The organism is Bacillus massiliigorillae (genome assembly GCF_000380245.2).
GTDB classification, from domain to species: Bacteria; Bacillota; Bacilli; order Bacillales; family DSM-1321; genus Bacillus_AD; species Bacillus_AD massiliigorillae.
The window spans coordinates 45,772-103,442 of sequence record NZ_HG428743.1 but is presented as its reverse complement, the minus strand read 5'-3'; the positions used below and the strand labels follow the sequence as shown (position 1 = coordinate 103,442).

General features: G+C 37.9%; 64 protein-coding genes (1 of these 64 running past the window's edge). 47 read left to right on the top strand and 17 right to left on the bottom strand.

Features of this window, described 5'->3' with window-relative positions:
* From TX86_RS19115 to TX86_RS19020, 21 genes are all read left to right on the top strand, one after another.
* Positions 1-1,009: the 3' portion of a primase C-terminal domain-containing protein gene (locus TX86_RS19115; RefSeq protein WP_052343756.1), read on the top strand. 518 nt of this gene lie to the left of the window's left edge; 1,009 of the gene's 1,527 nt are visible here — the last part of the coding sequence; its start codon lies beyond the left edge, outside the window; its stop codon occupies positions 1,007-1,009.
* Between the two features lie 616 nt (positions 1,010-1,625).
* Complete coding sequence (locus tag TX86_RS19110) at positions 1,626-2,117, top strand: flavin reductase family protein (RefSeq protein ID WP_042351365.1); 492 nt, start codon at positions 1,626-1,628, stop codon at positions 2,115-2,117.
* 777 nt (positions 2,118-2,894) lie between these two features.
* Positions 2,895-3,746: a 3-hydroxyacyl-CoA dehydrogenase gene (locus tag TX86_RS19105; RefSeq protein ID WP_042351364.1), complete on the top strand. Its 852-nt coding sequence runs from the start codon at positions 2,895-2,897 to the stop codon at positions 3,744-3,746.
* 20 nt (positions 3,747-3,766) lie between these two features.
* Complete coding sequence (locus TX86_RS19100; RefSeq protein WP_042351363.1) at positions 3,767-4,915, top strand: acyl-CoA dehydrogenase family protein; 1,149 nt, start codon at positions 3,767-3,769, stop codon at positions 4,913-4,915.
* A 47-nt stretch (positions 4,916-4,962) separates the two neighbouring features.
* Positions 4,963-5,718 carry an SDR family NAD(P)-dependent oxidoreductase gene (locus TX86_RS19095; protein ID WP_042351362.1) on the top strand — a complete coding sequence of 252 codons (756 nt, stop codon included), beginning with the start codon at positions 4,963-4,965 and terminating at the stop codon, positions 5,716-5,718.
* Between the two features lie 19 nt (positions 5,719-5,737).
* Positions 5,738-6,961, top strand: a complete 1,224-nt coding sequence (locus TX86_RS19090) for an acyl-CoA dehydrogenase family protein (RefSeq protein ID WP_042351360.1) — start codon at positions 5,738-5,740, stop codon at positions 6,959-6,961.
* Entirely contained in the window at positions 6,962-8,050 is a 1,089-nt protein-coding gene (locus TX86_RS19085) for a phosphotransferase family protein (RefSeq protein ID WP_042351359.1), read from the top strand.
* A gap of 24 nt (positions 8,051-8,074) precedes the next feature.
* On the top strand, positions 8,075-8,800 hold the full coding sequence (locus TX86_RS19080; RefSeq protein WP_042351358.1) for a 2-phosphosulfolactate phosphatase: 726 nt from the start codon (positions 8,075-8,077) through the stop codon (positions 8,798-8,800).
* Between the two features lie 121 nt (positions 8,801-8,921).
* Complete coding sequence (locus TX86_RS19075) at positions 8,922-10,103, top strand: thiolase family protein (RefSeq protein WP_042351356.1); 1,182 nt, start codon at positions 8,922-8,924, stop codon at positions 10,101-10,103.
* Between the two features lie 262 nt (positions 10,104-10,365).
* Positions 10,366-10,587, top strand: a complete 222-nt coding sequence (locus TX86_RS19070; RefSeq protein ID WP_042351355.1) for a biotin/lipoyl-binding carrier protein — start codon at positions 10,366-10,368, stop codon at positions 10,585-10,587.
* 23 nt (positions 10,588-10,610) lie between these two features.
* A complete protein-coding gene (locus TX86_RS19065; protein WP_230203686.1) occupies positions 10,611-11,906 on the top strand; it encodes a CaiB/BaiF CoA transferase family protein in 1,296 nt (431 codons plus the stop codon).
* Positions 11,907-11,957: 51 nt separating this feature from the next.
* Positions 11,958-13,556 carry an acyl-CoA carboxylase subunit beta gene (locus TX86_RS19060; RefSeq protein ID WP_042351354.1) on the top strand — a complete coding sequence of 533 codons (1,599 nt, stop codon included), beginning with the start codon at positions 11,958-11,960 and terminating at the stop codon, positions 13,554-13,556.
* 332 nt (positions 13,557-13,888) lie between these two features.
* Positions 13,889-15,121: an LLM class flavin-dependent oxidoreductase gene (locus tag TX86_RS19055; RefSeq protein ID WP_230203684.1), complete on the top strand. Its 1,233-nt coding sequence runs from the start codon at positions 13,889-13,891 to the stop codon at positions 15,119-15,121.
* Positions 15,122-15,153: 32 nt separating this feature from the next.
* Positions 15,154-15,960 carry an alpha/beta fold hydrolase gene (locus tag TX86_RS19050; protein ID WP_042351351.1) on the top strand — a complete coding sequence of 269 codons (807 nt, stop codon included), beginning with the start codon at positions 15,154-15,156 and terminating at the stop codon, positions 15,958-15,960.
* A 154-nt stretch (positions 15,961-16,114) separates the two neighbouring features.
* Positions 16,115-16,237 (top strand): ATP-binding cassette domain-containing protein, encoded by a 123-nt coding sequence (locus tag TX86_RS27635; protein WP_081707764.1) that lies wholly within the window; start codon positions 16,115-16,117, stop codon positions 16,235-16,237.
* Between the two features lie 237 nt (positions 16,238-16,474).
* Positions 16,475-17,728, top strand: a complete 1,254-nt coding sequence (locus TX86_RS19045) for an MFS transporter (protein ID WP_042351350.1) — start codon at positions 16,475-16,477, stop codon at positions 17,726-17,728.
* Between the two features lie 158 nt (positions 17,729-17,886).
* Positions 17,887-19,173, top strand: a complete 1,287-nt coding sequence (locus TX86_RS19040; protein ID WP_154663175.1) for a cytochrome P450 — start codon at positions 17,887-17,889, stop codon at positions 19,171-19,173.
* A gap of 135 nt (positions 19,174-19,308) precedes the next feature.
* Positions 19,309-20,049 (top strand): SDR family NAD(P)-dependent oxidoreductase, encoded by a 741-nt coding sequence (locus tag TX86_RS19035; RefSeq protein ID WP_042351349.1) that lies wholly within the window; start codon positions 19,309-19,311, stop codon positions 20,047-20,049.
* Between the two features lie 12 nt (positions 20,050-20,061).
* Positions 20,062-20,823 (top strand): SDR family NAD(P)-dependent oxidoreductase, encoded by a 762-nt coding sequence (locus TX86_RS19030; protein WP_042351348.1) that lies wholly within the window; start codon positions 20,062-20,064, stop codon positions 20,821-20,823.
* Between the two features lie 30 nt (positions 20,824-20,853).
* Positions 20,854-21,630 (top strand): 3-oxoadipate enol-lactonase, encoded by a 777-nt coding sequence (gene pcaD, locus TX86_RS19025; RefSeq protein WP_042351346.1) that lies wholly within the window; start codon positions 20,854-20,856, stop codon positions 21,628-21,630.
* Between the two features lie 78 nt (positions 21,631-21,708).
* Positions 21,709-22,515, top strand: a complete 807-nt coding sequence (locus TX86_RS19020) for an alpha/beta fold hydrolase (RefSeq protein WP_042351345.1) — start codon at positions 21,709-21,711, stop codon at positions 22,513-22,515.
* Between the two features lie 89 nt (positions 22,516-22,604).
* Here TX86_RS19020 and TX86_RS19015 read toward each other — a convergent pair whose 3' ends face one another.
* Positions 22,605-23,522, bottom strand: a complete 918-nt coding sequence (locus TX86_RS19015) for a LysR family transcriptional regulator (RefSeq protein WP_042351344.1) — start codon at positions 23,520-23,522, stop codon at positions 22,605-22,607.
* Positions 23,523-23,671: 149 nt separating this feature from the next.
* On the opposite strand from TX86_RS19015, the gene TX86_RS19010 reads away from it, so the two are divergent.
* The 7 genes from TX86_RS19010 to TX86_RS18990 all read left to right on the top strand — a co-directional run bounded on the left by TX86_RS19010 (position 23,672) and on the right by TX86_RS18990 (position 29,067).
* Positions 23,672-25,072: an acetyl-CoA carboxylase biotin carboxylase subunit gene (locus tag TX86_RS19010; protein ID WP_081707763.1), complete on the top strand. Its 1,401-nt coding sequence runs from the start codon at positions 23,672-23,674 to the stop codon at positions 25,070-25,072.
* 79 nt (positions 25,073-25,151) lie between these two features.
* Entirely contained in the window at positions 25,152-26,132 is a 981-nt protein-coding gene (locus TX86_RS19005) for an NADPH:quinone oxidoreductase family protein (RefSeq protein ID WP_042351343.1), read from the top strand.
* Positions 26,133-26,829: 697 nt separating this feature from the next.
* On the top strand, positions 26,830-26,973 hold the full coding sequence (locus TX86_RS26805; RefSeq protein ID WP_154663174.1) for a hypothetical protein: 144 nt from the start codon (positions 26,830-26,832) through the stop codon (positions 26,971-26,973).
* A gap of 331 nt (positions 26,974-27,304) precedes the next feature.
* Positions 27,305-28,012 carry a riboflavin kinase gene (locus TX86_RS25905; RefSeq protein WP_052343752.1) on the top strand — a complete coding sequence of 236 codons (708 nt, stop codon included), beginning with the start codon at positions 27,305-27,307 and terminating at the stop codon, positions 28,010-28,012.
* A 26-nt stretch (positions 28,013-28,038) separates the two neighbouring features.
* On the top strand, positions 28,039-28,206 hold the full coding sequence (locus tag TX86_RS26395; RefSeq protein ID WP_230203683.1) for an aspartyl-phosphate phosphatase Spo0E family protein: 168 nt from the start codon (positions 28,039-28,041) through the stop codon (positions 28,204-28,206).
* 30 nt (positions 28,207-28,236) lie between these two features.
* A complete protein-coding gene (locus TX86_RS18995) occupies positions 28,237-28,485 on the top strand; it encodes a ferredoxin (protein WP_042351341.1) in 249 nt (82 codons plus the stop codon).
* A gap of 48 nt (positions 28,486-28,533) precedes the next feature.
* The gene (locus TX86_RS18990; RefSeq protein WP_042351340.1) at positions 28,534-29,067 is read left to right on the top strand and encodes an NADPH-dependent FMN reductase; all 534 of its coding nucleotides are present in this window, start codon (positions 28,534-28,536) and stop codon (positions 29,065-29,067) included.
* 119 nt (positions 29,068-29,186) lie between these two features.
* Here the strand turns inward: TX86_RS18990 and TX86_RS18985 are convergent, their stop codons facing one another.
* The gene (locus TX86_RS18985; protein WP_042351339.1) at positions 29,187-29,681 is read right to left on the bottom strand and encodes a DinB family protein; all 495 of its coding nucleotides are present in this window, start codon (positions 29,679-29,681) and stop codon (positions 29,187-29,189) included.
* A 303-nt stretch (positions 29,682-29,984) separates the two neighbouring features.
* On the opposite strand from TX86_RS18985, the gene TX86_RS18980 reads away from it, so the two are divergent.
* Complete coding sequence (locus TX86_RS18980) at positions 29,985-30,860, top strand: EamA family transporter (RefSeq protein ID WP_081707760.1); 876 nt, start codon at positions 29,985-29,987, stop codon at positions 30,858-30,860.
* A gap of 73 nt (positions 30,861-30,933) precedes the next feature.
* On the opposite strand, the gene TX86_RS18975 is transcribed toward TX86_RS18980, so the two are convergent.
* From TX86_RS18975 to TX86_RS18965, 3 genes are read right to left on the bottom strand one after another with little or no spacing between them, the layout of a single operon-like run.
* A complete protein-coding gene (locus TX86_RS18975; protein ID WP_042351337.1) occupies positions 30,934-32,052 on the bottom strand; it encodes a Ger(x)C family spore germination protein in 1,119 nt (372 codons plus the stop codon).
* Complete coding sequence (locus TX86_RS18970) at positions 32,049-33,155, bottom strand: GerAB/ArcD/ProY family transporter (protein WP_042351335.1); 1,107 nt, start codon at positions 33,153-33,155, stop codon at positions 32,049-32,051. Before TX86_RS18970 ends, TX86_RS18975 begins: the two co-directional genes overlap by 4 nt.
* Positions 33,155-34,660: a spore germination protein gene (locus TX86_RS18965; protein WP_042351334.1), complete on the bottom strand. Its 1,506-nt coding sequence runs from the start codon at positions 34,658-34,660 to the stop codon at positions 33,155-33,157. Before TX86_RS18965 ends, TX86_RS18970 begins: the two co-directional genes overlap by 1 nt.
* Positions 34,661-34,880: 220 nt before the next feature.
* On the opposite strand from TX86_RS18965, the gene TX86_RS18960 reads away from it, so the two are divergent.
* The gene (locus TX86_RS18960; RefSeq protein WP_042351333.1) at positions 34,881-35,855 is read left to right on the top strand and encodes a glycerophosphodiester phosphodiesterase family protein; all 975 of its coding nucleotides are present in this window, start codon (positions 34,881-34,883) and stop codon (positions 35,853-35,855) included.
* Between the two features lie 53 nt (positions 35,856-35,908).
* Here the strand turns inward: TX86_RS18960 and TX86_RS18955 are convergent, their stop codons facing one another.
* On the bottom strand, positions 35,909-36,502 hold the full coding sequence (locus TX86_RS18955; protein ID WP_154663173.1) for a hypothetical protein: 594 nt from the start codon (positions 36,500-36,502) through the stop codon (positions 35,909-35,911).
* Between the two features lie 322 nt (positions 36,503-36,824).
* On the opposite strand from TX86_RS18955, the gene TX86_RS18950 reads away from it, so the two are divergent.
* Positions 36,825-37,184 (top strand): hypothetical protein, encoded by a 360-nt coding sequence (locus TX86_RS18950; RefSeq protein ID WP_042351330.1) that lies wholly within the window; start codon positions 36,825-36,827, stop codon positions 37,182-37,184.
* Positions 37,185-37,303: 119 nt separating this feature from the next.
* Here the strand turns inward: TX86_RS18950 and TX86_RS26800 are convergent, their stop codons facing one another.
* Positions 37,304-37,468, bottom strand: a complete 165-nt coding sequence (locus TX86_RS26800) for a hypothetical protein (protein WP_154663172.1) — start codon at positions 37,466-37,468, stop codon at positions 37,304-37,306.
* 254 nt (positions 37,469-37,722) lie between these two features.
* Between TX86_RS26800 and TX86_RS18945 the strand changes: the two genes are divergently transcribed.
* The 5 genes from TX86_RS18945 (at position 37,723) to TX86_RS18930 (ending at position 40,187) form a co-directional block, all read left to right on the top strand.
* A complete protein-coding gene (locus TX86_RS18945; protein ID WP_042351329.1) occupies positions 37,723-37,920 on the top strand; it encodes a hypothetical protein in 198 nt (65 codons plus the stop codon).
* Positions 37,921-38,084: 164 nt separating this feature from the next.
* A complete protein-coding gene (locus TX86_RS18940) occupies positions 38,085-38,273 on the top strand; it encodes a hypothetical protein (RefSeq protein WP_042351327.1) in 189 nt (62 codons plus the stop codon).
* Between the two features lie 105 nt (positions 38,274-38,378).
* The gene (locus TX86_RS27065; RefSeq protein ID WP_195892928.1) at positions 38,379-38,525 is read left to right on the top strand and encodes a hypothetical protein; all 147 of its coding nucleotides are present in this window, start codon (positions 38,379-38,381) and stop codon (positions 38,523-38,525) included.
* Between the two features lie 586 nt (positions 38,526-39,111).
* A complete protein-coding gene (locus TX86_RS18935; RefSeq protein WP_042351326.1) occupies positions 39,112-39,441 on the top strand; it encodes a PadR family transcriptional regulator in 330 nt (109 codons plus the stop codon).
* A complete protein-coding gene (locus TX86_RS18930) occupies positions 39,438-40,187 on the top strand; it encodes an HAAS domain-containing protein (protein WP_154663171.1) in 750 nt (249 codons plus the stop codon). The genes TX86_RS18935 and TX86_RS18930 overlap by 4 nt, the downstream gene beginning before the upstream one ends.
* A 65-nt stretch (positions 40,188-40,252) precedes the next feature.
* Here the strand turns inward: TX86_RS18930 and TX86_RS18925 are convergent, their stop codons facing one another.
* Entirely contained in the window at positions 40,253-40,981 is a 729-nt protein-coding gene (locus TX86_RS18925; protein ID WP_042351323.1) for a MerR family transcriptional regulator, read from the bottom strand.
* Between the two features lie 89 nt (positions 40,982-41,070).
* Here TX86_RS18925 and TX86_RS18920 point away from each other — a divergent pair, with 89 nt between their 5' ends.
* Positions 41,071-41,775, top strand: coding sequence for a CPBP family intramembrane glutamic endopeptidase (locus TX86_RS18920; RefSeq protein ID WP_042351321.1), 705 nt, complete (start codon positions 41,071-41,073; stop codon positions 41,773-41,775).
* 142 nt (positions 41,776-41,917) lie between these two features.
* Here the strand turns inward: TX86_RS18920 and TX86_RS18915 are convergent, their stop codons facing one another.
* Positions 41,918-42,448 (bottom strand): helix-turn-helix domain-containing protein, encoded by a 531-nt coding sequence (locus TX86_RS18915; protein WP_042351320.1) that lies wholly within the window; start codon positions 42,446-42,448, stop codon positions 41,918-41,920.
* A gap of 166 nt (positions 42,449-42,614) precedes the next feature.
* Here TX86_RS18915 and TX86_RS18910 point away from each other — a divergent pair, with 166 nt between their 5' ends.
* From TX86_RS18910 to TX86_RS18890, 5 genes are all read left to right on the top strand, one after another.
* A complete protein-coding gene (locus TX86_RS18910) occupies positions 42,615-42,821 on the top strand; it encodes a hypothetical protein (protein WP_042351319.1) in 207 nt (68 codons plus the stop codon).
* A 148-nt stretch (positions 42,822-42,969) separates the two neighbouring features.
* Complete coding sequence (locus TX86_RS18905; protein ID WP_042351317.1) at positions 42,970-43,161, top strand: hypothetical protein; 192 nt, start codon at positions 42,970-42,972, stop codon at positions 43,159-43,161.
* 303 nt (positions 43,162-43,464) lie between these two features.
* Positions 43,465-43,896, top strand: coding sequence for an RrF2 family transcriptional regulator (locus TX86_RS18900; RefSeq protein WP_042351316.1), 432 nt, complete (start codon positions 43,465-43,467; stop codon positions 43,894-43,896).
* Positions 43,897-43,963: 67 nt separating this feature from the next.
* Positions 43,964-44,548, top strand: coding sequence for a class I SAM-dependent methyltransferase (locus tag TX86_RS18895; protein WP_042351315.1), 585 nt, complete (start codon positions 43,964-43,966; stop codon positions 44,546-44,548).
* Between the two features lie 149 nt (positions 44,549-44,697).
* Positions 44,698-44,904 carry a hypothetical protein gene (locus TX86_RS18890; protein ID WP_042351313.1) on the top strand — a complete coding sequence of 69 codons (207 nt, stop codon included), beginning with the start codon at positions 44,698-44,700 and terminating at the stop codon, positions 44,902-44,904.
* Positions 44,905-45,057: 153 nt separating this feature from the next.
* On the opposite strand, the gene TX86_RS18885 is transcribed toward TX86_RS18890, so the two are convergent.
* The 3 genes from TX86_RS18885 to TX86_RS18875 all read right to left on the bottom strand — a co-directional run bounded on the left by TX86_RS18885 (position 45,058) and on the right by TX86_RS18875 (position 46,979).
* Positions 45,058-45,765, bottom strand: a complete 708-nt coding sequence (locus tag TX86_RS18885; RefSeq protein WP_042351310.1) for a hypothetical protein — start codon at positions 45,763-45,765, stop codon at positions 45,058-45,060.
* Between the two features lie 239 nt (positions 45,766-46,004).
* A complete protein-coding gene (locus TX86_RS18880) occupies positions 46,005-46,295 on the bottom strand; it encodes a hypothetical protein (protein WP_042351308.1) in 291 nt (96 codons plus the stop codon).
* A gap of 315 nt (positions 46,296-46,610) precedes the next feature.
* Positions 46,611-46,979 carry a DUF4181 domain-containing protein gene (locus tag TX86_RS18875; protein ID WP_042351307.1) on the bottom strand — a complete coding sequence of 123 codons (369 nt, stop codon included), beginning with the start codon at positions 46,977-46,979 and terminating at the stop codon, positions 46,611-46,613.
* Between the two features lie 229 nt (positions 46,980-47,208).
* Between TX86_RS18875 and TX86_RS18870 the strand changes: the two genes are divergently transcribed.
* Positions 47,209-47,889: a hypothetical protein gene (locus TX86_RS18870; RefSeq protein ID WP_042351306.1), complete on the top strand. Its 681-nt coding sequence runs from the start codon at positions 47,209-47,211 to the stop codon at positions 47,887-47,889.
* Positions 47,890-47,970: 81 nt separating this feature from the next.
* Here TX86_RS18870 and TX86_RS18865 read toward each other — a convergent pair whose 3' ends face one another.
* Positions 47,971-49,452 carry an N-acetylmuramoyl-L-alanine amidase gene (locus TX86_RS18865; RefSeq protein WP_042351305.1) on the bottom strand — a complete coding sequence of 494 codons (1,482 nt, stop codon included), beginning with the start codon at positions 49,450-49,452 and terminating at the stop codon, positions 47,971-47,973.
* A 430-nt stretch (positions 49,453-49,882) separates the two neighbouring features.
* Between TX86_RS18865 and TX86_RS18860 the strand changes: the two genes are divergently transcribed.
* The 3 genes from TX86_RS18860 (at position 49,883) to TX86_RS18850 (ending at position 52,617) form a co-directional block, all read left to right on the top strand.
* The gene (locus tag TX86_RS18860) at positions 49,883-50,260 is read left to right on the top strand and encodes a DUF3888 domain-containing protein (protein ID WP_230203682.1); all 378 of its coding nucleotides are present in this window, start codon (positions 49,883-49,885) and stop codon (positions 50,258-50,260) included.
* 126 nt (positions 50,261-50,386) lie between these two features.
* Positions 50,387-51,676 (top strand): WD40/YVTN/BNR-like repeat-containing protein, encoded by a 1,290-nt coding sequence (locus tag TX86_RS18855; protein WP_230203681.1) that lies wholly within the window; start codon positions 50,387-50,389, stop codon positions 51,674-51,676.
* Between the two features lie 221 nt (positions 51,677-51,897).
* Positions 51,898-52,617 carry a CPBP family intramembrane glutamic endopeptidase gene (locus TX86_RS18850; RefSeq protein ID WP_042351300.1) on the top strand — a complete coding sequence of 240 codons (720 nt, stop codon included), beginning with the start codon at positions 51,898-51,900 and terminating at the stop codon, positions 52,615-52,617.
* A 249-nt stretch (positions 52,618-52,866) separates the two neighbouring features.
* On the opposite strand, the gene TX86_RS18845 is transcribed toward TX86_RS18850, so the two are convergent.
* From TX86_RS18845 to TX86_RS18830, 4 genes are all read right to left on the bottom strand, one after another.
* Entirely contained in the window at positions 52,867-53,496 is a 630-nt protein-coding gene (locus tag TX86_RS18845) for a CatA-like O-acetyltransferase (RefSeq protein WP_042351299.1), read from the bottom strand.
* 112 nt (positions 53,497-53,608) lie between these two features.
* Entirely contained in the window at positions 53,609-54,304 is a 696-nt protein-coding gene (locus tag TX86_RS18840) for a hypothetical protein (RefSeq protein ID WP_042351298.1), read from the bottom strand.
* Positions 54,305-54,488: 184 nt separating this feature from the next.
* Positions 54,489-54,938, bottom strand: a complete 450-nt coding sequence (locus TX86_RS18835; RefSeq protein WP_052343750.1) for an NUDIX domain-containing protein — start codon at positions 54,936-54,938, stop codon at positions 54,489-54,491.
* Positions 54,939-55,070: 132 nt separating this feature from the next.
* Complete coding sequence (locus tag TX86_RS18830; RefSeq protein ID WP_042351295.1) at positions 55,071-55,772, bottom strand: hypothetical protein; 702 nt, start codon at positions 55,770-55,772, stop codon at positions 55,071-55,073.
* Between the two features lie 554 nt (positions 55,773-56,326).
* On the opposite strand from TX86_RS18830, the gene TX86_RS25900 reads away from it, so the two are divergent.
* Positions 56,327-57,655, top strand: a complete 1,329-nt coding sequence (locus TX86_RS25900) for a polysaccharide deacetylase family protein (RefSeq protein ID WP_081707758.1) — start codon at positions 56,327-56,329, stop codon at positions 57,653-57,655.
* The last annotated feature ends 16 nt before the right edge of the window (positions 57,656-57,671 follow it).

Here is a 57,671-nt window from a genome sequence, read left to right as displayed (position 1 = left end):
TGACTATAAATCACTGCGTGTGGCAGAGCGTTTATCACACAATATTCGCAAAGCGCTTTCGAAATATGCACCAATTGATACAAACTGTGTACCATTTGGTTTTTATCGTATACCAAGAGAAGAAAATGTACTCGATTTTTACGGTGAAGGGGCTAATACAGCTCAATTATTAGTATGGTCAAAGAAATATGAAGCACAGCAACAAACATCCTTGCATGTGGTGTACAGTAATCACACACCAAGCGTGGATTACGTTTCAACGGAGTGGTATCGTACGTTACTATGCACCAAAGGCATTGATAAAGGGCATTTTGGTGCAAGTCGTAATAATGCGCTCTTTACGTTAGCATTAGCGAATTACGTGAGTGGTCGTTCGTTAGAAGCTGCTTATGATGAGCTGGATCAGTTCAACAGTGAATTACATGCACCACTATCTAAAAATGAGTTCGAGAAAACGTTAAACAGTGCCTATTCAGGTAAGTACAAGGGCGTGAAGCGTGACTACGTGGAAGGCTTATTAGCGTTGTGGACCGATGGAAAGGCAAAGTTTCACGGAAAAGAAGGATGGTATAAGTTTAAAAAGGATCGTGAAGATCGTCAGCGCTCGCATTATGACGAGTGGGAAGAAGATATGATTACTTATATTGAAAAGCACCAAAGTCTTGAAAATCCGTATTTACAAGGCTCTTTAAGCATGCTTGCAGAACAGCTAGGTATGGCACTATCTACAATGAAAGAAGTGATTAAACGCTCAAGTAGACTTGTTACTGAGACAGTAGGACGTGGTCGAAAGGCGTATACAAAGCTAACAAGTCGTAAACTATACATTCAAAATCTACTATTCTTACGAAAAAATACAAAACAAGTAGCGCAGCAAATACTGCATCATTTACTAGCAGACACTCAAGAAATGGCGTTAGAGCCACTTACTGTAGGAAACATTGTCATAACGAAAGATATTCCAATTTATCAATTAGAGCATATTACTTCGATACGAAATACGAGTTGAAATTAAATAAGCCAGTCTGCCATTACATATCTATATTCTCCTTGGGTCTTTGTTTCTGAGAGAGTACTACACTTATATATTTATATAGTGTTTTGGGGGACGTAGCGAGGTAGCGATAGGCAAGCGAAAGCGCGGCAGGAGATTCCCGGACTATTTATGGTTTGGCTTATACATGACTATTGATTTTTTTCTATTACGTATGAAGTTGATCCTGGATCTTGTTTAAAAAGAGATGTAAAAGATGGAGAAGCGAGTAGTATTATGTAGAGCTAATGTGTGTAATCATAGGTATTTTGATGAAGGTTGATTATAATGAATGCTTATATCGATATTGCAAACATGTATTTTACATCGAAATTCTTTATATGTTTATATAATATACAAACAGGAGCAATTGAACTGTTTGTAATACTAAGGTGTTAGGAAGAGTGTAGCCCACATCTAAAAATTCTATTTCCACTCTTCCTCTTTGCCTGTGATTTATTTTATTGTTTGTAAATGAAATTTCGAGAGACACGATTGTGTTAGTCATTTGTATCATTTTTATTATGTATCATTCATTTATTTAGGAGATTTTATATTTTAAATATAAGTACGACAAAGGAGAAGATGTGTGATGGATCAAAGAGAATTTCGAAATACAATGGGGACATTTGCGACTGGAGTTACTATTATTACAGCAAAAGATGAAGAAGGAAAAAATATTGGCTTAACTGCAAATGCATTTTCATCATTATCATTAGAACCACCTTTAATTTTAGTTTGTATTGATAAGAAAAGTAGTAGTATCCCAGCTTTTGAAAAAGGTCGTCCGTTTGTGGTGAATATATTATCAGAAGAACAAGAAAATGATTGTTGGTCATTCGCAAAGGGAGGAGCAGATAAATTTGCAAATGCAAACTATGAACTTTCTTGCGATGGTGTTCCTGTATTAAAAGAAAATTTATCAACGATTATTTGCAATGTTAATGAGGTTCTTGAAGGTGGAGACCATATTATTGTTACAGGGTTAGTTAAAGAGATTTCAAGAAATGAAGAGAAAAAGCCACTTATTTTTTATAGTGGAAGTATTTGTAGTGTTAATATTCCTGCTAAATCGCACAAATAAGGAATGTTAAATATATTTTAAGGTTTTTCTCATTATCCTCAACAATGAAAACGCTTTATATGAATAAGAAAAGCCCCTTTTCGGCAAAGCTTAGTGCTTTGTTAAGAAATAGAGGACATATTGTTATTTGTTGAATTTTTTTCATTCACCACGCATTCGGCACTAGCTTCAAGCATTTTTTAAGCCGATACATTTAAAACGTTTGAAACAATTGAACCAAACGTCATATTTCTCTTTCTAACATCTCTTGTGGTTGATTTGTTTCAAACGTTCCTCTAATAATACTCCCACAATAGCAAACTATTTCCTTTTAAATAGCTTTAAGCAATCCATGACGAAGAAGCTTTGCATGGTTTTTACGTCTAGGGGCTGCTTTACTTTGTTGTGCCTTTACAAAGAGCACGATTCTGTTGTTTCATCCAATCAACGAACTGTCATAGGAACAAAGGTTGGTTGCGTGATTCCTGTTCTGTTCAAGATTAATCATAACTCATGCTTATATAGATATTGTAAATTTGTATTTTACATCGAATTTCCTTATATGTTTATATAATATACAAATAATAAAAATTTTAATTATTCAGAATATTAATCGATTGGGAAGGTTCTATTCATACTGAAATATACTATTATCCTCTTTTCCCATATACCTTATGAAACCCATCTTTATACATAGTATTGAAATTCCTCCTATTTACTCAATATGTCATGTTGTAAGTGAAATCCTGAGAAAACGGGAGTAAATAAAAGAAAACATTATAGTGGGAGGTTTTTGAAATGGTTCATCATATTGCTGTAATCGGCAGTGGCACGATGGGGCGAGGGATTGCTTATACTGCGGCATTAGCAGGATTCTCGGTAACGTTGCAGGATATTCGTCAAGAGGCCATTGAGCAGGCAAGAAGCTATATTAATCATCAATTAGATAAAAGTGTAGAGAAGGGTTATATACAGGCTGAACAACGAGACAGTGCAAAAAATCATCTTTCTTATACTACAGAGATGCAGGAAGCTGTAGCAAAAACGGACTTAGTTATAGAAGCCGTTTTGGAAATTATGGAGCTTAAAATCGATATTTTTCAGCAGTTGGATGAATGGGCACCTTCTCATACAATCTTAGCCACTAATACCTCTACTATGAGCCCAACAGAAATTGCAGCATCTACGGACAGGCCTGATAAATGTGTTGCTATGCATTTCTTTAATCCAGTTCATCGTATGAAATTGATTGAAATTATCCGAGGTTTAAATACATCTGATGAGACAGTCGAGGTTGTTAAACAAGTAGCAGAAAAGATGGGGAAAGAATCCGTCGAAGTGAATGAGTTTCCTGGTTTTGTAACGAGTCGAATGAATTGTTTGATTGGAAACGAGGCTATGAATATGTTGATGGAAGGCATAGCTTCAGCCGAGGACATCGACAAAGCTCTTAAACTTGGATTAAACCATCCGATGGGGCCACTAGAACTAGTTGATTTAGTTGGATTAGATAGTCGATTACGCAATATGGAATATTTATATCACCATTTAGGAGAAAAATATCGTCCTTCTCCACTACTGGTGAAATATGTGAAAGCCGGGCGTTTAGGAAAGAAATCAGGTCAAGGATTTTACAGTTATTCCAATTAATAGAAAGGATTGTGAACATCATGGATTTCCATTTATCTGATGATATTACATTATTAAAACAGAGTATTAGAGAGTTTATTGATGGCGAGGTAGACCCCGTTGCGATGGAAATCGAGGAACAGGATGAGATTCCAGAGCGCATCATGCGGATGTCTAAGGAAATGGGGTTATTCGGCTTAAGTATCCCTGAGGAATACGATGGAATAGGTATTGGGATGGTTGGAAAGTGCGCCGTTTATGAGGAATTAGGAAGAACACATAATGGCTATACCACTGTCATTGGAGCACATACTGGAATCGGCTCTGTTGGAATTGTTGAGATGGGGAATGAGGCACAAAAGCGAAAGTATTTACCAGCGATGGCAAAGGGCGAGATGATTGGTGCCTTTGCATTGACGGAACCGAGTGCAGGGTCCCATGCGACGAACTTGAGAACGACTGCGGTTCGAAAAGGGGATAAATTCATATTAAATGGAACGAAACATTATATTACGAATGCACCAATTGCCGATGTTTTTACAGTTATGGCTGTTACTGACCCTTCTGCGGGAGCTAAGGGGATTACTTCTTTTATTGTAGAAAAAGACTTTCCAGGCTTCCAGTTAGGGAAAAACGAGAAGAAAATGGGGCTCAAAGGGTCACATTCTGCAGAAATTTTCTTTGAAGACTGTGAAGTACCGGTAGAAAATGTGCTTGGTAAAGAGGGACAAGGGTATGTGAATGCATTGAAAATCCTCGCCAATGGACGGGCTGGACTAGCAGCGAGAAATCTAGGTTCTTGTGCGAAATTGCTAGAGATGTCTGTTGATCACGCACATACGAGAATACAGTTTGATAAACCGATTTTTGAACAGCAAATTATCCAGCATTACTTAGCCGAGATGGCCTTAGATGTAGAAACTCTTCGTTCGATGACGTATCGCGTGGCATGGATGGTAGATCAACAAATGAAAGTGATTAAGGAAGCAGCAATGGTAAAACTACTAGGTTCTGAGATTTATAATCGTGTCGCAGATAAGGCCGTACAGATTCATGGAGGGATTGGCTATATCTCAGAATTCCCGGTTGAACGTTATTACCGCGATGCGAGAATTACCAAGATTTACGAAGGTACGTCAGAAATTCAAAAGAATATTATCGCTTCTCAGTTACATCAAGAGTACAAGTAATTGTATCTTTTTGGTCTATGAAAAATGAAAAAAGGGAGGAGAGGCTTATGAACAGATTCGACTTAAGTGGACGAGTGGCTATTGTCACTGGAGGAAGCAAAGGGTTGGGTTCAGGGATGGCCTATGCTTTGGCAGAACAAGGAGCAGACGTTGTCATTACAAGCCGAAATCAAGCAGAAGGGGAACTGGTTGCTGAGAAGATTCGCAGCATGGGGCGCAGGTCTATTGCACTTTCAGTTGATGTACAAGACATTTCCTCTATTAATCAAATGGTGAAAACAGTAACAGAAGAGTTCGGAAAAATAGATATTCTTATCAATAATGCAGGAGTGGGAGTAACGAAGTTTGCCCTAGAAGTGACTGAAGAAGACTGGGACAGAGTTGTCGACACAAACTTAAAAGGCGTATTTTTCTGTGCACAAGCTGTAGCTAAGGTCATGAAGGAGCAGAAGTACGGAAAAATAATCAATGTTTCCTCTTTGGCAGGTATGAAAGGCAGTAATGCTATGGCTCCATATTGCGCAAGTAAAGCTGGCGTCATTAACCTTACAAGAGCTTTGGCGAAAGAATGGGCTAGGTATAACATCAATGTAAATGCCATTGCTCCAGGGTATATTCAAACGGCTTTAAACGAAGAAGAACTTTCAAATGAAGCATTTCGAAGTAAACTGCTTTCGGCAATGCCTATTAAACGATTAGGTGAATTGGATGATTTAGCAGGGACTGTAGCTTTACTTGCTTCTGAGGCGTCATCTTATATAACTGGTCAAACGATTATTATTGATGGAGGAAGGCTTATTTAAAATCTGGGGAGGGAAAAACATGAATTTCGAGTATAGTGATCGAGTGAAAGAATTGCAGGAAAGAGTAACAGCATTTATGGAGGAAGTCGTTTATCCAAATGAAGCTGTGTTTAAACGTCAATTAGACGAAGGTGCAAGTCGCTGGGATGAGCCTCCGATTATGGAGGAAATGCAGGCAAAGGCGAAGGCTGCTGGATTATGGAATTTATTCTTACCGGACAGCGAGCATGGAGCAGGATTAACAAATGTTGAATATGCTCCACTTTGTGAAATTATGGGGCGTTCTATGATTGGCCCTGATGTTTTTAATTGTAATGCGCCAGACACAGGGAATATGGAAGTGTTGGTTCGTTATGGCTCGGAAGAACAGAAAGAAAAATGGTTAGTTCCGTTATTAAATGGAGAAATTCGTTCTTGCTTTTCGATGACAGAGCCTAGTGTAGCATCAGCCGATGCGACAAATATGGAAGCAACAATCGAAAGAGACGGGGATGAATATGTAATCAATGGCCGGAAATGGTGGTCTTCTGGTGCAGGAAGTTCCCGTTGTAAGATTGCTATTGTTATGGGGATATCGAATCCAGAAGGGCCTAAACATGAACGACATGCCCAGATATTAGTGCCGTTAGATGCTCCAGGAGTAAACATTGTTAGACAATTACCTGTCTTTGGCTATGATCATGCACCTCACGGCCACGGTGAAATTGAATTTAACCAAGTAAGAGTTCCAGCTTCTAATATCATCTGGGGTGAAGGTAAGGGCTTTGCTATCGCGCAAGGAAGACTTGGCCCTGGTCGAATTCATCATTGTATGCGCGTAATCGGGGCAGCTGAGCGCGCGCTTGAGATTATGTGCAATCGCGTAAAAGAACGCGTTGCTTTTGGCAAACCACTTGCAGAACAAGGGGTTATCCAAGAGTGGATTGCTAATTCGCGAATGGAGATTGAACAGGCCCGTCTGCTGACTTTAAAAGCAGCTTACATGATGGATACTGTTGGGAATAAGGTGGCTAGAAAAGAAATTGCTATGATTAAAGTCGTCGCTCCGAATATGGCGCAAAAGGTGTTAGACCGGGCGATACAGTCTCTTGGCGGAGCCGGCGTGAGCGATGATTTTCCACTTGCTGCTGTTTGGGCAAAAACAAGAACACTTCGATTTGCAGATGGCCCTGATGAAGTACATCGAGCTGCCGTTGCTAAAATGGAGCTGAAAGCACAAGGGAAAAGTAAGGTGATGAGTTAAATGAATAAGGATCAGGTTGCTTGGAAGCCAGCAGATGCTGATACGATTGTTGTTCGCAAGGGAGAGGAATTATCCCTAGAGAGTTTGGATGCCTATCTGCGAGGAAGTCTTGAACATTTGGATGATACTCCATTGGATATCAGGCAATTCGGAAAGGGTGCTTCCAATTTAACCTATCTATTGCGTAAAGGAGATTGGGAGGCTGTGCTTCGCAGACCTCCCAATGGTCCAGTGGCGCCAAAGGCACATGACATGGAACGCGAATATAAGCTACTCAAAAAGATTCATGCTGTTTTCCCTCTTGCACCGGAACCATACGTATTTTGCGATGACAAGACAATCATCGGAAGCCCTTTTTTACTGATGGAACGTCGGAAAGGGCTTGTGTTAGATACGGAGTTTCCTGCGTCACATACCCCAACACCAGAAATCTGCAGAAAAATCTCAGAAACGATGGTCGACCGTCTTGTAGAATTACATCAAATTGATTACGAAACAGCAGGCCTTCAAGATTTAGGCTATCCTACAGGGTTTATGGAAAGACAGGTGAATGGCTGGATTGGTAGGTATCAACGGGCTAAAACGGCTGAAATCGAAGGGGTAGAAGAACTGATGAAATGGTTGGTAGATCATGTGCCAACCTCACAGAAGGCTACTATCATCCATTATGATTACAAATTAAATAATGTCATGTTTGATTATGATGATTTAAGTAAAATGATCGGGGTATTTGACTGGGAAATGACAACGATTGGAGATCCTCTTGCTGATTTAGGCTGTGCCATGAGTTATTGGGCCCAGGAAGATGATCCGGATGTCCTGAAAAGCAGGGGTAAAAAACCTCCAGTCACGATTTTACCTGGTTTTATGACCCGAGATCAATTTATTGAAGCATACGCGAAGAAAAGTGGACGGGACGTATCTCAAATCGATTTTTATTTAACGTTCGCCTACTTTAAATTGGCAGTGATTGTCCAACAAATTTATTTCCGATGGAAAAAAGGGCAAACGTCGGATGCACGATTTTCTACTTATGAAGATGCTGCTCGTGGATTAATTCGGATAGCACTGGAGTTATCCAAAAAATAAGGTCAAGTTGCAGAGGTGTGTACAATGGTGAAAATTCATCTACTTTTAAAGAAAGAAGAGATAGATGAAGAAAAAATGAAAAATCACGTAGCCGTTGTTTTTGACGTACTTCTGGCTACGTCAACGATTACAGCAGGACTTCATTTCGGCGCTAAAGAAGTGATACCCGTCCATCAAAGAGAAGAAGCATTGACAGTGGCTAAGGGAAGAGAAGAAGACAGTTTTTTACTGGTGGGGGAATATAAGGGGAAAACGATTGATGGATTTCACCACCCGAAACCTTTGCCGTTAAAAGACGAAGTCAGGGGAAAAAGCATTATTCTTTCCACAACAAATGGTACCGTCGCTGTCCGCAAGGCATCTACTGCGAATCAAGTCTATATATGTTCTCTCTTAAATGGTCAGGCTGTCGGAGAACGACTTCTTGAAAAGCATCGCGATGAAACAATCATTCTTATCTGTTCGGGTTCGGATGGTTCTTTTTGTATAGAGGATTTTTATGGAGCAGGTTATTTATTGGATTGCTTGTTAAAGGATGAACAACAGGTTTGGAAAATGACAGATGCTGCTCAGGCGGCTTTGCTCTTTTATCAAGCGAATCAACATCGAAGTGAAGAAATTTTACAGAAATCCACGGTAGGGCAAAGGATTCTAGGACGTGGATTGGAAAACGATTTGAGTTTTGTCGCGCAATGCGGGGTGTTACCGATTATCCCCTCTTTTGATGGAAGAAGTATTCAAGTTTCATAAAGAAGATAAGAACCCTCTGAAAGTAGACATTTAGATAAAATCAATAGGGATTTGTCTGAAATGCTTTTAGGGGGTATTTTGTTGATGGCAAAAAAACAATTTTTTTAATGAGGTGAAGGAAATGAAGGATGAGATTGTAATTGTATCGGCCGTTAGGACGGCCATTGGAAAATTTGGAGGCACGTTGAAAGATGTTGATTCAGGTACGTTAGGAGCAACAGTTATTCACGAATCGATTCAGCGTGCGGGCATTTCACCAGAGCACGTTAGTGAGGTCATTATGGGTGAAGTACGGCCATCGACGCAATCCTCTAATATGGCTCGAGTAGCTTCATTACGCGCAGGTGTACCTGAGTCCACTTCGGCATTCACGGTAAATCGTCTATGTGCATCCGGCATGCAGGCGGTCGGTTCGGCTGTTCAGCAGATTGCATTCGGACAGGCAGAGGTTGTGGTAGCTGGTGGTGCTGAAAGCCTAAGTTTATCTCCTATTTATCTTAGAAATTCTCGATTTGGCGAAGGGAATCCTACAATCGTAGATTCGAACTTGGAGAATGGGCAACAACCGATGGAAATCTATGGATCTAATCTTAGTATGGGTATGACGGCAGAAAACGTTGCGGAACGGTTTTGTATTTCTCGTGAGGATCAGGATGCTTTCGCCTTAGAGAGCCAGAAGCGAGCTGCTGCAGCTATTAAGAATGGCAAGTTTAAAGATGAAATTGTACCTATGGAGGTTCGACAGAAGAAAAACACCATCCTATTTGAAACGGATGAATTTCCTCGTCAAACTTCATTGGAAAAGTTGACCGCCCTGAAACCAGCTTTTAAGAAAGACGGATCTGTGACTGCTGGAAATGCGTGTGGAAGAAACGACGGTGCTGCGGCAATGGTCATCATGTCTAGAGCAAAGGCAGAAGAGTTGGGGGTGAAGCCGATGGCCAAAATTGTAGATTGGGCTACATCTGGCATATCTCCTGAGTTGATGGGAATCGGTCCGATTTTGGCTGTGAAGAAGCTGTTGAGAAGAACAGGAACTAGATTGTCCGATTACGGCCTTGTGGAATTGAATGAAGCCTTCGCTGCCCAAGCTCTTGCTGTCATTCGAGAACTAGACCTGCATACCGATAAGTTGAATGTCAACGGGGGAGCTATAGCTCTTGGACATCCACTTGGAGCCACTGGAGCAAGAATTATGACGACATTGCTTTATGAAATGAAACGTCGTAATGAACAACTAGGTTTAGCTACTCTATGTGTTGGTGGAGGGCAAGGTATGGCGATGTCCATTGAATTATTGTAAATAGGGAAATAGAAAGCTTCCCGTAAACATGTCCTTTCTAAGGTATAGTATAGTTATGTTGTTTCATCCAATTAATAAACTGTCATAGAAACATAATTTGGTTTCATCACTAACGGTTTAAATAAAATCCAATATAACTCAGACTTATATTGATATTATAAATTCGTATTTTACATTGAAATTCTTTATATGTTTAAATAATTACAAATATAATATTCTAACTATTTTGAATATTAGAGTGAGAAGGAGGGAGGATGCTTATATGGCACTTATTCAAGTAAAAGCCGAAATATCGGGATCTGTATGGAAAATCGAAACAGAAGCAGGTCAGCAAGTAATGGAAGAGGATGTTTTATTAATTATGGAATCAATGAAGATGGAGATTCCAATTATGGCTCCTGCTGCAGGTGTTGTGAAGGAAATCAAGGTGCAGGAAGGAGATAGCCTAGCAGAAGGTGATCTGGCAGTTGTTCTAGAGGAGTAAATCACTTTTTAAGGAGAGGTAGAATGAAAATGTCTCAGGAACATCCAAAAGAAGATAAAGACAGACAATCAGTTCTACAGCTAAATAAACCACAAGGTCCTTTGACAGGGTATCGTGTGCTGGAGCTAGGTTCAACTATTGCTGGCCCGTTCTGCGCACGCTTACTAGCTGACTTTGGAGCAGAGGTCATTAAAGTTGAATCGCCATCTGGTGATCCAGTCCGAAATATGGGACGGCACGCCGATGACGTTTCGCTCTATGCAGCTACTATTCTTCGCAACAAACGACTTATGTCCGTTGATATGAAGACCAGTGCTGGACAGAATATTGTACGCGAACTGATGACTAAAATCGATATTGTGATTGAAAACTTTCGTCCCGGTACATTGGAGAGGTTGGGACTTGATTATGAAGACATCAAGAGAGATAACCCAGGGCTTATTATGGTTCGTATCAGTGGGTATGGCCAGACTGGTCCCTATAGTCCTCGTCCCGGTTACGGTGTTACCAGCGAGGCAGTGGCTGGTGTAAGACATATGGTAGGGGAACCAAATCTTCCTCCAGCTCGTGTGGCACTTGCCGTTACTGACCAGCTGACAGGCGTGTATGCTGCTTTTGGTGCGATGCTGGCACTGGTTGAACGAGAAAAGACAGGAAAAGGACAGGTAATTGATGCTTCCTTGTTCGAAGCTGCATTCAGTCTGATGGAGCCGCACGTTCCAGCTTTTGAACAGCTTGGCATCGTTCCTAAAAGAGTGGGGGCAAAGTTACCGAATACGGCTCCAAATAGTCTTTATCTCACCAAGGATGGCGAGTATGTACTAATTGCCGCCAATAACGATGCCGTTTTCCGTCGCCTTACAAAGGCTATGGGACAACCGGAGCTTGCCAACGATTCTCGTTATAGCACACAAAAGGCACGCTCGGTGCGGGTTGATGAAATGGATGAAATTGTTTCAGCTTGGACAAAAGAGCATACAGGCAAAGAAGTTGAAGCCGTTTTACTGGAAGCTGCGGTACCAACCTCACGTGTGTACACCATGGCGGATATTTTTGATGACCCGCATTTCAGAGAGCGTGAACAGCTCATTGAAATGCCCCACGAAAAATTTGGCAAGCTGACCGTCATCGGTGTAGCGCCGAAGCTTTCTACTACACCTGGCGCTGTTTATCAGCTTGGCGGTGAAGTGGGACGAGATACACGCGATGTGCTAGCCGATTTACTTGGCTGGAGTGAAGTGCAAATTACGGACTTGGAATCCCAAAATGTGGTATATTCAGCAGATGTGGAAAATGTTGCAAATCTGACAAGGAAATAAGCTGCTGGATGACACAAAGGGAAACCTTCCAAAATGAAGGGAGATTAATAGATGGAAACGACTGAAAAAAAGAAAACGGAAGCAGCGACGGATTGGACGCCAGAACTGGAGGAGCTTCAGTTCCGACGCGAAGCAGCCGACGCATTAGGTGGCCCTGAAGCCATTGCCTACCAGCATAGTAAAGGGAAGCTGACTGCGCGTGAGAGAGTGGATCTTTTACTTGATGATGACAGTTTTCGTGAATTAGGAAAAATTGCAGGAAAAGGAAAATACAACAAAGACGGAGATTTAGAATCATTCACCCCGTCCAATTCTATTATGGGTACAGGACGAATCGATGGAAGGAAGCTTATTGTATCGAGTGATGATTTCACGATACGTGCTGGTTCTTCTGAGTCTGCTGTTCCTGAGAAATGGGTATATGCTGAGCGTATGGCACATGAGATTAAGATGCCACTTATCCGTTTGGTAGACACGGCCGGCGGAAGTGTTAAAGATTTAGAAAAAATACAAGGAACAAAGATTCCAGGTTATCCTATGTGGTCAAATATCTCTCTTTTGGGTACTGTTCCCGTTGTCGGTGTTGCGTTAGGTGCTTGTGCAGGTCTTGGTGCGGTCAAAGTAGGGCTATCGCATTTTTCGGTGATGGTGAAAGATATGAGCCAAGTTTTTGCTGCAGGTCCTCCAGTAGTGAAGCAAGGTCTTAACCAGGATGTAACGAAGGAAGAACTAGGAGGCTCATATGTTCACACTCGTTTGAGTGGCGTGGTCAACAATGAAGCTGTTGATGAAGCTGATGCCTTCCGTCAAGTGCGTCAATTTCTATCTTATATGCCGCGAAATGTTTGGGAAGTTCCTGAACGCAAAATGACGGATGATGACCCAGAGCGTGCCGATAAAGAATTGAACTCAATTATTCCAAAAAACCGACGGAAAATCTATAAACCTCGCAAAATACTGGAAACCGTATTCGATAAAGGGTCATTGTTTGAAATCTCAAGGTACTTTGGAGGTTCCACTATTACATGCTTGGCGCGATTGAATGGTTATACCGTAGGTGTGATGGCGAATGATCCAATTGTTATGGGAGGAGCATTAACTTTGCAGTCGGCGCGGAAAATGGAACGTTTTGTTGACTTATGCGATACCTTCCATATCCCGATTATTAATTTTGTCGATCAGCCAGGAGTAATGACGGGGTTAGAAGCTGAAAGCAATGGTACTATGGCTGCAGCTATTCGAGCGATAGCAGCGATAGAACAAGCTCAAGCTCCGTGGTGTTCGATTATTGTCCGTCGTGCTTTCGGTGTTGGTGGTGGTGCGCATGGACCAAAACAAGGCCCAGAAGGTCGCTCACTCAACCATCGCTTTGCTTGGCCATCGGCACGCTGGGGGTCAGTTCCAATTGAAGGCGGCGTTGCAGCAGCGTATAAAAGGGAAATTGCAGCTGCCGAGGATCCAATTGCACGTCGTGAAGAGCTTGAAAGCTACTACCATAAGCTTGCTTCTCCATTCCGTACAGCTGAAAAGTTCGGAATTGTAGATATCATTGAGCCGAGCGAAACACGTGCTATCCTATGCGACTGGGTGGAAGATGCTTATGAGCTAACGAAAGGCCAGATTGGATTAAGTCACCGAACTATGCGTTAATCGGGTGAAATACGGTGCCTTTTAATAATAACAGCAATGATTATCAACAAATTTTTACCCACTTAATTTAAAACGCTTTCAAAAAAAGGTTGTTATCCATCTATTTGTTAGATTCATTTTCTTTTCTCCTAAGAGAATCAGCATGTGAGTTACACTGCACATCCCAAGGAAGATATGCCGTTTTAGTTAAACTGAATGGACATTCGCCAAAACCCCCAACTTTTAAGGAATAGACAGCTTCGTAGGTGTGATGTAACATACAGGAAACTGACTGATAGTAAAATTTGTAAATTCAGGAGGAAACCATTATGAAGTTTATTGCCTTTCATTTCATGCCGTATCGCTCATTACCTTCAGACTTTGAAGAGAAGTATCCGAGCGTATGGGTAACACCTCCCAAAACACTCTTTAATCCGGAGTTGGGACACCGCATGTATCATGATTATTTAGATGAATTAGAGTATGCGGTTGATTTGGGCTTTGATGGCATCGGTGTTAATGAACACCACAGCAATGCCTATGGCATGATGCCATCCCCAAATTTGATGGCGTCTATTTTATCTCGAAAAGTAAGAAATAGCGACAAAACAAGCCTACTCATACTTGGTAACAGCTTGGCTTCATACAATCCTCCTACACGAGTAGCCGAAGAAATGGCCATGATAGATGTTTTGTCAGGTGGAAAGCTAATCTCTGGATTCCCGGTAGGTACCTCTATGGATCAAAATTACGCGTATGGAATTAATCCGGCAGAATTGCGAGAAAGATACTACGAAGCGCATGACTTGATTATGAAGGCGTGGAAGAGTGACGAGGTCTTCATGTTTAATGGAAAGTACAATCAATTGCGTTACGTTAATCCATGGCCAAGACCAGCGCAAGCTCCGCACCCACCTGTTTGGGTTCCTGGCGGCGGCAGTGTGGAAACGTATGATTTCTGTATCGAAAACCAATATTCATTCTCTTTCCTTAGTTACTTCGGACATAAATATGCCAATAAGGTGTTAGGACCGTTCTGGGAGCGTAACGATGAGTTAGGTGGGGACAGAAATCCGTATAAAACAGGAATTTGCCAATTCATTTTTGTTTCTGAGACTGACGAGCGAGCTCAACTTGAATATGAGGAACATATCCGTTACTTCTTCAATAAATGTATGCACACTGATCGTCGATTTGCTGAAGCTCCTGGTTACCGCACAGTCAAAAGTTTACGAGCAGGGCTTCGTTCCCAGTTTGACGGATCGAAGAAAAGACCGGGCGATATGCTGAAAGACGGTTCGATGACTTGGCAGGATTTAATTGATGAAGGTTTTATCATAGCAGGATCACCGGCTACAGTTCGCGATCGCTTGAAGGAAGTTTTAAAGACTGTTCGTGTTGGAAACGTTGTCAGCTTGATGCACGCAGGTTCTATGCCTCATTGGCTAACACGGAAAAATATGCAGCTGTTTGCTGAAGAAGTAATGCCACATTTACAAGATATTCACAGTGAATGGGATCCATCACATTATTGGCCAAAAGGGTTTAGGAAAGAAGAAGTACAAGAACCGATTACACAGCCGTAGTGGACATTTTAATGGATGAGGAGGGTGAAAACATGGCACAGCCGATTAGCAAAATTGTTAAAGTAAATGAAAATGTTTCTTTTGAAGTGGAAATTGCAGGGCAGGGAGAACCTGTTGTGTTTTTGCATAATATTGAAGGGTTAAAGTGGAATCAGTTTCTAGATGAACTGTCCAATCATTATCAAGTGTACGCCCCTCACTTACCTGGAACAGGGGCATCGACAGGGCTTGAGACAATCCGGGATTTATGGGATTTGATTCTTTGCTATTACGATTTATTTGATGAACTTGGACTTGAATCGGCCCATGTCATTGGTCATTCGTTGGGCGGTATGATTGCGGCAGAACTAGCAGCGACCGATCAAAGTCGAGTGAAGCAATTAGTGGCTATCGCTCCGACAGGATTGTTTATGGAAGAACATCCAATTCCAGATATGTTTGCGATGCTGCCAGAGGAACTTATTAGACTTGTCGTATTGAATCAAGATTCACCAGCCGCACAAATGATGCGTTATGTTCCAGAAGACATCGATGAGAGAACAGAGCTGATGATTCAGCGAATCTCAAATCAAGTAGCAGCAGCCAAGTTTTTATGGCCTATCCCTGATAAAGGGTTAAAGTCACGAATCCACCGTATTAAGGCACAAACGCTATTGATTTGGGGCAAACAAGACGGATTAATCCCAGTCGTATATGGGGAAGAATTCCGTAGCCGTATTGCCAACTCTGAGTTGAAAGTTATTGAAAACGCTTCACATCTAGTTGATGTTGAACAGACTGAGGAAGTTATCACATTCATTCGAGACTTCCTGAAAACGAGCAGCGTCGTACATCGATAAGCTTTAACTCTCGCAATCTATTAAAATATGAACGGGAAAACAACAAGGTAAAAGCGTGTTCCGTGAGTCAACCATGGTGGGCACAGTTAGATTAGTTATTACTAATTACCTAGTTTTCCTATCGTTTATTTTATAATAACACCGACCCAGGGAAGTGAGTGGAGGGCAACAACAAAGGATTGCCCTTACTCGAAGCCTGGTGCGAAAACCTCAACTGTTATTACTCGATGAGCCCCTTAGTAATGTAGACTACGAAATTGCGAATTCAAATGCGTGACGAACGAAAAGAACTTTCAACGAACAAATGAAATTATTTTTTGTATATAACGCAAAATCACAAAGAAAGCCTTAGTATGTCCGGAACATGCAGAATAATCATTCTTTCATGACTGATTTCTGGACAATAGATCCTAACAAATGAATAGGGAAACTGCCAAAGGAATGAAAGCGCAACCATTGAGAAGCAACAGCGTGTTGTGAAGATAGATTCTAATTGTCGAGGAGTGAATTGTTTATGCGCTGGGGTATAGTTGCATTTTTGTTTATGGGTATGGTTATAAACTTTGCTGACAAAATGGTTGCGGGATATGCAGCAGTTCCAATTATGGAAGAGTTTAATCTAAGCTACGCACAATGGGGATTGGTAAGCAGTAGTTTTTTCTGGCTCTTTATGGTTTCAGGAATATTCGGATCAGCATTAGCTGACCGGATTGGAACTAAATTGTTGTTGACAATCATGTTAATTGCTTGGTCGTTCATTCAATCCGGCGCATTTCTTATTACAGGGTTATACACGTTAATTTTAATGAGAGTGGCGTTAGGTGCTTTCGAAGGTCCGTATTCTCCCACTTCGAACAATCATGTAAGCAAGTGGTTTCCGCCAGAACGTCTTAGTTTTGCTGTTTCTCTCGTCAATGCCGGCGGTGCAGTAGGAAGTTTAGTAATGGCTCCTTTGCTTGTTCTTGGTATTCAACAATTGGGTTGGAGACATACATTTGGCGTTTTAAGTGTAATTAGTATAGTTTGGGTTATCTTGTGGATATGGTTAGGGAAGGATAAGCCAGCTTCCGAGAAGGCTGAGAAGACGGAATTGCCAAAGTTAAAATGGTCAGAAACCTATCCTATCCTACTATCACGTCCTTTTGTCATGGTTTGTCTTGTTCTTTTTTCAACCTATTGGGTTTTGGTGTGGACACAATCCTTTTTACCGGCCTTTTTGGTGAAAGCAGTCCATTTAACGCCAACTGAGATGGGGTATTTTTCATCCGTCTTAGGTATTTCGTATTCTATATTAACGTTAGTAATTGCTTGGTATTCTGATCGTTTATTCCAGAAACACCGCAGCTTGCGCAAAGCGCGAGTTATGGTTGCCGGTATCGGTGCCGTTGTGTCAGGTATCCTGTTATACTCGATTACTTTTATTAACAATCCTATCTATATCCTTATCGCCATGATTTTTGCTAAAGCGATGATACATGCCGTGTTTATCCTGTGGGTGCCAATTGCGACGAGCTTGCTGCCTGAAAGAAAAGGGTTAATCCTCGGTGTGGGGACGGGTTGCGCCCAATTTGCAGGGATTGTTGGACCCATCGTGACTGGATTCATTGTGCAATTTGCCGGTACGAATGAAGCACTTGGATTTAACTATTCAATCCTATTTATGGGCTCGCTATTAGTCGTCTTCGGTTTGGTTTTCTCTTTATTCTGTAAGCCAGATACGCATATTAGAAAGACGATAACTCACAGTGAAGAATTGCCGACAGGCTAAACACAGGTATGTTATTTTTAATGATATCCCCTAGTTAAAAGGGAAGATTGCTCCGAATCGTGTATGAAAAAGTGAGGTGAGACCCGAATACGGCCATTAGATTTGGGCATCCAGGGTCTCCCTCATTTGGTTACTGCCAATAGCTCTAATTCACTTTATTGAGGGAGGAAAAATGTATGATGATTGAAAATAATGCTGCAACTACTGGTAAATGTCCGTTTCATGGTACGGGAAGTGAATTTAAACCTTTCGACCAAGACTATTGGGCAGATCCATTTCCTTATTGGGAAAATATTCGACAGAACGAACCTGTATTTTATCATCCTGAGCTAAACTACTGGGTTGTAACACGCTATGCTGACATTAAAAAGATTCTGGCTGATCCGGCGACGTTTTCATCGAAGATTCTCAAGGAAGCCCTTGTTTCGTTATCTCCAAAGGCTCTCCAAATCCTTAAGGATGGCGAGGTTAACCCGAAAAATACAGTCACCAATGATGACCCTGAACATAAAAAAATTCGTAGACCGATTAACTTTGCGTTTGTTCCAAAGCGTGTAAATGAAATGGAGTCGAAGGTGCGGGCTCTTGTTAATAAATACATTGATCGTTTTATTGACAAGGAAAAAGCCGATTTAGTAGCAGACATGTTCTTTGAATTTCCAGCAGAGGTTCTCTTCGAATTCCTAGGTTTTCCGAAAAAATATATCTCTGAGATTAAGCTACTTTCTGAGAAGCGTATGTATTTGAAATTCGGTGATCTCACAGAAGAAGAGCAACAAAAAGAAGCTCATGCGTCAGTGGATTTTTGGAGATTATCTAAAAACATGGTAAAAGAGGTCGCAGAAAGCGAGGTTACACCAGATAATTTCCTAGGAGATTTGCTTCGTTATCGAAATGATGATGAGAACATATTATCCTTGGAAGAAATTGCGGGAATCCTATACGGTCTTCTGTTCGCTGGCCATGAAACGACGACTAATCTAGCAGGCAACACTCTTCGTGCTTTGCTTACCGAAAGAGATGCCTGGGATAAGATTTGTGCTGATAAAAGCATCATCCCGAATGTGATAGAGGAAGTTATGCGCTATGATCCTCCTGTTTTCTACTGGAGACGACGTGCGCTTAAAGCAGTGAATATCGGTGGTGTAGAGATTCCTGAAGGTGGAAATATCATGCTAGTAATGGCATCATCAGGCCGTGATGAAGACATGTTTGAAGACCCAGAAAAGTTTGATATTCAACGAAAAAATTCGAAGAACCACTTAGGATTTGGCTTTGGAAAACATTTCTGTCTTGGTGCTCCACTTGCACGCCTTGAGGTTCGAGTGATACTCGAAGAATTTGCTAAACGTCTGCCAGATCTTCAGAAGGCTGAGGATGAAGTAAAACCTATCGTTGTGAATATGTTTGCACGTGGACCAAAAGAACTTTGGGTTAAATGGTAAGTGTAAGGCCATAGAAAATGACCCTAATTGACAAAAGGACATATATAATTTTCTGATTAATGAAAAAATATAATTTCTCCTATCAATCCAAAATAGGTAGACTGGATACGAGTTTATGAGAGAAGGTTACCAAGTATGAATATAAACGATAAGGTAATTGTCATTACAGGGGCAGCCAGTGGGATTGGTCGAGCGACAGCATGTAAATTTGCTTATGAAGGAGCGAGAGTAGTCGTTGCTGATCTTAATGAAGTTGGCGGAGTGGAAACAGTTCACTTGATAAAAAAAGCAGGTGGAGAAGCTGCGTATATCAAAACCGATGTAACAAACGTACAAGATGTAGAAAAAGCAGTTGATTTTGCGGTGGAGACATACGGAAGTATCGATATTATGTTTAACAACGCTGGAACAGGTGGAAGAGCACCACTGCTTGAGCATGATCCAGAGATGTATGATCGTGTCATAAAAGTAAATCAGTATGGTGTCTACTATGGCATTTTAGCAGCAGCCCGCAAAATGAAAGAACTTGGCATTCAAGGAGTTATTGTGAATAACGGTTCTACATTTGGTTTTCTTGCCTCTAATCAAGGAATTATTGGTTACCATACATCCAAGGCTGCTGTGAAAATGATGACCCAATGTGCTGCGATTGAGCTGGCATCATACGGCATTCGTGTTGTAGGGATAGCGCCAGGATTCGTCGATACACCTATTAGTAAACGTCCGAAAGATCGGGCTACTGGTAAGCATATGCGAAATGAGCTTATACACCCAGAGGCTATTGCAGATGCTGTTTATCTGCTTTGTCAGAATGGAGCAAATGTTATTAATGGAAGTACAGTTATGCTGGATGATGGTTACGCCGTATTTAAATAAGGAGGAATTGATATGGACTTTCAGGGTAAAGTAGTCGTCATTACAGGAGCTTGTGGAGGAATTGGGAAAGAAACGGCACGGCTGTTTGCCAAACAAGGGGCAAAACTAGCATTGATAGATTTAAATCAATCTGCCTTGGAGGCTGTTGCATCGGAACTAGAATTAGTAGATTACTTGGCAATTGGGGCTGATGTTACAGACGAAAATCAAGTGATGAACTATGTTAAGGCGACAAAAGCAAAGTACGGCAAGATTGATATATTCTTTAATAATGCTGGTACGGTAGGCAAGCTGGCAAGAATGACGGAAATGACTACTGAAGATTTTGATAAGGTTGTTAACGTAAATTTAAAGGGTGTTTTTTATGGTTTAAAACACGTGTTGAAGGTCATGCAAGAACAAAAATCAGGAAGCATCGTGAATACGTCGTCTGGTCTAGGAATGCATGGCGGTATTGGGCTAGGTGCGTACTCGGCTACGAAGCATGGAATCATCGGACTTACAAAAACAGCTGCCTTGGAATCAGCAGGTTTTGGGGTCCGAGTTAACGTTATTTGTCCATCTGCTGTCTATACACCGATGGTGAATGTAATTGAAGCATTTCGTTCGCCGGAAAGTACGGAGAAGGCAAGGGAGAACTCTGAACAGCGTATTCCCTTGAAACGGTATGCCACGCCTGAAGAAATTGCAGAGCTTGTTTTATTCTTGTCATCTGATAAAGCTTCTTTTATAACAGGTTCTGAATATAAGATTGATGGTGGATTGCGAGCGTAACTAATACTATACGATTTAAGGTGATGAGGTATGAATTTTATAAATGTAAACGGACATAAATTGCATTATCGTTTTGACGGTGCGGAGGATTTACCTGTCTTGGTTCTTTCCCATTCGTTAGGAACTGATCTTTCCATGTGGGATTTGCAGATGCCAGAATTCACAAAACATTTTCGGGTGTTGCGCTATGATATGCGGGGGCATGGTGCGTCGGAGGCAGCACCTGGGCCTTATACGATAGAGCAGTTGGCATTGGATGTAGTAGGCTTGTTAGATGGTTTGGAAATTGAGCGAGCACATTTTTGTGGCATTTCGATAGGTGGCATGATTGGGATATGGCTAGCTGGTCATGTTCCTGAGCGCCTGATGAAAGTTGCTCTTTGTAACACGGCGGCCTATAAAGGGTCTCCTGAAGCTTATGATTCGCGCATTGCAACCGTTCTCGATGGTGGGATGGACGCTGTTGTCGGTGGTAGTTTAAAGACCTGCTTTAGTGCATCTTTTCATGACAAGGCACCAAATGAATTAGAGAAGCTAAGAAGCATGGTATTGGCAACGTCACCAGAGGGTTACGCAGCTTGCTGTGCAGCCATTCGGGACATGGATCAAAGAGAAATTCTTTGCCGTATATCTGTTCCGTCATTGGTGATTGCGGGTAGTGAAGATGTATCCATGCCTCCGAGTGGTGTGCAAATTTTGGCTGAACAGATTCCCGGTTCTAGCTATCTAGAGTTGGTTGCTGCTCATTTGTCGAACATTGAGGCTGCCGAACCATTCACAGCCGAAATCGTAAAATTCATGCGATGATTTGATTTTTGAATCGGTAAGTTACATACAAGACTTGTCTTAACCATTTTACAAAATGAATCAATTAGGAGGGATACTATGTTTCAAAGTAAATATGTCATGGTGGGGGATATACGCACCCACTATTTAGAGGCTGGGCAAGGAGAACCATTAATGCTGCTGCATAGTGGAGAATATGGAGCAAGTGCGGAAAACAGTTGGGAGTACAATATCGAAGCATTGAGTAAACATTTCCATGTGTATGCTTTAGACATGGTTGGATTTGGACACACAGATAAATTGTTCAGTTTTGATGATGCACAAGGCCTTCGATTTAAACATATCCGAGAATTCATGCGAGTGATGTGCATACAAGAAGCCTCCTTTATTGGAAATTCAGTGGGGGGAGGTATGCTTTTAACGGCAGCTTCACAAGATGAACCAATTTTGCCAATCAAAAAGCTGATTACGATTAGTGGGGGAGGTCCTATCAACACTGACGTTTTCGAAGTTATGAATAACTATGATTGCAGTAAGGAATATATGGAAAGAATCTTAAATCTCCTTTTCTATGAAGATAAGTGGAAGTCTGGAGAGTATTTAGAGAAAAGATACGAGACAAGTTTGATTCCTGGCGTTTGGGAAGCTGCTACTGCAGCTCGCTTGAAATCGCCTGCTGCAAAGGAAAAGGCGCGTCATATTCCCGATTATGGGAAGATTAAGGTTCCTGTTCTTATTTGTGGAGGAGAAAACGATACATTAAAGCTTCCGGACTATGCACAGAAATTACAGAGTAGCATACCACACGCTAAAGTTCGCGTATTTAAAAATAGCTCTCACTGTGCTCATATTGAGCAAGCAGAGGAGTTTAATGAATTAGCTCTTGATTTCCTATTAAACTCCTAAAAGTAGATGTTTCCCTCATTATGGAGGCCGAAGAAAGATGACTTCAAAACGCAACCGAAGTCATCTTTTTTCTAGTTGGGTGATATCCATTAGAAATCTACAAAAATAGCTGATTTCAAAACTTTGATGAATTCTCTACTAGTTGTTGAGAGGTACTGATCTTTTAACTTAATCCAGCCAAATGTCGAGGGAGTTTCCTCTCCAGAGATACGCATGGGAATGATTTTACCAGTAAGTACATAGGGGTCGTTTTTTAGTTCCAAATCTGTGTAAAATCCAATTCCTAATCCTTCGGCGATAATTCGTTTGGAGACTTCTGTGTTGCCTGTTGTGAAAAGAATGTTGGGTTCACCGTACTTTTTTAGTAATTTTGTTATTTTATGATACATTTTAAAATCAGAGTTGGGAATAACGATTGGATAGTTTAGTATTTCTTCGGGGGAAATGGAATCGTTACGTGATAAAGGTGATTGTTGGCCTACACATGCAAAAGTATTAAAGTCGTGCAATTTTTCAAAGGTTAACTTCCCTAAATAATCCTCATTTTGCTCGTAGTTTCCATTGGAGATAATCCCCATATCGATTTTCCCATTTAGTACATCGTTCTCAATCTGTAAGGAACCTTGTACAGAAAGATCGATTTTGACTAAGGGAAACATGTTCTTAAACACGGCCAATGTTTTAGGTAAGACACTCATACATACGCTTGGAATAACAGAAATAGAAAGTGTTCCGGTTAATTGGTCGGATTCAACAGTAGAAACTTCTTTCAATTCATCAAATTTACCTAAAATCTCTTTTGCGATTTTGATAGCTTTTTTTCCATCTTCCGTCGGACGCGTACCGAACTTTTTGGAACGCTGAAATAATTTCGTATTCATTTCTTCTTCCAGACTATCAATAGCTTGACTGATGCCAGGCTGTGAAATGTGAAGCTGTTCTGCTGCTGCTGAAATAGATCCATTTTTCGCGATTTCGATTAAGTAGATTAGCTGTTCAATACGCATGTTATCCCACCTTATAAGTAGTAGTTATATTAATATTCAATATTACTATTTTACATTATTTCTCTTTATAAGTATAAATAAAGTTATAATATTCAAAATATTCAAATGATTATTCCCGTTCAACCAAACTTAAAAAGAGGTGTTGCTAAATGAATCTAGAAACACAACGGATCGATAAGGGGGAGCGCACGACGAGGAAGACACATCAATTTCATAAGGTAGTAGTGGCAAACAGAGGGGATGTGGCAAGACGTGTGATTCGCGCGCTCCGCATGCTTAACATCCGTTCTGTTGCCGTATACTCTGAAGCTGATGCGGGGGCGCCGTATCTTGCAGAAGCTGATGAGGCGTATCTAATTGGAGGAGCACAGGCTCAAGCTAGTTATCTGAACCAGGAAATTCTATTAAAAGTGATTAAAGACACAGGAGCAGATGGCGTTCATCCTGGTTATGGATTTTTGTCTGAGAACACGGAATTTGCTGCACGTGTAGAAAATGCCGGCGTTCGTTTCATCGGACCAGCATCCCGTTGGATTGACGCGATGTCCCACAAGAGTCAGGCACGTGAGTTGATGGCCAAATACGGTATGCCTATTGGGCTAGGTTCAGGCATTCTTAGTAATAATCCAGAAGAAATTATTGCTCAAGGACATCGTATTGGATTCCCAGTGTTGGTTAAACCAGCTGGCGGAGGCGGCGGAATTGGCATGCTTCCAGCACATAATCCTGAAGAATTGGTTAAAGTTGTGGAAAGAGCACGTTCCTTGGCATTTCGTTCGTTTTCAAATGATCAAGTTTACTTAGAAAAGTATATGGTTCAGCCACGTCATATCGAATTTCAAATTCTTGGCGACCAGCATGGAGGAGTACAGCACTTGTTTGAAAGAGATTGCTCCGTACAACGACGTCATCAGAAAATCATTGAGGAAGCACCTGCACCTGCTATCAATCGAAAAGAAATAGATGGGTTAGCGCAACAAATCACGAAAGTGCTGCAAGACATTGGCTATGACAATATTGGAACAGTAGAAATGCTTAGAGGAAGTGACGGTTCCTATAGTTTTCTAGAAATGAATACTCGTCTACAGGTTGAGCATGCCGTCACGGAAGAAATGACAGGAGTCGATCTTGTTAAAGCACAAATCCGTTCTGCTGCGGGTGAACGATTAAGTGATATTATTCCAAATCCAATCGAGCGCAATGGACATGCCATCGAAGTAAGGGTGTATGCGGAAGATCCGAAGCGATTCTTTCCATCTCCAGGTAAACTCGACATATTCCGTACACCTACTGGAAAAGGCATTCGTGTAGAAACAGGATACGCAGAAGGACTGACAGTAACGCCTTTCTACGATCCAATGATTGCTAAAGTGATTGCCCATGCGGAAAACCGAGAAAAAACAATTGGAATTTTAATAGATGCACTAAAGGGATTTGAGGTCTCTGGAATAAAAACAAATATTCCGTTTCTGCTCGATGCACTGGTCTCAGAACAGTTTAAGGCTGGCGATGTACACACGGGTCTTGTCTCCACAATATTGTCTAATTAAGGTACTGATGCTTATATAGTGAATTTGTTTTTTACGTTAAAACTTCATAAATGCTTATTTATAAAAAGGAGGTAATTAAATGCGTAGTTGGGTAGTAACTGAACTTGGAAATCCAAGTGATGCATTGCAAATTAAAGAGGTTCCTAGACCTAGTTTGGAGAAGGGGCAGGTATTGGTAGAAGTTAAGGCAATGTCATTAAACTTCTTCGATATACTGCTGTGTCAAGGAAAGTATCAAACAAAGCCACCATTACCGTTTACACCAGGTGCTGAGGTTTCCGGAATTGTAAAGGCAGTTGGTGAAGGAAGTGCATATGATGTTGGGCAACGAGTATTCGCAAGACCTCAAATGCCTGCTGGAGGTCTTTCTGAATGGGTAACTGTTTCAGAAGAATCCGTTTTTCCGATATCTGAATCGATGTCTTTTGAAGAGGCGGCAGCCATGTTTATCACGTATCAGACTTCTTATTATGCACTCCACAAACGAGCAAATATCAAACCTGGTGAAGTATTGCTAGTGCATGCAGGATCTGGCGGCGTAGGATCTGCAGCGATTCAACTAGGAAAGGCAGCAGGGGCACGTGTTATTGCAACTGCAGGCGGACCAGAGAAGAGACAAATTTGTAAGGATTTAGGCGCTGATGTGGTCATCGATTATCTTACAGAAGATTTCATCAAAATCGTCAAAGAAGAAACAGGAGGACGTGGAGCAGATGTGATTGTTGACCCAGTTGGTGGTGATACTTTTGATCGCTCCAAAAAGTGCATTGCATTTGACGGTCGAATACTAGTTATTGGTTTTGCTGGGGGACGCATTGCAGATGCACCGACTAACCATGTAATGGTTAAGAATTACTCTGTCGTTGGGGTACACTGGGGATTATTCCGAGACAAATTCCCTGAACAGGTTAGAGAGATTCATCAGAACCTACAAGCACTATATGAAAGTGGCGAAGTGCGTCCTCTCATTTACAAACTTGTGCCATTTGAAGAAGTGCCACAAGCTTTAGAGCTTCTAGGAAGCCGCAAAACTTGGGGTAAGCTCGTAGTTAAACCGTAAGTAAGGTAGATACCGCACGAACTTTTATACTTTAAAAGGAGCTATGTGCCAAAGGCCGCACACGGCTCCTTTTTTTAAAAAGATGAAAGTATATAATTTCGAACCTACATCGCTGTCTAGCTTCAGCGCCCAGCGACTAGTAGATTTCGCCCATCTCCCTACGATAAGTCAACATCGAATCGTCTACCGCCTCTTCGTGTTGTCTAGTTCCGAACGCCATCGGCTCGAGGTCATAAGTCAATCAGTCCAGAAGGTTAAAAGCGACCTTCTAGCCAGCTTGCCTTATGCTTGTCGCCGATAAACGGGCGTTCTCCACATTTCGGTTTTTCGTTTATCTCAGTCGAAGTGCTCCAATCTATACGTCGCAAAATGGGCGCTTGCGCTTTTCTTATTAAGAACAATCATAACTCATGCTTATATTGATATTGTAAATTTGTATTTTACATCGAAATTATTTATATGTTTATATAATATACAAATAGGAAAAAAATAACTTTTTAGAAGTATTGAGTCAATGGTAAAGGTAGCGCCTGTTGCGGTGTTGTTAAGAAATTCTCAAGGGAAAGATAGCGTTGAAGGAATAAATGGATATTCATTCAACCCCCAACTTTAAGGGAATAGGCAGCTTCGTAGTTGAGTTGTAACATACAAGAAACTAGCTGATCATTAAAACTAGTAAATTCAGGAGGAAATCATTATGAAGTTTAGTCCCTTTCGCTTCATGCCATATCGCGCATTACCTTCAGACTTTGATGAAGGGTTCCACGCCTCATTGTCGTACACGGAAAAATATATAGATGTTTGCCAAAGAATTGATGCTCTATCTAAAAGATATTCATAATAAATGTAATCCCTCACATTATTGGCTAATAGTTTTGCAGAAGAGAAGAAGTGAAAAAAGTGGTAATATAGCCAATCAACTTAAAATGAAAACGCTTTAAACTATTCAGTGTTGAACAAACTGAAGAAATCATCACCTCCTATAAAAAATGAAAATTATATTTAGCAAGCCTGTCATTATCGAATCCAGTGAAGAATTTAGTCCATCAAATACAATTTCAAAGTCTTATGAATAAAAAAAACGAAAGAGTCTAGAGTGAGTTTTAGAGGTTTTGAATCTCGGAAATTCTTCTAGAAGGAGCTCTTACTACTAATATATGAGGAGGAAACATATGAATTCGGTCCTTTGTACGGTTGAAGGAGTAGTGATAGAAGGCAAGCAACTTGGAAGAACGATTGGATTTCCGACTGCCAATCTATCTTTGATCTCTCCGATTCCCGAACTTAAACATGGCGTGTATGGCGTATCGGTTACTTTGTCGGCAAAGCAATATTACGGCATCATGAATATTGGCATAAGACCGACTTTTCATGATTATAACCAGATTAGTTATGAAGTTCACCTGTTTGATTTTAATCAAGACATTTATCATGAACGACTAACAGTCGATCTTCACTTCTTTGTAAGGAAAGAGATTTCTTTTTCGGGTAAGGATGAATTGATTCAGCAAATCTATCAGGATGTTGAACTTGTCCAAAACAGATTCGCTTTGTCGGGAATGAAGAAATCTCCTCCATCTGTTCTTTCTCAAGAATGGAAAGACATTCCCAATCAAGACGAAATCTCTCATTTGCCTGATTTTTCTTTCGTGCAGTTTTGTAAAGAAAAGTTTGGCGTCAATCGCGGAGTATATAACGTTATTGACTCTTGGTTTTATCATAATGGGAGTGTAGATATCTTGGAGCGACGGAATATAATCATTCATTTTCTCGATTATATGCATCATTCCAAGGAGATTAAATCAAATGGTCGAATGAAAATCGGAAAAAATGGATTGTCCACTATGTTTGATGAATTCTTGAATTATATACGTGTATAGAAGGTCTTGAGAGGAGTATGGTACCCATGATGTTAGCAAAATTACTTCACTTATCAAGGAGAATTAGAAAATTAAGATCAGAGATGATTTATGTTGCTTCACAAAAGGGTTTAAAGGATAAGGAAGTAGTAAGAATTAGCCAAGATTTAGATCGAGAAATCATTGTTTTACAAAGAATATTTTTAAATAAATGAAGTTGGTATTAGTGATGGAGGGAAGAAAAATTGTCCAATTATACGATTATCAATAAAGAAACATGCATTGCATGTGGAGCTTGTGGGGCATCAGCCCCTGATATTTTTGCTTATGATGAAGATGGTATTGCATTTGTCATCTTAGACGATAATGAAGGCACAGCAAGCATTCCCGATGAATACATAAAGGAAGTGCTAGAGGCGGTTGATGGGTGTCCAACTGAATCTATTAAGCTAGCCGAAGAATCCTTTGATGGTGACCCATGTAAATATGAATAAACATATGTATTGTCTATAACAATTAATACATACAAAGGAAGTGTTTATATGAAGATTTTAGGTATCAGTGGAACAATAGTAGGATCAAAAACAAAAATTGCGGTTGAAAAGGTATTAGAAGCGATTAAGGAACTTGATTCGAATATTGAAGTTGAATTAGTAGATCTTAAGGAATATGATGTCCAATTTTGTGATGGTCGTGACCCAAAAACGTATATGGGTGACACTAAGAAAGTCATTGATATCGTATCAAGTGCTGATTCTTATATTATTGGTACACCGATTTTTCATGGCACAATGCCAGGAACACTAAAGAATCTTTTCGATTTGCTTCCCGTTGAAGTGATGAATCATAAGGTGATCGGTTTTGTAGCAGTTGGAGGGAATCACCAACATTATCTCATGATTGAAAATCAGCTTAAACCAATTGCAGGTTATTTTAAATCCTTTGTAGCTCCTAATTATGTATTTGTTCATAATAATCACTTTCAAGATAATAAACTTGTAAACAACGATATATTGAAGGAAATAGCTCGTTTGTCGAAGGAAGTTGTTATGATGCAAAAGATGACTACAACGTAGATATATTATACAAATATCGGACATTGTTCTGGAGTAACGAAAAAAAGCCCAATTTCTCGATTTTATTATTGAGAAATTGGGCTTTTTAATATGGGGTTAAACGTTGTAAATCTGTTTTTTTATTGAACTTTAGCTAAATGACGTTCCATCTGACCTAAGTGACCTTCTATATGAAGAATAATCAAATGATTAATTAAGAAAGATAGAGGTTTGCCATCGAAATTGGGGTTGTAGCTTGGCGCTGTTTTTACTAAGTCTTCTTCTTGGACTTTTTGTAATGCTTGTTCTGTTAAAGGAATAAGCGCTTGAAGTTGAACAATAGCTTGTTCTTTTGAAATTGAAGTTACATAGTTTTCTTCAACAGCAGCTAAACGTCTAACATGTTCGTGATTACGTCCCCATTTTGCACCAGGAACGATTAATAGGGCATTTAAATCGGCTACCCAGAACTCTACTGCTTCAATCACGTGGGAAGCAATTTGCATGACTGACCATTCTTCTGCAGAAGGCTTTTTATATAATAGCGATTCATCAGTTGTTTCTATAATTTGAACCATTTGATTGATGACTGATTCGACTTTTGCTGTATCTTCTTTTAACTTTGTTAATGTCATAATACATGACTCCTCCTTATTTGTTTTAAGCTTTATGGCTATTGAAAATATGAGAGCTGGGGCTACATCACTGATTTTCAGCATAAAAGATGATCACTTTTGCTAAAAACAAAGGTTTTATAAATAGTGAACGAGATATCTTTATAATGGAAATTTAACGTTAATATAGTGGGTTTGTCAATAAAAATGCAAAATATTCTAATTTTTCTTAAATGTAGGTGGAGGTATTTTGTATACTTATTGGTATAGTCATAATGTTTTCATTATATATTAGAGTGCGGTTTCGTATGGGAAGGGGTAGTTATGATGTCTTATCCAATCTTAATGCTTTTGACTTTGTCTGCTATAGGGCATGCGATTTGGAATACGATTTCAAGGAGGATTGAGGAACGAGATCTTTTCTTCACGTTAATTGTTTTAACTTCGCTTATTCTTTATTTTCCGTTAGCGTGTTATTACATGTTCGTTTCGTCTTTTCCAAAGGAAGCAATAGGTTGGGCGTTAGGGAGTATGGTATGTGAAATAGGTTATTTTATTACGCTCGCCAAAGCGTATAAAGAAGCATCGTTGTTGTCGGTATATCCGGTATCTAGAGGGATGTCACCTGTCTTATCTGTTGTATTTAGTTTTATTATCACAAGGCAGTTAATTACTTTAACGGGTTTAATAGGTGTGTGTTGCATTGCATTAGGTATTTTGTTTATTAATTTAACGAAGTTTACGAAGGCAGATATGCGGTCTGTGTTTATGAATCAAGGAACGATGTGGGCTATTGCGACAGGGGCTTTTACAGCTGCCTATAGCGTGTTTGATTCAATGGGAGCAAGCCTGATGTTTCCGATTTTGTTTAAGTATGTGGTTTATATCGGGATATTTATAGGAAAGCTACTCATTGATCGTAAGCTAGTGCCTGGTATTACATATCAATCGTATGTCACTTTATTTAAACGTCATCCAGTGGCTACGCTTCTTGGTGGGTTTTTAGTGTTTGGTGTGAATGCTCTCGTTGTATATAGCATGCAGAGTACGGCTGTTGCGTATGTGTCAGCAGTTCGAGAAATGAGTATTATTTTTGTCACGGTAATCGGTGTGATTTGGTTAAAGGAAAAAGTAAATATTATCAAGATTTTATCGATATGTGTGATTGTGTTGGGGATTGTGTTGATTAAGGTTGGTTGAGTAATTAGCTAATGTGTAGCCCTCTTGATTGTATTACAATCAAGGGGGCTTTACTGTTTGCTTCTAAGAGTTATCATTGTATAATGCCTTGTTTTAGAATTTCTGTCTGTACTTTTACTTCAATTGGAATGTTTGGATAGATTTGTTTCCAATCGATTTTATCCCAAGTAGTAGGATAGAAAGCGATAATATCTCGGCCAATGGAAAGGCTATCCGCCTTAGATTTTTGTAATTTTTTAATGAGCTCGTTTGCCTTTTCCGTAAGGAGTTGCGAGACTTTTTGATTTAACGCATCAATTTGTTTTTGACTTGCTATTCCGCCTCCGGGATATTCCAAGATTTCTATTTTAAAATTATAATCCAGCTTGGCAGAGATTTGTTCAGGGTTTACTGCTTGTACAGACATCTTTCTTTTTACTTTCAAAACATTGATGATAACGTAATTCTCCATTTTAGGTTTTCTATTTTGATCTATTTTTAGCTTTAGCCATGCTTTCTTGCTTTTTTCGTCCTTCATTAATAAAAACAAAGTAGACTCCTGAAGTGATAAATCATGACCTGTATATTTGGAGCCATTAAATAAAGCGATACCTTTTATTTTAGCCGTGTTTGTTTCCTCTTCAATGAGAGGCAGCACCAAGTCTGTTCCGGGATCTAATAAATCCGTAATTAATGGTCGTGTTTGTTTCGGTATGATTGTTGAAGCTTGCATACTTTTTATTAAATCACTCAAATACTCACTTTTGCTTTTGCTTTCTTCGTCCTTCACGTTCAAAAGGTCATGTGCCTTCCCCTTGACGACAAGTACGTTTGCGATAACGGAGCTTTTTGGGTCGCGATAGAACATATCAAGCCCAGGATAAATATCTTGTTTCGCATATTTTTCGCCTAGCAGCATGATTTTGAGCTTAGAGGCATCGAATTGTTCCGATATTTTTGTATCGATTTCATTTCTGGCGGCTCTGTGTGTATCATTTATAGCTGAGATAATCTGACTCCCTGTAACCTGTGTCGCTCCTTCACCTGACATGATAAGAGGAATGCTTACTGTATTTTGGATTTTGCCTTCTGGAGTAATATCAATCCCAACAGACATGACAAGCTTTACATCCTTTAATGGATTCTGATCCCAACAGCCACTTAAGATAAAACAGCAGGTGATAACAATCAGTACTTTCATGTTTCTTTTCATGAATTAGCAGCTCCCGACGTCTCTTTTTTCCCACGGACGATTGCGACGAAAAGAAGCAATAAAGGAATGATAAAAATAAAGAAGTAGCTGGCTAAGGAATGATATTTACCAAATAGTTTGATGGCTTCTTCTGTTGGTGGAAAAAACAGAAAAAGTATATATACAAGCAATCCGATGGCGATAGCTAAGGACCCATGCTTCACTTTCTTTAATAAGTAGACCACGCCATTCGTACAGCAATACAAATACACCATAAATGAAGTTGCCACTGAAACAATCCATATCGAAAAGAACAGCAAGTCTGTTCTTTCAATGATTTGAAACGAGTGGAATTTCATAATATATAAAATCGGCTCAGGTATCAGCTTCATAACAGCAGGGCCAAAGTACGTAATACTGACAATCGTTAAATACGTGTAGAAGAACGTCGCAAAGCCATTTGCAAGAAGCGCGACTTTCAATTTAGTTGATTGTTTTCCCATACAAAGAGGAAACAGGACGAGAAGTAATTCATAGCCCAAACTAGCTGATGTTGCTTTCTGAGCCCCTTTTAGAATAGATGGAAAGCTTTGAGAGGCTACAGGTAGTATATATCGAAAGTCGGTTTCTTTAATGACGAAGGCAATTAACACAAATAAAACGACTAAACAAATGGATACAACAACATTGAATCGAGCCATCACTTTAATATTTTCTTTCACGCAATAAATGCAGATGACAATTAAAAGTAAACTGAGCACCCATACAGGCGTCCGGGGTAAAATCCAGATGTTTACCATCCTGCCAAACATCATAATCACTAAAATGAGCGTCGATAAGAAATACAGGATATATAAGACCTTTAGTACATAGCTTGCGGGCTTTCCAATGATTAAATGAAGCATTTCAAAAATTGTCATCGAAGGAAACCGCCGATAAAGCAACCATATAAGTAGAATATTAATTTCAATAAGAAAGCCAGCAACCAAAACGGATATCCAGGCATCTGATTTTGAAACCATGAAAATATCGTGAGGAAGCGAAATAACACCGATGCCAATTTGCGCTTGTATTAAAACAAAAAATAGCTGAAATGGTGTTATTTTATTCGTTTCTTTTATCATTATTGATTGCCCCTCCTTTTTTTCTTGGGTTCCTTTGGATCGGAAGGTGTCGTTTTTAGCATCCAAATTGGCATCCTTATAAGGGTGTCTTTAATACTTTTCCAACGAAATGGGGCAATCGGTGTAAAGTATGGCGTTCCAAATGATTCAAGTTTGCATAAATGAATCAGTAAAGCCATTAATCCAAAGACAATGCCAACAAAGCCGAACGTCGCAGCCGCAACCATCATCGGAAACCGAGTTAAACGAACGGTGGAGCTCATTTCATTGGACGGTACGACATAGGACGCAATGGCCGTCGTTGCTACAATGACAATCATAGTGTTCGAAACCAACCCTGCTTTCACAATCGCATCGCCAATTACAAGCCCTCCGACAATACTGATGGTCGGTCCAATAGCTGAAGGTAAACGAATCCCAGCTTCCCGTATCAGTTCGATTGTAAGCTCCATCAGCATCGCCTCAATCAATGGTGGATAAGGAACATTGTCAATAGATCCTTTCACAGTCACAACCAGCTCTTCGGGCATGACTTCAAAATGAAAACCGATTACCGCAATATAAATAGCTGGTAACGTAATCGCAATGAGAAAGCTAATTAATCGTAGAACTCGTAGAAAGGTACCTATGTATGCACGACTGTTATAGTCATCTGGAGATTGATAGAAAGAAAAAAACGTAATGGGCATAATCAATGCTGTCGGTGTTCCATCAAGCAGAATCGCCACTTTTCCTTCCATTAAGTAAGACATAACACGGTCTGGTCTTTCTGTATTCAGCATTTGTGGAAAAGGAGACATCGATGTGTTTTCAATCATTTCTTCAATGGTTCCTGAACCAAATATCATTTTCTCAGACACCGTTGTGATGCGGTCTTCAATAGCTCGAACAACCTTTTGATCCACAAAATCATTCATAAAAACAATCGCAATTTTATTTTGCTTTTCTTTATGAGAGAAATACTTCACCACTAGATTGCCTTGTTCATATCGACTACGAAGCAAATTCAGATTCGTTGGCAAATTCTCGACAAATCCTTGATGCGACCCTCGAATAACCTTCTCACTTTGTGGCTCATCTGTGCTTCTGACATTGTTTAAAGCCACATCCATCACATAAACCTGTTGGTCGCCTTCTATGTAGATAATCGCGAATCCATTTAACATTTTCGTTGTCATGTCAGTAAAGGAGGTAGTTGTGGACAAATAAGAAAAGGTAGATTGGGTTAAATCAGGCTGATGTTCCTCTTTAATAATAGGGATTAAAAACCGTTGTTCTAACTTCTCTTTATCAATCATCGTTTCAAAGTAATAGACCATGCCTTTTTTCTCTTGATACTTAAATGATGTTGTTTTTACATCCTCTGAATGGAGAAAATGACTTTCTACATGCTGTTTAATTCCTTCAATAGACAGCAATGGACTGTCGTTATTATGTATATCTGATGAAGGTTTTTCGTCTTTATTCTGTTGGGGAGGCTTCTTGCTCCGTTTAAAAAAATTCATAGCATACACCCTAAATTGTATATTGACTTCTCTACATATTTTGTAATTTTTTTCTAAAAGTATGCATGAGAAAAAGACGGCGAGTATTAATTGGCGGATAATTATTATCTGGATTTTATTTCAACTACATGTTGTTGTTTCAAAGGATAGAATATTCTTATTAATAGGATTAATGAAATCATACATGTATATAAGAATGAGAAAAGAAAGGAATAAACAAATGAAAAAAAGACAAGGGAGAAGGATTTATATCATTTTAGGGGTATTAATCATATTCGTTGGTGGGGTTTGGCTGAATAATAGTAGTCTTTTTTCATCAAAAGATACGAATTATAGGATTCTAGCACATAGAGGATTGGCTCAAACCTTTGATATATCAAAGGTTGAGAATGATACAAATACAGCTGAAATGATTTATCCGCCAGAACATCCTTATTTAGAAAATACGATTCCTTCTATGAAGGCTGCATTTGATAAGGGGGCGGATATCGTTGAATTAGATATTAAGTTAACGAAGGACAATCAACTCGCTGTTTTTCATGATTTCACTTTAGAATATAGAACGGATGGGAAAGGTGAAGTCAAAGATTATACGATGGAAGAATTAAAGAAGTTAGATGTTGGCTACCGATATACATCTGATAAGGGAGCAAGTTATCCATTTCGCGGTAAAGGCATTGGTATGATGCCAAGCTTAGACGAAGTGTTTGCAGCTTTTCCTACTAAAGAATTTTTAATTCATGATAAAGATGGAGACCTTGAAACGACAAAAGTATTGTGGGATACATATTTAAGCAAAATGTCTACGTCTCAGTTAAATCACATAACCGTCTATGGAGATGGAGATAGTGAAGGGTTTGAATATTTACGATCGAAGCATCCAGAGTTGAAACTATTAACGAAAACTATGATGAAAAACGCACTACTAAAATATGAATTAGTAGGCTGGACGGGATATATTCCAAAAGAATTGCATAATATGGAGCTACATTTACCCTTAAATTATGCAAAATACCTATGGGGATGGCCGAATAAGTTTGTTGATAGAATGGCATCAGTTAATACGAGAGTCGTAATTGTAGAGGGCAATGGGAAATGGTCAGAAGGGTTTGATACAAAGGAAAGCCTAGATAAAATCCCCGAAGGATATCAGGGGTATATTTGGACAAATCGAGTTGATAGGATTACGAAATGATTTCGGAGGAATTTATAAATACTACTAAATAACCCTCTATAAACGGGGGTTATTTAGTATAGAAGAAAATATTTTTGGTAAACAGAAGAAAAGTCTGCTGCTGTAATTCTAAATTTATCCATAACGGCATCTACAATTAAAGAATTATCAGTCTTTGGGTTATAATACTTTCCGCCCTTAGTCATAGCCGTAAAAAATCGTCTACTGTACTCGAAAATTTCATAATCGTTATACCCATTGATTTTTTTGACTGGGAACATGTCGATTACGACCTCTTTTACCTTTTTAAATTCGGAAGATGTATAGATGACATTTTCATTCATTGATAGGTAGCTCTCATTACCATGAATCCAGTATTTATTCGGTAGTTTGCAAACATATTCGAATGTATGGTTGTTGGAACTTGCCGATAGGGTAACATTATATCCATATAATTCATGTTCGCTTTCTTTAGTGAGTAGCAAAAAGCGCAAATGTTTGTTAAAGAGTTCGAAGGTAGTAAACTGATTGAGTGGTTCCATTTGTTCGAAGCTATTATGTAAATCAAATTGTACATGAATGGTGTTACGATTAATCGTAACTTTTGGATTATTAATGACGCTCTTTGGATAATTTTCTTCAATAATAGACGATGATAAATCTGTCAACAGCGTGACTTTTTGTTGTGTTTGATAGAAAGGAAGCCATAATGCTAAGAGTGTAATGATTAAAAGTGAGCTAAAAAGGATGTAGATTAATTTTATTTTCATTTAGGGTTATCACTCTTTGTAATAGTTTAATAAATTTAACTTATAGAATAAGAAGTATAGTTTATCAATAAGATTTGTATAGTAAGTGCTAAAAATGTGGCAATCATATGACGCAATACAATTGATAAGACATAAAGTTGTTCAGAGTAGTTTTGTATTAAAATAGCTCTTCAAATCATAGACTTCTAATAGAAGTGGCGTGGTTTGAGGAGATGAAGTGATGGATCATAAAATGAAAATAGCCAATCTAGTAGCTGATAATATAAAAGGCTTTATGGAATTAGTTTATAAAAACCAGATGAACAAAAAGAACTTGGTCATGAGTAGTGATAAAGTGTTTCAAATTAGGCTTTTTATGGAGGAATTTCGGTTTAAAGTCACAGCAGATGAATTAAAGCGTATTAATCGATTTTGTTGGAATGAAAAGTATACTCTATTATTAGTGAATGATTTTCATAAGGGTTTAGATGTCATTGAGGAATATGTCAAAAGGAACTATGATGATTTATTTGTATTTACTGCTAGGATACATACATTGAAGAATCTCTGTTTATTGTTGAGAAAAGAAGGAGAGCGTTAGATAGTGAAAGTGAAGGAGCTGTGATGACAGCTTCTTTTTGTTATGTCAGATATGTAAATAGAAAAACAGCCATAGAAATGGCTGTATCATGAAGATCAAGCAGAGAAAAGGGTTATATGCTACCTAAAAGAAGAATGGGCAAAAGAAGTTACAGTGACATCTTCTGCGGCAATGGCAACGGCGTCGGCAACATCTATCAAAACTCGATGATTCACAACGACATCGACGACGTCTTTTGTGACAGCTTGATGATTCGTGACATCTTTCACGGCTTGATGATTCACATTCACCTCTACATGACATAAACAACACAACCTTTCAGTAATATACTATAAGGTATGCTCGTATCATGGTGAGGCATAGGTTTATACCTAAAGATTTAAGAAAATGTGCTTGTGTACTAAAAATTCTTTGATGATTCAAATTGATATCTAAACTAACAATATGAATGTCGTTCACTTCCATGAAACGTTTTGAAAAGGCATGAATGGGAATTAAACATAATAATAGGAATAATTCAAACAATGGAGGGGTGAATATGTCTAGTGTAACTTTGATGGCTAGTATAACTGTACTCTTTGTCCTTTTATTAGAGCTTAGAATTATGATGATTTGTATAGACAGAATCAATGCGCAGACATACTTCACCCGTTTTGACAGAAATACGTGGATGATCATCGTTATTTTTGGAAGTATTGTTGGTCAATGCTTATATGTCCTAAGTGAAAAGCAGTGAAGATGTAAGGATAAATATCAAATAAGATCGTGAAATAGAGTAAAAGAAAAAGCAAGTGAAGGTCTACTTGCTTTTTCTTATGCCAATAAAGGGGATAAATCAGTGATTTTTACGATATGATATAATAAAAAAAGGAAAAAATGGTGTAATTAGGAGGTTTTCTTGTGGGTTTATTCGCCACATTACTTATCATCATGTTAGTCGTAATGGCTGATGTTATTCTGTTTGATAAAGACCGAAAAAGATGGGGCTGGATGAAAGGTTGGACAAATGGTCAAAAGGCACTGTTCTTCGCTAGCTTCATTGCGGTTTCTTTCATTATCTACTTCGTAATTAGTGCTAAATATATTTGAAGGTTGCCGATGAAGCTTTGCAAGGTATGAATGGCTGAATTGTATCATTTTCCGTAAGTGCCAAGGAGCTATGAGAGGTCAATAATACATATAGGAGTAGAGAAAATGTTAAGGTTTATCGATGATTTGGCTGGTGCCATCTATGACTTTTTGAAGTTCATTTTAACAAGCTTTACATACTTGTTTGCGGGAATGTTGCTTGTTGGCATTCCGATGTTGCTTATTGTATTCGTCTTTAAATGGATTTATTAAGGAGCTGTGCTGACAGCTTCTTTTTTTAGTAAGAAAAAATTAGTAGAAGAATAATTGGGATACAAGAGCGTTGACCAATAGCACGGTGAAAGTATCCCCGTACTATTGGTTATGATGAATACTTTGTTTTCTATGTCGTTTTGTTTTTATGAAATAATATAAACTTACGATTATTACAATCAGAAATCCTAGAGAAAAAACGATGTCCTTTATGCGTTCATCGATGGAAAATAAGATAGAGAAGATGGAGAAGACAAACAATCCTCCACTAATAAGTACAAAGATGCTCCTTATCCTTTCTCTAACTTTGTTTTCGCTGGCATTCAATACGATCACCTCTATATAAAAAAGCCTTTTCGTTTAAGATATATAAGAATAACATTTTATTTTAGCAAATAAAGAGAGAAATATTAATAATTATAGAAAGTGTATCATTTATAAAAGCTAAGTTCATGCAAAAGGACTTGAATGATTTTTCAGAATATGGTAACCTTCAACTATATTGCAATGCAAGGTAGCTTTTTTATTTACCCAACTATCTTGCATTACAAGTTAGTTGGGTAGAACCTTTAAAGGAGGAAATAGAGTGTCTTCGAGTCAAATACTGAAAGGGATTTTAGAGGGCTGTCTACTTTCAATTATTTCGAAAAAAGAAACCTACGGTTATGAAATGACGGAAAAACTGAGCGAATACGGCTTTACGATGGTAAGTGAAGGTAGTATTTATCCATTGTTACTTCGCATGAAGAAGGAAGGCCTTGTAACAATTACTCAGAAGAAGCCTTCTTCAGGTGGTCCAATGAGGAAATATTATTCTTTAACAGCTGAAGGAATCGAAGCGTTAGAGCAATTTAAGAAAAACTGGGCTGCAATCTCACAAAGTGTGAATCATTTATTACAGGAAGGAGATCAATGACGATGTACATATCAATCGAAAGTCGGGATTTTTTAGAAAATCTGAAAGTGTATTTACTTTCAAGTGGGAAAAATGAAAATGAGATTCATGAAATCATTGAAGAGCTAGAAGATCATCTTTATGAAGCTGAGAAGAATGGAAAAAACATAGATGATATCATTGGTAAAAGCCCTAAGGAATATATGGAGCAAGTCGCTAATGAAATGTCTTTTGACATGAAGGGAGTCCTCAAATTTCTCCCTATGGTTATGGTTGGAGCATTTGCTTTCATTCTCATGGGTAAGGCGATTCGTGGCATTTTACAATTCTCCATCATTGATTTAGTAGGCTATCCATTGATATTCCTACTGTATTTACTAACGACAGCACTTGTGTTTAAATATGTCTCCAGCAGACGCTTATCTAAAGTTAAAGAATGGTTCGTTTTAGGAATAACGGGTACCTTACCAATTATCTTATTCATGGTTCTTATTTATGTAAATAATACGGTGAGCGTACCAACGTTTGAGTTTGGGATTGCAGGAAATATCGTTGCTATCATCTGTTCATTGATTCTTTTCATTTGGTTTGCACTTTGGAGTAAGTCTTGGGGAATGATTATAATTCCCATTCTATTATTTGTGCCTGAAGGCTTGATCCATTTGACTACTCTTCCCGAAGAAATAAAGGTAATATTGAAGGCCACGGTACCTTTTGTATTAATTATGAGTTATCTTTTGTTTATTTTTTGGAAAATGAAAAAGTAATCTGGCGTACGGATTGATATAGTAGTGGAAAAAGCAGATGGGGTGCCATCTGCTTTTTCTTTTGCTCATTCCCCGTCCACATAAGCTATGCAATGTTCCACAAATGCCAGTACCTCTTCGGAAATAGGGTATAATCCGGTTTCTGATGATGGTTGTTTTCGTACCTCCCAAAACTGATTCATCAACTGCGTATCTCCTTGAAAAGTATCCTTTGATAGTTCGATTAATTCAAAAGCGATTTGAGCACCTTCGTCTGTTTCAGGTTGAATATCATGTTTAATACACCACTCTATTCGTCGTAGCAATGACATATATTGCTGTGTTGTCCGATCATTGTTGCTGAGATTGGGAAGGGCTTCTTGTAGGAATGCTTTTTCATCCTCTTGAAAATAGTCGATCCACTTTTTACAGCTATGCTGTGAATTTTGGACAAGATGAGAGACACGTCCCCAGGACAGCGATTCATCTAAGTCAATCATGTTAATTAGCTCAGATGTATGTGAAATGCTTGTTTGAAGTTTGGAGAGCTGTTCTTGTAAGTAATTGTGATGAGAAATCAAGATTTGCTTATAAGTTAGTCTTTCGATTACTTCTTTTATCTTCTCTAATGGAAGTGAGAGCGACTTTAGGATGATAATTTTCTCTAACGTAAATAAGTCTTCTTCTGAATACAATCGTCGCCCGTTATCATCTTTAAAGCTTGGAGTGAGTAGCTTTATTTGATCATAATAACGAAGCGTTCGAACCGAAATATTGCGTTCTTTGGATACTTGCCCTGTAGTCCACTGTTTCATATTATTCCTCCTGAAAAAATAGCTATTGCAGGTGACGTAACGTTACCAAATATAGTTAATTATAACAAATGAAGAAAGAGGAATGAGGAATGAAGGAAACAGAAGTGAATTGGAAGGAACAAGACCATTGGGGGTTAAGAGAATTTGTTTTCATGATGGCACTTGAATTTGGATTTGTGATAGGGTTTATAAAATTCGTAGTAAAACCTCTTTATTCGGAGTGGTTTGGAAATGAGCTATATGCAGGAACTCTAATGGGATTAACGATAGCTATTGTTCTTCTAGTAGGCATATATTTAATTGTTCTTCGTCCAAAGAAGCTTTCTTTTCGGGAAGTAGGCGTAAAGCCATTTCTGTTAAAGGATTGGAAAACCATTATCTTATTAACGGTTATTTTAATGGTTGGTAGTGTAATCCTAGTGGTGCTTACTAGCTTGCTTGGAAATACGATTGAGAATAGTAAAACAGAGGCTATCCAGCAAAACGTCACGTTCTTAACAGTTTCAATTGCATTTATATCTGCAGCAGTTATTTCTCCAATATATGAGGAAATATTTTATCGAGGCTTTGTTTATCGTTGGTTGCGTACACGTATAGGATTCGTAGGAGCCATCTTGCTTAGCTCATTAATTTTCACCATTATTCACATTCCTACGTATAATGCGATGCCTGTTAATTTTTTGAGTGGAATTATTTTTGCCTTGGCATATGAACGAACGAATTCCATCTGGCCTTCTGTCATTATTCACGGTGTAACCAATGGAATTATGGTATTGCTGACAAGTATGGGGTAGGGTGTTAACCTAAACGTAAAAGGCGTCCTGAAAGTGACTTGAAGCCACTTTTCAGGACGCCTTCTTCGTGCTGTCTAACCTTACACCTGCCATGCTTGGGCCGTATACTTCAAGTAAAAAAGAACGGTGACGTTTTTTGGGTTTAATAATCTAATTGTTTCAAGCGTAATAAGATACTATCATCGGAAATCTTTTCAACTTTATATAAATTCAGTTTCTTATCAATTTCTTTATCGAGTTTATCAGCGTTACTAAATAAATCTCTTACGACATCAATTGCGTAAATGAGAAGGGTAATGGCACCTGCGCCACCTAATTCGACACCTAAACGCTCATTTTCAGAAAGGTGAGAGTCCATGATTTTTCTTACTTCTTTATAGTAGGCGCCTCGAATGAGAATTTGATCGTATTTAGCATGTAATCCTACCATTAATTCATCTGGATTATAGGCTTCATAAATTGGTTTTTCTTTTTCTAGCATCAAAAGTTCATTTAATACATCGCCAGGTGTTTTGCCTAATGTGTCAGCAATGGCTATGATCACTTTATTTGAGTATTTTTCAATTTTTTTGTTTGTATGAGTTGAGAGTAGCTGCTGGCTTACACCTGTTTTCTTATGAACATCGTATCGTTTACAATTATGTTTTTGTAAATATAAATCTAAGTAGTTCATACTAACAACCCCTTAATTTTTTAGTAATCAAATATTTTTGATTGCTTAATTATAATATACTAAATAGTTTTGAAAACGTACAGTGAAAAGGCTTACAGATTTCTCTTTTCTTTATTTGTAATTAGGATATAATGATATATATCCAAGGTATTTGGAGGTCATGACAATGGATGAAATATCTATGTTAGCGACAAGTGGCGTATTAATAGCTCTTTTACCTTTACTTCTCTATATCGCTCTTCTTATTTTTAGCATTTATTTTGCCGTGAAAGTGTTGAAGTTCATGAATAAGAAGGCAAAGCTAGATGAAGAAAGAAATGAATTGCTGAAGGAACTCATTCAGAGTGATCGCCAAAACGACAATAAGGAGTAATGTGAATAATTAATGTTATTTCAGATTCTTCACAGGTATTTTCCTTCATTTTGTCGAAGATTCATTTAGCGTTTTAGCATTGCTAAATGGAGGTTTAGAAATCAGTTAGATAGGGCATTAACTAAGGTATAGCGAAAGGGTGGTTATAATGGATATTATTAAAGTCTCAAATGAAGAAGCTACTAAAATTATTCAAACAGGTAACCCAACTGGATTATTTTTTACGATTGAGCAAGGTCGAATTGTAGGAATTAATAATACCCATAATGACCTATTAGTTGAGGATTTTAACAGGTTTACAGAGTGTACAGAATGGCTTCAAGGTAAGAAATCTGTATAAGTATATAAAGTAAAGTAGAAAGGGCGTTTGAAAAGTGATTTTTAATCACTTTTCAAACGCCCCTTTCGCTTTTTTTACCATTCGAAATTGGTTTCATTTAAAACTTAATTTTGTATAGTGGATGAAAAAAAGCTGATTTTTAGCGCTTTTAGTCTGATAAAATGCTAAAGACTCCTTAAAAAATCAAAGAATTCCTATTTAACTCATTTTAGGCTAAGGCTAAGCTCTTGAGTTCTGCTTCTATTTCAAGTACAATCAATTCCAGACATCATGACTCTGTAATATATACAAAAGGAGAACGGCATGAAATATTCGAAAGCAACCAATTATGCGCTGCACACAATGGTTTATTTAACGTTAACGCCAAAAGGAAAATCGGTTGGTGTTGAACAATTGGCGAAAGTGCAAAAGCTATCACCAACTTATCTCTCTAAAATTTTAACGAAACTGGTGAAGGCAGGGTTGATTCAATCCAATCCTGGTGTGAATGGTGGATATAGCATTGCAAAGCCAGATGCCATTTCATTTTTAGATATTATTCAAGCGATTGAGGGGCAAACAACATTATTCAGTTGTTCGCTGGGACATGAAGAATTATCTACACAGAAAGATTGTTTAATCGAGCAAGTGATGGTTCATGCAGAGAATAAGATGAAAGAAGAACTAAGGCACACATCTATTCATGATATTGCGAAGCAAATGCAATTGAAAAAAGAAAATGATGGTGAGTGTTAATCATTCCAATTATTTTTTTACGTTAATTATAGACAAAATGACTCTGGAATCTAAAAGGAGGATGTAAATGAAACACCATCATTGTCATTCAAAGGAACATATCGCAAGAAAAATTGAAGCTTTGGATAATCCAAAAAGAAGAGAAGCGCTCCCACCAGAAACGCTATTAAGCACGCTTCCGATTCAACAAGACGACACGATTTTAGACGCAGGGGCAGGTACAGGCTTTATAACGATACCAGCAGCCAAAAGAGTGGATGGCAACGTTTATGCGCTAGATATTGATTCGAATATGCTAGAAGTCATCACGTCCAAGGCAGAAAAAGAACAACTATCAAATATCAAGCCTATTCAAGGCAGTATGGATGAGCTTCCGTTACCCGATCATTCTGTTGATGTAGTGCTAGCTTCATTAGTGTTACATGAGGTGGAGGACTTATCTCATGCGTTACAGGAAATGAAACGAGTGCTAAAAGAAGATGGCTATTTTGCCTGTGTTGAAATAGAAAAGAAAGATCATCCTACCCATAATCATCCTAGAATTGCTTCAACGAATATGGAACAAGAGCTTGCCCATGCTGGATTTCATGTTCAACAAACGGTATTTCCGACAGATGATTTATATATTATGATTGCGCAGAAATCAAAGTAAGGAAGAGTAAAAGAGATTAGCGTCGGCTAATCTCTTTTCTGTAATAAATGATATCCAAAGTTTGGTAGATTAAAAGCCATTATGAGAGGAATTATCCTTTATAATTATTAATATATTATTCAAATAGTACATGCTAAAAAGGAGAGAATATGAAAATTTTAAGTGGGACAATTTCATTATCAGTGTCATTTGTATTATTTATCTATTTATATGGCTTGAAGGCTGATTACTCTGTTAAGTATCATGGGGGACTTTGGATTTTTCCTGTGATTTTGTTACTGCTAGCGCTATGGTTTTTCTGGTCGGAGTTTCCGTACAAGGATGAATTGAATGTTGAAGAAAAAGATAAAAATTAAATATTTCTTCAACATTAGCTGACAATATGTGAATGTTTTCACTTATACTACCAGGTAAATACGTACTTGATAGCATAAGTATGGTGATGTTTTTAGATGAATAACATAAGAAAAGGGAAGTATAATTGGTTTATGGCTGAGGATGCTTATATACTAGTCTTTGTATAAATGACTATAGCCAGTAATGAATTGTTTTTGATAGATTTCACTGTACTGTTTATAGCTAATACCGAATTTTTTAGTGACAATATCAACGATGACTTTGGAATCTCGATCATAGTTGTAATATTTACCGCCTACTGTTAATTGTTTAAATAGATTAACTGCGTAATCAAAAACCTCTTTTTCAAAGGAGGTGGGCTTATCAAGTGGCTCAGCTTGTTGAATGAACGCTTTGAACTGTGGAGCAGTATAGATTTGTTCGTTATTTAAATATAAAGTACCTTCGGAAAAAACGGGCTGACTTTTACTTAAGAGGACATTTTTGTATTCATAGGTTTTCGTTTGAGACTTACAAAGGAAAATCATGTCCAAATATTGATATGTATTAGAAGTTATTTTGCTATCTCGTAATTTATATCGGATGTTTTTGGCTAAATAATCTAAGTAAGCATATTGAATCTCTGTAGTTAGTTGCTCGAATTTCGAAGTTATATCAAAATGAAATTCGATTTTCCCATTATCGATAAAAGCATCGCTGACCTTGAGGGATTCATTCAGTAATACTCCTTGTTGCACTAAACTATTTACGTAATCTTGAATCGCTTTAGAATCTCTGTGTTTTTTGTAAATAGGATAAAATTGTAGAGCTGCCAATAATAGAAAACCTGAAATAAACGAAATGATAATTTTTTTTGACATATAAGACCTACTTATGGAAATTGATATAATCCTATAGTAACAAGGATTAACCAAAAAATACATATCCTGTTTTTGGTATTTTTAATATACTTCCTAGCGAGAAAGCCATTATTCAATCGATTGATTAATAAGTCGAACATATAGGGATCAAAAGCGCCATAAATCAATCATTTCAATCTAAATAATGATGTATCTTAAAAGCATAAAGAGGCGTCCTAAATTAGGACAGCCTCTTTGTATTACCAGGTTTCGTAACCTGATGTATGATACTCATGAATCACAGGAATATGCCAATCACCTTTGGCTTTTTCTGATCTCCATCTACCTCTAAAACGCTTTTGAACAATTCGTTTACGAGCATTGTCTTCTTTAGTATGCCAAAACTTGAGTTGTTTCTTTTTCCGTTCATACTCGTATTGTTTGTCTCTAAAAGGGTCTATCGGTACTCTTTTGTTCCCATAAACCTTTTCTAGTGTTGCTTCTTGTTGCACTGCTTGCCATTTTTTTAATTCGTTTTGGTTACAATTCACCTTTCTCACCCGTAGGCAGTGTGAAAGTTAGAACCACTTATACGGTTCCTAAAGCTGCCTACCTAAGTTTCTGGTGGCTTACTCATAGTTCTCACCTATTTCATTAATGTATGTAGTAGTTGTATTTTAACATAAGTATACTATCGAGATATAATCATCAAAGTATTTGCAACTGTACGCAAAAATTGAGTAAGTATTGTGTTTCAATTTGAACTTAACCCGCACAAAAGCAGTTAAAGACGTCAATTGGTACGTTGGCAAAGGTAGCTAAACTCTCATTTGATAAATGATATTCATTTATCAAATAGTAAAAAATTAATCTAAATTGAAAATGAAAATAAGCACCATCATTAGAACAGTAAATATGCCCCCTTGTATTAGTGTTACCTTATATTCTTTTGAATTTTCACTATATTTCTTCTGCAAGATGGCTTCAAAGCCATATAAAGTTCCGGTTAATAAGATAACTACTAGAAATAAGTAGGGCGAGTCCATTCCTATTTGAAATGTAATAAATGCAAAAAACAATAGAATTGCAACTTTTACCCATTTCTCGTAACGGGTGAGAAATGCTTTTTTCTTATCTGCTTTTTCTACTCCAAAGTATGTGCGAATACTGCGGTCGAAGGGATAGAGTGGCAGTAAAATCATCCCTAAACCGGCTAGGAATTGTATCCCAGACATGGTGGTATGTCACTTCCTTTTTTGTTTTTTTCTTTGCTGCAAGGGGGCTATCTTTCTAAATAATGAAGTTATTAATCTAATTGATAGTATATATGGAAATGAAATATAGAGCACTAAATTACTTGTTTTGTTCGTTAGTTTTCTTCTTTTTTTCACATTGTTATGAAAATCTAGGAATGAATATTTTTTTAATAAGAAGTGTAATTTCATTGAAAGAGAGTACCTAGTATTGAAGATACAGATAATTTCCCTCATCATTGGTATGTTCTCGTTTGGCATCCTTTGTTTTCATTTTTCTATGGAACGACAAAATGCCGAAAGTCTGACAAAGGCTACGAATGTAGTAATAGAATATAGCCCATCTAAACGCCTATTTCATAGTGTGGAAAGTCAATATGATTTGAATAAAATGGTGGTCAAAATTCAACTGACAGATGAATATAATCAAATGGACGTTGCTGCGCAGTTTGCAGTCCTTGAATATTTTAATAGACAAATTAGATATATACTGCGTAATACGACATTTAATAACTCGATTTATGATTTGAACCTAGAGATTATTGGACAAGTGGATTCCAATATATATCATTTAACCAATGTTGTTCCGGAAAATCAGTCTTTTCTTCAAGCTTACAGTCGTTTCTTTAAAAATGGTGAAATGGTTTATACAACGAGCCAACTGCAAAATGCAATCTCTCTTTATCGAGACGAAGATAGCTTTAATCAGAAACATAAAGAAATCCTACAATACTCTTACCGTTTTTTTAATATGATTACTAAGAATGGTAGGTACTACGAACCGGAACGAGATAATGAAGTTATATCAGATATGATTGCTCGTAAATTCGATATAACATCTGAGGAATATTCACAACTTTATCTTGATTATTATTTTCACTTTGCGAAATAAGAGCATACGAAAGAGACCGCAAATTCTTGCGGTCTCTTCTTCAATGAAAGACTTTATGCATAATTCTTTTAAATGCTAGCCTTAATGAATGTTGTAATAAGAATCTACGTCATATCCTTTAGAACCAAAATAGTCTAAAATCCCTTCGTAGATTGCTTGCGCTGCTAATTGACGATATTCATCAGACGCTAGTTTAGCAGCGTCATCCTTATTGCTGATGAAGCCCATTTCAACTATAGTAGCAGGCATTTTAGTTAAATTTAGTACTGCTAAATCTGTTCGGTCTTTTGAACTTCTATCTTTCATATCCCAGGCTTTTATAAAACGTGCTCGAATATAATTCCCTAGCTTCTTGCTTTCAATGGCTCTTTCGCTTTCTGACATTGCTGCTCTAGTTGATGCAGGTTTAATCAATGTTTCAGTACCACTTGCACTAGTATTTTCAGCGCTATTTACATGCACGCTCACAAAAGCATCTGCATTATTTTGATTGGCAGTATCTGCACGCTCTTCTAAGGTTGGATACGATTCAAACGGTCTTGTATACAGGACATTCATAGGCGTTTGATCCAAGATTTTTTTCATTCGTTGCGTAACATCTAATGTAATGTCGCTTTCTCTTAATCCATTGCCTATTGCACCTGGATCTACTTTCTTACCAGGCTGTATACCGTGACCAGCATCAAGGACAAGTGTAAGAGAACTTATTTGCTTTTTATCTGTACTGCTTGATGGAGGTGTTGTACTTGCTGAATTGCTTAAATACTTATTTGAAACAAAACCAGTCGTGCCGTTTGACGCTTTAATCATTGACCAATTACCAACTTTATAAGCAATGCTTACGCTATCACCATTAGATAATTGTTCAATTATTTCATACTTGGTGGATGGACCTTTTCTAATCTTCAACGATTCATTCGCAGGTACGTTGTTTACGTATCTTGTTTCAGTAAATGTAGTAGGAATCGTTCCTGATTTACGAAGCGTATAGTTAATGCCTCTTGCTAAGAAAATCGCCATTTCCTCACGAGTTCCAGCACGATTAGCTGCGAATGAACCATCGCTTTGACGAACGTCAATTCCTCTAGAAAGGATTGCTTGGGCAGCTGATGATGTGCTAGTACCTGTATAATATCCAAAGGCACGTGAAATGATCATCGCCATTTCACCTCTTGTGATATTTTGATACGGTCTAAATGTACCATCTGAGTAACCAGTGATAATTTTATTATTCACTGCTTGTTGGATTTGTCCAGATGCAAACACATTGCTTCCAACATCTTTAAAGCTTGTTTTTTGTGGGCTGTCACTATACCCTAGAGCTCGTCCTAGCATAGCTGTGAATTCTGCACGTGTAATGTTGTTTTTAGGATTGAAAGTGCCAGTTCCAGAGCCTTGGACAATTCCACCTTGTGCTAAATAATTAATTTCGGCATAAAGTGGATAACTTGTGCTGACATCCGTAAATGTGGGCGTAGCTGCTTGAGACATTCCAACCTTTGCGGTGAACAAAGTGGAAGTGACAACAAGCATACAAACTATTAATTTGACAATTTTCTTCATTTCTCTAAATAATCCCCCTTGAAATATTCGTATTCTTCAAAATTTTAACATAATTTTCGACGAATGGTATTAGAAGTGCATGAAACAAGAATGTAATCGAAGAAATCAGAAAAAGGAAGCTCCCGTTAAGAGAGCTTCCTTTTTCTCGTATTAACTCGAAAATGTAATAGAAAACAAAATGGATATAGAGAAAACGATGATAAAAGCAAGCACTGGTGGTTAGTCAACAATTTATACTATCAGCAGGTGATTTAAGTTGTCTATTAACATACCTTGGTGCAATTGAGTAAAGCAACTACTAATAGAGAAGAATGGAGGGAAATAAGTTTTCTATAAATAAACGTTGTTTTCTTCCTTGCTTCTTTTTTGTTTTGCTGAAAGACAAATGTATAAATCATTTTCGTTCTTAAAAGACTAAAAAGAGGTGATTATGATGAGAAAACTCTCTTTGATATGGTTGATGCTACTGTTATTCGCAAACCCTGTTCAAGCTAAAACAATCAATGAAGCTGATACGCCATTATGTGAAACGTTCAAATATGCACTTATAAGTAGCCTTCGAAAACCAGTGGATGAAGCAATAGTTGAGATTTACAAGGGTGATAAACATGCACCTGAAGGGCTCACTTGGGCTTCATATGATGCGGAAATATTGAAAATCAAGCAAGTATATGGGATGGGAGGGCTATATGAAATTACGCTGAAAATATATCCATACTATCGTGCCCATATTAGTTATGGGGAAGATGTAGTTGTGATTAATACTGACGGGGAATTAAAGAGCTATAAACACTTGAAAACATATTAAAAAGTGAGCTTGGAGAAAATTTCCCAGCTCATTTGATTTGTTTGAGCCCTTATTTTTGGGAGTCGCCAATAATAAAGAGGTCATGTAGAAATATGGTAAACTTATAGAAAAGTGAGGGGCGATGGTGTGAGTAGAAAAAGTGGAATAATAGCTTTATTAACAGTCTTTTTAGTTGCAGTCATTTTTTTCGCGTATTATACATATGAACAAAACAAACTAGTATTTAAGCCAGTAGAAGGCTTTTCGGTGACAGAACAGACAATGAATATGACACTAGTTGGCGTAAAGTGGTTGGATAAGTATATCGCGCAATATGAACAAAAATACGTACCTCGTGACAAGAAAGTCGAAACATATGAGATAGATGAACTTACGGTTCTTGATGAACAAAAGAAGGTCATCCAAATTGATTTCTCCGTTAAAGCCAAAGTGAAAGGGTCAGAAACACCTTTTGAAGGTGGGATGTTAGAAGGCTCTAAAGTAAAGTATCAATGGGTACTATGGTTTAACACAAAAGATGCTGGAAATAGCAAAACAACCTATGAAGTATATAAAAAGCAGCGACCTGCTGGGTATGATTTAGAACAATACAATACAAATGGTCAGAAAGAAAAAGACGAATATGAGAAAGAATTCGTCAATGAAAAGCCGTTTGAGGAAAAGCAGTACACATATAAAATTGAAAATAAAAAATGCTTCGTTAGCTATGATTTTGGGAAGTCGTGGAATGAAGTACCTGTTCCGATTGAAACATTAGCGAAGGTTGGCGATGGCAACTCTCATTATAATGAGCTACAGGAAGGAAGTTATGTAATTACACCTAAAAAAACAGCGTTCGTATATGGTGGAACGCAAGAAACAGGGCTCATGATGGTGTATTCGGAAGATCAAGGCGCAACTTGGCAAACGACAAATGTTAGCCAATTGAATAGTGTTCGAGTTAAATTCTGTAGTTTTCCAACTGTAAAAGATGGTTACGTTATTGCCACAAGTGATCGAACAATGTCTCAAGAAGGGCAAGTGATATATGCTACTTCAGATGGCGGTAAGACATGGCACGAAGCTGGATTTGGTCCTAGTACGTGGCTTCTACAATCTGGTGGATTTGTAGACAAAAACGTGGGATTCATGAGCTATCCAAGCGTCCAAGGAGAGGCATCGAACTTTTATCGCACCGAAAATGGAGCTAAAACATTTGCACCGATTACACTTCCAATTAAAGAAGAATGGAAGAAAGTTTTCATACAACCAGAAACGCCTTATATGGAAAACGGAAAGCTCAGCTTATTAGTTGGGCAAGGTGACCAAGGAGATTTCCAAGGTGGTCGTGTAATGGTGAAATATCAATCTAAAGATATGGGGAAAACGTGGGAATATGTAGAGTTAGTAACCCCACCTAGTAAAGAAGAAGGCTAATTTCATATAGTTACACTCTATCAAAAAGGGCCTCAAAAGGTGATTACAATCACTTTTTGAAGCCCTTTTACCCATTCTAATGCTTTAAAATCCACTTCAATTTTTTACTTCAACGTAAATGTGTGATATTTGTTTATGAATACATCTAAAAATAGTATGTTTTTCCAATGACGAGGAGTATAATCTCAATAGACGTTATTTCCGATTTCAGGGGTGGTTTCATGAATGTTTTTTGGAAAATACTAGGGTTAGAGCTGTTGTTAATGTTTTTTTATACGGCAAATGGGGTCTATTCTAGTGTAAAGGCACCTTCCAGTCCATTTTTGCAATTCATTGGTCTAGTGCCTTTAGCAGTGGGGATTTTATTATATTTGTTAGTGAGAAAGAAATGGTCATATTACTTTTTTGATGGATTAAAAAACTTTCAGTTAGTATTAATATCACCATTAGTTCTAGTGTTATTAATCATACTGATTGGCAATAAAGGGCTTGATGTAAGTTCGATTTCCCATTTGGTAAGTATGTTAATCATGCAGATTTTAGTAGTAGGTTTGATTGAAGAAACTTTTTTCCGAGGATTTATGCTTCGGATGTTAATGTCGATAGGAGTTAGGAAGGCAGTAGTAATCTCTAGTTTCCTTTTTGGAATTACACATGCTCTGCAATTAATGAGTGGTCAGTCTGTTGAAGATACGATTCTTCAGATTCTCTATGCTATTTTGGTAGGTTTTGTACTGTCGCTACTTATTGTCCATAGACAATCCATTATGATTACGATTGCTTTTCATGGCTTAAATAACTTTTTGAACTTCATGGGGCAGCAGGAAGGAACTAAGGTTTACGCTTATTTAATCATTATTGTTCTATTTATATATTCCATTTATTTGTGGATACGAATAGACAAAAAAGAGATCAGACAGAATCGTCAACTTGTTATGTAGGGGCTGTCTGAAAAGTGATTTGTAATCACTTTTCGAACGCCCTTTTACGCTTTTCGTGCTATTCCAAGTAGTGTTCATTTAAATCTTATTTTTGCCTAGTAGACTAAAAAAGCTGATTTTTAGCGCTTTTGGTCAAGATGAAACTCAAATGACTCCTTAAAAAATCAACGAATTTCATTCTCGTACATACAAATAAATGTAGCAAATAGGACTAATTGGACAACCTCTTTTTTGTTCTAGCTATTTCACTTACTTGTCATTCAAATAACTTTGTAGACGTTCAACCAATTTACCAATATGGAAGCCATCTATAAAGGAATGATGCACTTGTACAGAGAATGGTAACATGAGTTTGCCATCTTTTTCGTAGTATTTGCCCCAATCAAACATCGGATTGGACTTATCTTTTTGTCCAGATATTGTATGAGATAGATGAGTGAATGAAATCCATGGCAAGGATGAGAATTGATACACGTCATTATCGACGGGCCCTGTAATATACTCTTTCTGGTTTTCGATGGTCTGTGTGGCGATATTTATGTAGTCTTCAATCGTATCTTGCATTGGTACATTTACCACTTTGAAGAGTTCTGTTTCTTGATTTAAATAGGTAAACGACGTATGAATGGTATCGTAGAGCACGATATCATCTTTTAAAAAGCGATATCTGAATTCCTCCATATCGTTTGCACATTTCGTAACTGTGTAAATAAATGCTAAAGAAAATGGCCAGCCGTTTTCTTTTATCTTTTTGCAAAAATGAGTTACATCAAGTTCTAAGCAGACATTATACTGTGGCTGTAAGGCATTTCTAAAGATTTGGCAGTGCAATTGTCTCTTCCACGACATTACATCGATGATTTGGTACGTATTACTCACGATTATTCCCTCCGTTGTTAGAAAAATGATTATTTTTTTAATTTGAAAATTCTGTTTATTTATTATACACCTAAAAAAAGACGGTGCGAAATTGTAACTCGCACCATCTTTTTTAATAGAGTAAATAATATTTCTTATAAATCTTTACGTATTCTTCTCGTGTAATACCGTATTTTTCTGTGACTGCCTGTAGGATTAAATTATTGTCCGTTTCAGGATTGTAATACTTGGCATTTTTGGTGAGTAATTTAAAAAAATCAATTGCATAATTAAAGATATCTAAATCACTATGTCCGTTAAACTCCTCGATTAAATAATCATCTGTTAGCATTTGAGAGTGCTCTTTAAATTGTGATGACGTAAAAATCGTTTTTTTATTGCATGATAGGTTGCTTTCAGTAGAGAAAATTAAATGTTTGTTTTGTACTACGTTAAAGTAATCATACAGATTGTCATTATAGTCAGCTGAGATATGAATATCAAAATTTTGAAGACCAGCATCATTTTTTGTGCTAAATAAAATAAAACGAAAATGCTTACTAAATAGCTCAAAGTTCACGAACTTTTCTAAGGAGTTTAGACTTTCGAAGTCTTTGTGTACTTGAAAGTAGATGTGAATGCTTTGATTTTTAATCTTTAGCTTTGGGTTGTAAAGGATCTTATTTGGGTAATACTCTTCCAAGATTTGAGCTGTTACAACTTCAACTGTTTTCAAATGTTTAGGCAATTGATCGGGTCTTAGAAGCTCAGAGGATGGAATGATAATCATGACTATGAGAATGAGTAGAACTAGGCTTTTCTTGAACATGATGGAAATCACTCTTTACATAAATTTGTATAACTTGAAAACCACTCCATTGTATAAGATAAATGTGTGGAGATTGTGAAAAAAGTATCAATTAAAATAGAGCGAACGTTCAAAGTTCCATGAAGTGTAAAAACGAGGCTGTGCGAAAAGTGGTCTTTAATCACTTTTCGCACAGCCTCGTTTTTTAGTTGATAATTGGAAATGGTTTTTGCTCCTTCCAGTCCGTTATGAATGCTTTTTGTTGAGGGTTAAGGTTTTTTGGAAGGTTCGTTCGCTTGTAGAAGCGATGCTCACGGTTGGCTTCGTCTTTTATTTTGACTTTACCAGTAAACTCCGTTGTGAAGAAAACAACCTGAAGAATAAATGCTTTTTCTCCGAATTTATTTGTGACGAAGCAATCCCTACCCGATAGCATGCCGAAGAGCTGCACCGTTTCAATCGTTAAAGCTGTTTCTTCTAAGACACCACGGATGGCGGTTTCCTCGTATTTTTCACCAAGCTGCATCATTCCACCAGGTAAACTCCAATAGTTCTCACCTGGATTTCTTTGCAGCAAGATTTTATCTTCTTTTTCAATAATAATTCCACATTTAATGTTGATGTGCTCTTTATTTACAGAAGTCTGTCGTCCCAAAATGAGTCCTCCTCTTGCGCATGTATACTCTTTGTTTACTATACAAGAAAACAGCTTGAAATGAAAAGTGCTTCCCTAGTGAATAAGTATTAAAAGGCTGTGATAACTTGTATCACAGCCTCTTCACACTCTCTATTTAGCGAAAAATAAATAATATTTATTGTAAATTCGATAGTATTCTTCCTTGGTAATATCGAATTCTTCCATAACAGCATTAACAATTGTATCTTTGTCTCGTTTTTGATTAAAATATTTTCCATATTTGGTCAAGAGATTGAAGAAATTTTCTCCGTAAAGATAAATATCAATATCATCATGACCATTCACTTTTTCTTTTGGTATTTGGGCAAGTAGGATGTCATAGTCCTTTTTAAATTCGGAAGAAGTATATATTACTTTTTGATTAATGGAAAGATAACTTGTAACTTTATAAATCATTTGTTTATTTGGCAATGTATTATTATACTGGAATGCCTTGTTATTGGAGTGTGCAGTAACCATAATATCGAATTTGTATAAATCATTTTTGTACTCATTATGAAGTAATTCAAATCGTAACTTCTTGCTGAAATATTCGAAATATGCAAATTGCGAAATGGGCTGTAAGTTATCGAAACTAGTATCTATATCAAGATCAATGTTAATCGTATTATTTTTCATGTTTGTCTTTAGATTAGAAAATGGCAGGTTTTTGTTACTTTCTGTAAGAATTTGATGCGATTCTTGTTGTAGTATTTTCATTTCTTTATGTGTTTTATATGAATTTAGTAACTCTAAAGCCGCAATAAGTGATATTGCTAGCAGCACAAGTATGAGCAATCTTTTTTTGAACATTCTATTATCACCCTCTTGGGTATTTTTAATATATTTAGTATTGAAAATTATATAAAAAAAGTATGTTTAGTTTATGGGAGATGTGTATCAATTTAAAAAGTATTTGCTTGTATAAGTTATCTTTTTCTATTTTTCCCTATTAAAGTAATTTTAATTGTAGTAAAATATTTAATAATTATGTAATATAGAATTCAAATAGTTTTCACATAATACCATGCTGACGGTAGTCAGCTATTTTTTTGTGAAAAAATTTAGTCGAAACTTAAACTAAATGGTAACTTCCTGCGTCTATATAGTTAGACATAATAATAAGTAGATGAACAAGCATGACTAGGGGAGAATTTTATCCCGTTCAAACTAGTGCTAAGACTCCCACTTCAACAAGGCAGTGAAGACACGTAGATGAGTAAGTGGGAGATCAACCACCAGTAAGAACCCGATTGGTTCAACTAATAATCGGTGGGGAATGGATGAAAACCCTCACCGATTAAAGTTTCACTTTATTTTTACTAGAATGTGTGTTTCTGAAGCAAAAGGTAGATTAGAGGGGGAAAATGATGAAAAAAGGTTTTATGTTTGCAATTATTGGTTTATGCTGCGGAATAGCATTGGTAGCTATGTTAGCTTTTAGTAAGATGGAGCAGCAAGCAAAGGGAGGGTCGGAAAAAGCCAGTGCATCGGAAAAGCCCGCCAAACCAGAGAAGTCGGTCACAATCGAAGTCAATAATTCGACGTTCGTTGCAAATGGTGAAAAAATGCAAATTAGCGAGAATGAAAGCATTGTACCAGTTATTCGTCTCAATGACGTATATGTACCTGCTAGAATCATAGCAGAGCAATTCGGCGCTAAAACAGAGTATCAAGATAACGTCTATACAATGACGTACAAGGATACAAAAACACAATTTTTTATCGGTCAAAAAGAAGCACAAATAGATGGTAAGATCGTGTCTAATACGGTTCGTCCATTCGAGAATTACGGTGAAGTATATGTACCTGTTGAGATTGTAGCTAAAGGATTGCATCAGAAGGTTACACGCATCGGGAATCAAGTAACAATTGGTAAGGCACCAGCTTCTGAAATAACAATCACAAAAGAAGAGCCACAATCGAAAGAGCCCGTGGCCATTACAACAAGGATTCCTGTTCTTATGTATCATCATTTAGATCCAAATAAGCAATCAGGAACAATCATTCATCCAGATGTGTTCCGAAAGCAAATGGAGCTATTAAAGGCACAAGGCTATACAACTATTACAGCGCAAGATATATTAGATATCCAAAACGGACTACAAATCATGCCAGAAAACCCTGTCATGATAACGTTTGATGATGGTTATAAAAGCAATTTTCAGTATGTATTTCCTATTTTAAAAGAGTTAAATATGAAAGCTACCATCTTTATCATTACGGATTTTATCGAAAATCCACAAAATCATCCAAGTGAATATGAAAAGTTAACATGGGATGAAATTGAGGAAATGAGCGATAGTGGTTTAGTAGCAATTGAAAGTCATACAAATGATGCTCATGCAGCTTATGGAAAGAACGGTAAAGTGGTGGGACCAATTAAGATTCATGGTGTGTTAGAGACAAAGGAACAATATGAAACACGTATTTATAACGATTTCACGTTGTCTAAACAATTACTTGAAAACCATACAGGTAAGCCGGTTATTGCCTTCTCATATCCAAAAGGTATATATAGTCAAGAAGCTGAAGCCATCGTGAAAAAAGTTGGTTTTAAGATGTCTGTCACAACAGATCGCGGCATTTTAGACGTACAGAAAAACGGCTTATATCTCGTTCCACGCGTCAATATTCACGGCCAATTACCTCCAGCATCTGTCCTACAAACATTAGAGAAAATGAAAAATATGTAACACAAAAAAGCGATTA

Coding starts and splice junctions, on each gene's coding strand:
- TX86_RS18970 (WP_042351335.1), bottom strand. CDS start 33,155: ATGATAAAAGAAACGAATAAAATAACACCATTTCAGCTATTTTTTGTT.
- TX86_RS19005 (WP_042351343.1), top strand. CDS start 25,152: ATGCGTAGTTGGGTAGTAACTGAACTTGGAAATCCAAGTGATGCATTG.
- TX86_RS26395 (WP_230203683.1), top strand. CDS start 28,039: ATGATGTTAGCAAAATTACTTCACTTATCAAGGAGAATTAGAAAATTA.
- TX86_RS18965 (WP_042351334.1), bottom strand. CDS start 34,660: ATGAATTTTTTTAAACGGAGCAAGAAGCCTCCCCAACAGAATAAAGAC.
- TX86_RS19030 (WP_042351348.1), top strand. CDS start 20,062: ATGGACTTTCAGGGTAAAGTAGTCGTCATTACAGGAGCTTGTGGAGGA.
- TX86_RS18960 (WP_042351333.1), top strand. CDS start 34,881: ATGAAAAAAAGACAAGGGAGAAGGATTTATATCATTTTAGGGGTATTA.
- TX86_RS19015 (WP_042351344.1), bottom strand. CDS start 23,522: ATGCGTATTGAACAGCTAATCTACTTAATCGAAATCGCGAAAAATGGA.
- TX86_RS19105 (WP_042351364.1), top strand. CDS start 2,895: ATGGTTCATCATATTGCTGTAATCGGCAGTGGCACGATGGGGCGAGGG.
- TX86_RS18885 (WP_042351310.1), bottom strand. CDS start 45,765: ATGTCAAAAAAAATTATCATTTCGTTTATTTCAGGTTTTCTATTATTG.
- TX86_RS19095 (WP_042351362.1), top strand. CDS start 4,963: ATGAACAGATTCGACTTAAGTGGACGAGTGGCTATTGTCACTGGAGGA.
- TX86_RS18865 (WP_042351305.1), bottom strand. CDS start 49,452: ATGAAGAAAATTGTCAAATTAATAGTTTGTATGCTTGTTGTCACTTCC.
- TX86_RS19010 (WP_081707763.1), top strand. CDS start 23,672: ATGAATCTAGAAACACAACGGATCGATAAGGGGGAGCGCACGACGAGG.
- TX86_RS19060 (WP_042351354.1), top strand. CDS start 11,958: ATGGAAACGACTGAAAAAAAGAAAACGGAAGCAGCGACGGATTGGACG.
- TX86_RS25905 (WP_052343752.1), top strand. CDS start 27,305: ATGAATTCGGTCCTTTGTACGGTTGAAGGAGTAGTGATAGAAGGCAAG.
- TX86_RS18920 (WP_042351321.1), top strand. CDS start 41,071: ATGAAGGAAACAGAAGTGAATTGGAAGGAACAAGACCATTGGGGGTTA.
- TX86_RS19035 (WP_042351349.1), top strand. CDS start 19,309: ATGAATATAAACGATAAGGTAATTGTCATTACAGGGGCAGCCAGTGGG.
- TX86_RS18890 (WP_042351313.1), top strand. CDS start 44,698: ATGAAAATTTTAAGTGGGACAATTTCATTATCAGTGTCATTTGTATTA.
- TX86_RS19055 (WP_230203684.1), top strand. CDS start 13,889: ATGCCGTATCGCTCATTACCTTCAGACTTTGAAGAGAAGTATCCGAGC.
- TX86_RS18850 (WP_042351300.1), top strand. CDS start 51,898: ATGAATGTTTTTTGGAAAATACTAGGGTTAGAGCTGTTGTTAATGTTT.
- TX86_RS19050 (WP_042351351.1), top strand. CDS start 15,154: ATGGCACAGCCGATTAGCAAAATTGTTAAAGTAAATGAAAATGTTTCT.
- TX86_RS19080 (WP_042351358.1), top strand. CDS start 8,075: ATGGTGAAAATTCATCTACTTTTAAAGAAAGAAGAGATAGATGAAGAA.
- TX86_RS27065 (WP_195892928.1), top strand. CDS start 38,379: ATGTTAAGGTTTATCGATGATTTGGCTGGTGCCATCTATGACTTTTTG.
- TX86_RS19020 (WP_042351345.1), top strand. CDS start 21,709: ATGTTTCAAAGTAAATATGTCATGGTGGGGGATATACGCACCCACTAT.
- TX86_RS19045 (WP_042351350.1), top strand. CDS start 16,475: ATGCGCTGGGGTATAGTTGCATTTTTGTTTATGGGTATGGTTATAAAC.
- TX86_RS19070 (WP_042351355.1), top strand. CDS start 10,366: ATGGCACTTATTCAAGTAAAAGCCGAAATATCGGGATCTGTATGGAAA.
- TX86_RS19100 (WP_042351363.1), top strand. CDS start 3,767: ATGGATTTCCATTTATCTGATGATATTACATTATTAAAACAGAGTATT.
- TX86_RS18900 (WP_042351316.1), top strand. CDS start 43,465: ATGAAATATTCGAAAGCAACCAATTATGCGCTGCACACAATGGTTTAT.
- TX86_RS18930 (WP_154663171.1), top strand. CDS start 39,438: ATGACGATGTACATATCAATCGAAAGTCGGGATTTTTTAGAAAATCTG.
- TX86_RS18985 (WP_042351339.1), bottom strand. CDS start 29,681: ATGACATTAACAAAGTTAAAAGAAGATACAGCAAAAGTCGAATCAGTC.
- TX86_RS19110 (WP_042351365.1), top strand. CDS start 1,626: ATGGATCAAAGAGAATTTCGAAATACAATGGGGACATTTGCGACTGGA.
- TX86_RS18925 (WP_042351323.1), bottom strand. CDS start 40,981: ATGAAACAGTGGACTACAGGGCAAGTATCCAAAGAACGCAATATTTCG.
- TX86_RS18830 (WP_042351295.1), bottom strand. CDS start 55,772: ATGTTCAAAAAAAGATTGCTCATACTTGTGCTGCTAGCAATATCACTT.
- TX86_RS26805 (WP_154663174.1), top strand. CDS start 26,830: ATGAAGTTTAGTCCCTTTCGCTTCATGCCATATCGCGCATTACCTTCA.
- TX86_RS18945 (WP_042351329.1), top strand. CDS start 37,723: ATGTCTAGTGTAACTTTGATGGCTAGTATAACTGTACTCTTTGTCCTT.
- pcaD (WP_042351346.1), top strand. CDS start 20,854: ATGAATTTTATAAATGTAAACGGACATAAATTGCATTATCGTTTTGAC.
- TX86_RS18860 (WP_230203682.1), top strand. CDS start 49,883: ATGATGAGAAAACTCTCTTTGATATGGTTGATGCTACTGTTATTCGCA.
- TX86_RS18895 (WP_042351315.1), top strand. CDS start 43,964: ATGAAACACCATCATTGTCATTCAAAGGAACATATCGCAAGAAAAATT.
- TX86_RS19065 (WP_230203686.1), top strand. CDS start 10,611: ATGAAAATGTCTCAGGAACATCCAAAAGAAGATAAAGACAGACAATCA.
- TX86_RS18950 (WP_042351330.1), top strand. CDS start 36,825: ATGGATCATAAAATGAAAATAGCCAATCTAGTAGCTGATAATATAAAA.
- TX86_RS18840 (WP_042351298.1), bottom strand. CDS start 54,304: ATGTTCAAGAAAAGCCTAGTTCTACTCATTCTCATAGTCATGATTATC.
- TX86_RS18915 (WP_042351320.1), bottom strand. CDS start 42,448: ATGAACTACTTAGATTTATATTTACAAAAACATAATTGTAAACGATAC.
- TX86_RS19085 (WP_042351359.1), top strand. CDS start 6,962: ATGAATAAGGATCAGGTTGCTTGGAAGCCAGCAGATGCTGATACGATT.
- TX86_RS19090 (WP_042351360.1), top strand. CDS start 5,738: ATGAATTTCGAGTATAGTGATCGAGTGAAAGAATTGCAGGAAAGAGTA.
- TX86_RS19075 (WP_042351356.1), top strand. CDS start 8,922: ATGAAGGATGAGATTGTAATTGTATCGGCCGTTAGGACGGCCATTGGA.
- TX86_RS25900 (WP_081707758.1), top strand. CDS start 56,327: ATGATGAAAAAAGGTTTTATGTTTGCAATTATTGGTTTATGCTGCGGA.
- TX86_RS18905 (WP_042351317.1), top strand. CDS start 42,970: ATGGATATTATTAAAGTCTCAAATGAAGAAGCTACTAAAATTATTCAA.
- TX86_RS18910 (WP_042351319.1), top strand. CDS start 42,615: ATGGATGAAATATCTATGTTAGCGACAAGTGGCGTATTAATAGCTCTT.
- TX86_RS18975 (WP_042351337.1), bottom strand. CDS start 32,052: ATGAAAAGAAACATGAAAGTACTGATTGTTATCACCTGCTGTTTTATC.
- TX86_RS18990 (WP_042351340.1), top strand. CDS start 28,534: ATGAAGATTTTAGGTATCAGTGGAACAATAGTAGGATCAAAAACAAAA.
- TX86_RS18980 (WP_081707760.1), top strand. CDS start 29,985: ATGATGTCTTATCCAATCTTAATGCTTTTGACTTTGTCTGCTATAGGG.
- TX86_RS18875 (WP_042351307.1), bottom strand. CDS start 46,979: ATGTCTGGGATACAATTCCTAGCCGGTTTAGGGATGATTTTACTGCCA.